This is a genomic window from Vogesella alkaliphila, from assembly GCF_014652475.1.
GTDB classification, from domain to species: Bacteria; Pseudomonadota; Gammaproteobacteria; order Burkholderiales; family Chromobacteriaceae; genus Vogesella; species Vogesella alkaliphila.
In genome coordinates, this window is record NZ_BMYW01000014.1 from 1 (window position 1) to 53,231 (window position 53,231).

At 62.8% G+C, this 53,231-nt stretch carries 68 protein-coding genes and 2 tRNA genes; 12 read left to right on the top strand and 58 right to left on the bottom strand.

The annotated features are described in order from the left end of the window. Positions 1-273: 273 nt before the first annotated feature. A complete protein-coding gene (locus IE100_RS15485; protein WP_189375435.1) occupies positions 274-918 on the top strand; it encodes a pyrimidine 5'-nucleotidase in 645 nt (214 codons plus the stop codon). Here the strand turns inward: IE100_RS15485 and IE100_RS15490 are convergent. The 3 genes from IE100_RS15490 to IE100_RS15500 form a co-directional block, all read right to left on the bottom strand. Then, positions 896-1,981 (bottom strand): VanZ family protein, encoded by a 1,086-nt coding sequence (locus tag IE100_RS15490; RefSeq protein WP_189375438.1) that lies wholly within the window; start codon positions 1,979-1,981, stop codon positions 896-898. The genes IE100_RS15485 and IE100_RS15490 overlap by 23 nt on opposite strands. A 26-nt stretch (positions 1,982-2,007) precedes the next feature. Continuing rightward, complete coding sequence (locus IE100_RS15495; RefSeq protein WP_189375440.1) at positions 2,008-3,078, bottom strand: PLP-dependent cysteine synthase family protein; 1,071 nt, start codon at positions 3,076-3,078, stop codon at positions 2,008-2,010. A gap of 89 nt (positions 3,079-3,167) precedes the next feature. Next, positions 3,168-3,767, bottom strand: a complete 600-nt coding sequence (locus IE100_RS15500) for an OmpW/AlkL family protein (protein WP_189375442.1) — start codon at positions 3,765-3,767, stop codon at positions 3,168-3,170. Between the two features lie 147 nt (positions 3,768-3,914). Here IE100_RS15500 and ubiD point away from each other — a divergent pair, with 147 nt between their 5' ends. Next, on the top strand, positions 3,915-5,390 hold the full coding sequence (gene ubiD / locus IE100_RS15505; protein ID WP_189375444.1) for a 4-hydroxy-3-polyprenylbenzoate decarboxylase: 1,476 nt from the start codon (positions 3,915-3,917) through the stop codon (positions 5,388-5,390). Positions 5,391-5,473: 83 nt separating this feature from the next. Further along, the gene (locus IE100_RS15510; protein WP_189375446.1) at positions 5,474-5,833 is read left to right on the top strand and encodes a YggL family protein; all 360 of its coding nucleotides are present in this window, start codon (positions 5,474-5,476) and stop codon (positions 5,831-5,833) included. A 65-nt stretch (positions 5,834-5,898) separates the two neighbouring features. Here the strand turns inward: IE100_RS15510 and IE100_RS15515 are convergent, their stop codons facing one another. The 24 genes from IE100_RS15515 to IE100_RS15630 form a co-directional block, all read right to left on the bottom strand. Beyond that, complete coding sequence (locus IE100_RS15515) at positions 5,899-6,249, bottom strand: hypothetical protein (protein ID WP_189375448.1); 351 nt, start codon at positions 6,247-6,249, stop codon at positions 5,899-5,901. Positions 6,250-6,420: 171 nt separating this feature from the next. Beyond that, the gene (aspA, locus tag IE100_RS15520) at positions 6,421-7,824 is read right to left on the bottom strand and encodes an aspartate ammonia-lyase (protein WP_189375449.1); all 1,404 of its coding nucleotides are present in this window, start codon (positions 7,822-7,824) and stop codon (positions 6,421-6,423) included. A 193-nt stretch (positions 7,825-8,017) separates the two neighbouring features. Beyond that, complete coding sequence (locus tag IE100_RS15525) at positions 8,018-8,929, bottom strand: LysR substrate-binding domain-containing protein (protein WP_189375451.1); 912 nt, start codon at positions 8,927-8,929, stop codon at positions 8,018-8,020. Between the two features lie 113 nt (positions 8,930-9,042). Beyond that, positions 9,043-9,288, bottom strand: a complete 246-nt coding sequence (locus IE100_RS15530; RefSeq protein WP_189375453.1) for a DUF2164 domain-containing protein — start codon at positions 9,286-9,288, stop codon at positions 9,043-9,045. A gap of 60 nt (positions 9,289-9,348) precedes the next feature. Next, positions 9,349-10,665, bottom strand: a complete 1,317-nt coding sequence (locus IE100_RS15535) for a dicarboxylate/amino acid:cation symporter (protein WP_189375455.1) — start codon at positions 10,663-10,665, stop codon at positions 9,349-9,351. A 297-nt stretch (positions 10,666-10,962) separates the two neighbouring features. Continuing rightward, positions 10,963-12,852 carry a polysaccharide biosynthesis protein gene (locus IE100_RS15540; RefSeq protein ID WP_189375456.1) on the bottom strand — a complete coding sequence of 630 codons (1,890 nt, stop codon included), beginning with the start codon at positions 12,850-12,852 and terminating at the stop codon, positions 10,963-10,965. A gap of 37 nt (positions 12,853-12,889) precedes the next feature. After that, the gene (locus tag IE100_RS15545; RefSeq protein WP_229800416.1) at positions 12,890-13,678 is read right to left on the bottom strand and encodes a sugar transferase; all 789 of its coding nucleotides are present in this window, start codon (positions 13,676-13,678) and stop codon (positions 12,890-12,892) included. Further along, positions 13,678-14,841, bottom strand: coding sequence for a DegT/DnrJ/EryC1/StrS family aminotransferase (locus IE100_RS15550; RefSeq protein ID WP_189375458.1), 1,164 nt, complete (start codon positions 14,839-14,841; stop codon positions 13,678-13,680). Before IE100_RS15550 ends, IE100_RS15545 begins: the two co-directional genes overlap by 1 nt. Positions 14,842-15,041: 200 nt before the next feature. Further along, on the bottom strand, positions 15,042-16,079 hold the full coding sequence (locus IE100_RS15555; RefSeq protein ID WP_189375460.1) for an acyltransferase family protein: 1,038 nt from the start codon (positions 16,077-16,079) through the stop codon (positions 15,042-15,044). 92 nt (positions 16,080-16,171) lie between these two features. Next, entirely contained in the window at positions 16,172-17,407 is a 1,236-nt protein-coding gene (locus IE100_RS15560; protein WP_189375462.1) for a glycosyltransferase family 4 protein, read from the bottom strand. Between the two features lie 19 nt (positions 17,408-17,426). Next, positions 17,427-18,113 (bottom strand): DUF1345 domain-containing protein, encoded by a 687-nt coding sequence (locus IE100_RS15565; RefSeq protein ID WP_229800417.1) that lies wholly within the window; start codon positions 18,111-18,113, stop codon positions 17,427-17,429. A gap of 25 nt (positions 18,114-18,138) precedes the next feature. Further along, positions 18,139-18,576, bottom strand: coding sequence for a hypothetical protein (locus IE100_RS15570; RefSeq protein WP_189375464.1), 438 nt, complete (start codon positions 18,574-18,576; stop codon positions 18,139-18,141). Between the two features lie 27 nt (positions 18,577-18,603). Then, a complete protein-coding gene (locus IE100_RS15575) occupies positions 18,604-19,713 on the bottom strand; it encodes a glycosyltransferase family 4 protein (protein ID WP_189375466.1) in 1,110 nt (369 codons plus the stop codon). Next, positions 19,710-20,789 (bottom strand): glycosyltransferase family 4 protein, encoded by a 1,080-nt coding sequence (locus IE100_RS15580; RefSeq protein ID WP_189375468.1) that lies wholly within the window; start codon positions 20,787-20,789, stop codon positions 19,710-19,712. The genes IE100_RS15575 and IE100_RS15580 overlap by 4 nt, the downstream gene beginning before the upstream one ends. Then, positions 20,786-22,012 (bottom strand): DegT/DnrJ/EryC1/StrS family aminotransferase, encoded by a 1,227-nt coding sequence (locus tag IE100_RS15585; RefSeq protein ID WP_189375469.1) that lies wholly within the window; start codon positions 22,010-22,012, stop codon positions 20,786-20,788. Before IE100_RS15585 ends, IE100_RS15580 begins: the two co-directional genes overlap by 4 nt. Further along, the gene (locus tag IE100_RS15590) at positions 22,006-22,530 is read right to left on the bottom strand and encodes an acyltransferase (protein WP_189375471.1); all 525 of its coding nucleotides are present in this window, start codon (positions 22,528-22,530) and stop codon (positions 22,006-22,008) included. The genes IE100_RS15585 and IE100_RS15590 overlap by 7 nt, the downstream gene beginning before the upstream one ends. Further along, positions 22,523-23,809 carry a lipopolysaccharide biosynthesis protein gene (locus tag IE100_RS15595; protein ID WP_229800418.1) on the bottom strand — a complete coding sequence of 429 codons (1,287 nt, stop codon included), beginning with the start codon at positions 23,807-23,809 and terminating at the stop codon, positions 22,523-22,525. The genes IE100_RS15590 and IE100_RS15595 overlap by 8 nt, the downstream gene beginning before the upstream one ends. Continuing rightward, the gene (locus tag IE100_RS15600) at positions 23,810-24,907 is read right to left on the bottom strand and encodes a DegT/DnrJ/EryC1/StrS family aminotransferase (RefSeq protein WP_189375473.1); all 1,098 of its coding nucleotides are present in this window, start codon (positions 24,905-24,907) and stop codon (positions 23,810-23,812) included. Positions 24,908-25,050: 143 nt separating this feature from the next. Next, positions 25,051-25,620: an acyltransferase gene (locus IE100_RS15605; RefSeq protein ID WP_189375474.1), complete on the bottom strand. Its 570-nt coding sequence runs from the start codon at positions 25,618-25,620 to the stop codon at positions 25,051-25,053. Between the two features lie 2 nt (positions 25,621-25,622). Continuing rightward, positions 25,623-26,681 (bottom strand): Gfo/Idh/MocA family protein, encoded by a 1,059-nt coding sequence (locus IE100_RS15610; protein ID WP_308426772.1) that lies wholly within the window; start codon positions 26,679-26,681, stop codon positions 25,623-25,625. Positions 26,682-26,796: 115 nt separating this feature from the next. Further along, positions 26,797-27,597: a polyamine aminopropyltransferase gene (locus IE100_RS15615; protein ID WP_189375476.1), complete on the bottom strand. Its 801-nt coding sequence runs from the start codon at positions 27,595-27,597 to the stop codon at positions 26,797-26,799. Continuing rightward, a complete protein-coding gene (ttcA, locus tag IE100_RS15620) occupies positions 27,587-28,582 on the bottom strand; it encodes a tRNA 2-thiocytidine(32) synthetase TtcA (protein ID WP_189375478.1) in 996 nt (331 codons plus the stop codon). The genes IE100_RS15615 and ttcA overlap by 11 nt, the downstream gene beginning before the upstream one ends. An 85-nt stretch (positions 28,583-28,667) precedes the next feature. After that, positions 28,668-29,063: a dihydroneopterin aldolase gene (locus tag IE100_RS15625; protein ID WP_189375480.1), complete on the bottom strand. Its 396-nt coding sequence runs from the start codon at positions 29,061-29,063 to the stop codon at positions 28,668-28,670. Continuing rightward, the gene (locus tag IE100_RS15630; RefSeq protein ID WP_189375482.1) at positions 29,063-29,812 is read right to left on the bottom strand and encodes an SDR family oxidoreductase; all 750 of its coding nucleotides are present in this window, start codon (positions 29,810-29,812) and stop codon (positions 29,063-29,065) included. Before IE100_RS15630 ends, IE100_RS15625 begins: the two co-directional genes overlap by 1 nt. A gap of 121 nt (positions 29,813-29,933) precedes the next feature. Here IE100_RS15630 and IE100_RS15635 point away from each other — a divergent pair, with 121 nt between their 5' ends. The 9 genes from IE100_RS15635 (at position 29,934) to lnt (ending at position 37,058) form a co-directional block, all read left to right on the top strand. Beyond that, on the top strand, positions 29,934-31,088 hold the full coding sequence (locus IE100_RS15635) for a class I SAM-dependent methyltransferase (RefSeq protein WP_189375483.1): 1,155 nt from the start codon (positions 29,934-29,936) through the stop codon (positions 31,086-31,088). 84 nt (positions 31,089-31,172) lie between these two features. After that, positions 31,173-31,249: transfer RNA gene (locus tag IE100_RS15640), tRNA-Met, on the top strand. Between the two features lie 35 nt (positions 31,250-31,284). Beyond that, positions 31,285-31,361: transfer RNA gene (locus IE100_RS15645), tRNA-Met, on the top strand. A 195-nt stretch (positions 31,362-31,556) separates the two neighbouring features. Continuing rightward, the gene (gene miaB / locus IE100_RS15650; RefSeq protein ID WP_189375486.1) at positions 31,557-32,891 is read left to right on the top strand and encodes a tRNA (N6-isopentenyl adenosine(37)-C2)-methylthiotransferase MiaB; all 1,335 of its coding nucleotides are present in this window, start codon (positions 31,557-31,559) and stop codon (positions 32,889-32,891) included. A 3-nt stretch (positions 32,892-32,894) separates the two neighbouring features. Further along, a complete protein-coding gene (locus IE100_RS15655) occupies positions 32,895-33,236 on the top strand; it encodes a hypothetical protein (protein ID WP_189375488.1) in 342 nt (113 codons plus the stop codon). Continuing rightward, positions 33,206-34,195 carry a PhoH family protein gene (locus IE100_RS15660; RefSeq protein WP_373295308.1) on the top strand — a complete coding sequence of 330 codons (990 nt, stop codon included), beginning with the start codon at positions 33,206-33,208 and terminating at the stop codon, positions 34,193-34,195. The genes IE100_RS15655 and IE100_RS15660 overlap by 31 nt, the downstream gene beginning before the upstream one ends. Beyond that, positions 34,182-34,691: an rRNA maturation RNase YbeY gene (gene ybeY / locus IE100_RS15665; protein WP_189375489.1), complete on the top strand. Its 510-nt coding sequence runs from the start codon at positions 34,182-34,184 to the stop codon at positions 34,689-34,691. Before IE100_RS15660 ends, ybeY begins: the two co-directional genes overlap by 14 nt. Before the next feature lie 9 nt (positions 34,692-34,700). Next, positions 34,701-35,543, top strand: coding sequence for a CorC family transporter (locus IE100_RS15670; protein ID WP_189375498.1), 843 nt, complete (start codon positions 34,701-34,703; stop codon positions 35,541-35,543). Further along, on the top strand, positions 35,544-37,058 hold the full coding sequence (lnt, locus tag IE100_RS15675) for an apolipoprotein N-acyltransferase (RefSeq protein ID WP_189375499.1): 1,515 nt from the start codon (positions 35,544-35,546) through the stop codon (positions 37,056-37,058). Between the two features lie 79 nt (positions 37,059-37,137). Here the strand turns inward: lnt and IE100_RS15680 are convergent, their stop codons facing one another. From IE100_RS15680 to IE100_RS15830, 31 genes are all read right to left on the bottom strand, one after another. Next, positions 37,138-38,760 (bottom strand): methyl-accepting chemotaxis protein, encoded by a 1,623-nt coding sequence (locus IE100_RS15680; RefSeq protein ID WP_189375501.1) that lies wholly within the window; start codon positions 38,758-38,760, stop codon positions 37,138-37,140. 493 nt (positions 38,761-39,253) lie between these two features. Further along, positions 39,254-39,643: a 50S ribosomal protein L17 gene (gene rplQ, locus IE100_RS15685; RefSeq protein WP_047967686.1), complete on the bottom strand. Its 390-nt coding sequence runs from the start codon at positions 39,641-39,643 to the stop codon at positions 39,254-39,256. Between the two features lie 22 nt (positions 39,644-39,665). Beyond that, on the bottom strand, positions 39,666-40,649 hold the full coding sequence (locus tag IE100_RS15690; protein ID WP_120809396.1) for a DNA-directed RNA polymerase subunit alpha: 984 nt from the start codon (positions 40,647-40,649) through the stop codon (positions 39,666-39,668). A gap of 23 nt (positions 40,650-40,672) precedes the next feature. After that, positions 40,673-41,293 carry a 30S ribosomal protein S4 gene (rpsD, locus tag IE100_RS15695; protein ID WP_047967688.1) on the bottom strand — a complete coding sequence of 207 codons (621 nt, stop codon included), beginning with the start codon at positions 41,291-41,293 and terminating at the stop codon, positions 40,673-40,675. 18 nt (positions 41,294-41,311) lie between these two features. Beyond that, the gene (gene rpsK / locus IE100_RS15700) at positions 41,312-41,707 is read right to left on the bottom strand and encodes a 30S ribosomal protein S11 (protein WP_017507353.1); all 396 of its coding nucleotides are present in this window, start codon (positions 41,705-41,707) and stop codon (positions 41,312-41,314) included. A 15-nt stretch (positions 41,708-41,722) separates the two neighbouring features. Continuing rightward, a complete protein-coding gene (rpsM, locus tag IE100_RS15705) occupies positions 41,723-42,085 on the bottom strand; it encodes a 30S ribosomal protein S13 (protein ID WP_047967689.1) in 363 nt (120 codons plus the stop codon). Positions 42,086-42,155: 70 nt separating this feature from the next. Beyond that, entirely contained in the window at positions 42,156-42,269 is a 114-nt protein-coding gene (gene rpmJ, locus IE100_RS15710) for a 50S ribosomal protein L36 (RefSeq protein WP_011137711.1), read from the bottom strand. Between the two features lie 35 nt (positions 42,270-42,304). Further along, a complete protein-coding gene (gene infA, locus IE100_RS15715; RefSeq protein WP_189375503.1) occupies positions 42,305-42,523 on the bottom strand; it encodes a translation initiation factor IF-1 in 219 nt (72 codons plus the stop codon). Positions 42,524-42,542: 19 nt separating this feature from the next. Next, complete coding sequence (gene secY / locus IE100_RS15720) at positions 42,543-43,859, bottom strand: preprotein translocase subunit SecY (protein WP_047967691.1); 1,317 nt, start codon at positions 43,857-43,859, stop codon at positions 42,543-42,545. 10 nt (positions 43,860-43,869) lie between these two features. After that, positions 43,870-44,304, bottom strand: coding sequence for a 50S ribosomal protein L15 (gene rplO / locus IE100_RS15725; protein WP_189375505.1), 435 nt, complete (start codon positions 44,302-44,304; stop codon positions 43,870-43,872). Position 44,305: 1 nt separating this feature from the next. Next, entirely contained in the window at positions 44,306-44,491 is a 186-nt protein-coding gene (gene rpmD / locus IE100_RS15730) for a 50S ribosomal protein L30 (protein WP_047967693.1), read from the bottom strand. Then, positions 44,484-45,002, bottom strand: coding sequence for a 30S ribosomal protein S5 (gene rpsE, locus IE100_RS15735; RefSeq protein ID WP_047967694.1), 519 nt, complete (start codon positions 45,000-45,002; stop codon positions 44,484-44,486). Before rpsE ends, rpmD begins: the two co-directional genes overlap by 8 nt. 12 nt (positions 45,003-45,014) lie before the next feature. Beyond that, positions 45,015-45,368, bottom strand: coding sequence for a 50S ribosomal protein L18 (gene rplR / locus IE100_RS15740; protein WP_047967695.1), 354 nt, complete (start codon positions 45,366-45,368; stop codon positions 45,015-45,017). Between the two features lie 13 nt (positions 45,369-45,381). Beyond that, positions 45,382-45,915 carry a 50S ribosomal protein L6 gene (gene rplF / locus IE100_RS15745; RefSeq protein ID WP_189375507.1) on the bottom strand — a complete coding sequence of 178 codons (534 nt, stop codon included), beginning with the start codon at positions 45,913-45,915 and terminating at the stop codon, positions 45,382-45,384. Positions 45,916-45,927: 12 nt separating this feature from the next. Then, positions 45,928-46,323, bottom strand: a complete 396-nt coding sequence (gene rpsH, locus IE100_RS15750) for a 30S ribosomal protein S8 (protein WP_047967697.1) — start codon at positions 46,321-46,323, stop codon at positions 45,928-45,930. Positions 46,324-46,336: 13 nt separating this feature from the next. Beyond that, positions 46,337-46,642, bottom strand: a complete 306-nt coding sequence (gene rpsN / locus IE100_RS15755; RefSeq protein ID WP_189354322.1) for a 30S ribosomal protein S14 — start codon at positions 46,640-46,642, stop codon at positions 46,337-46,339. 4 nt (positions 46,643-46,646) lie between these two features. Next, complete coding sequence (gene rplE / locus IE100_RS15760; RefSeq protein WP_047967711.1) at positions 46,647-47,186, bottom strand: 50S ribosomal protein L5; 540 nt, start codon at positions 47,184-47,186, stop codon at positions 46,647-46,649. Positions 47,187-47,195: 9 nt separating this feature from the next. Continuing rightward, positions 47,196-47,510 carry a 50S ribosomal protein L24 gene (gene rplX / locus IE100_RS15765; protein ID WP_189375509.1) on the bottom strand — a complete coding sequence of 105 codons (315 nt, stop codon included), beginning with the start codon at positions 47,508-47,510 and terminating at the stop codon, positions 47,196-47,198. Positions 47,511-47,521: 11 nt separating this feature from the next. Then, positions 47,522-47,890, bottom strand: a complete 369-nt coding sequence (rplN, locus tag IE100_RS15770; RefSeq protein ID WP_047967699.1) for a 50S ribosomal protein L14 — start codon at positions 47,888-47,890, stop codon at positions 47,522-47,524. Between the two features lie 189 nt (positions 47,891-48,079). Further along, positions 48,080-48,337 (bottom strand): 30S ribosomal protein S17, encoded by a 258-nt coding sequence (gene rpsQ / locus IE100_RS15775; RefSeq protein WP_189375511.1) that lies wholly within the window; start codon positions 48,335-48,337, stop codon positions 48,080-48,082. A 1-nt stretch (position 48,338) separates the two neighbouring features. Next, on the bottom strand, positions 48,339-48,527 hold the full coding sequence (gene rpmC / locus IE100_RS15780; RefSeq protein WP_047967701.1) for a 50S ribosomal protein L29: 189 nt from the start codon (positions 48,525-48,527) through the stop codon (positions 48,339-48,341). Next, on the bottom strand, positions 48,524-48,943 hold the full coding sequence (rplP, locus tag IE100_RS15785; RefSeq protein ID WP_047967702.1) for a 50S ribosomal protein L16: 420 nt from the start codon (positions 48,941-48,943) through the stop codon (positions 48,524-48,526). Before rplP ends, rpmC begins: the two co-directional genes overlap by 4 nt. Continuing rightward, the gene (gene rpsC, locus IE100_RS15790; RefSeq protein ID WP_047967703.1) at positions 48,927-49,631 is read right to left on the bottom strand and encodes a 30S ribosomal protein S3; all 705 of its coding nucleotides are present in this window, start codon (positions 49,629-49,631) and stop codon (positions 48,927-48,929) included. The genes rplP and rpsC overlap by 17 nt, the downstream gene beginning before the upstream one ends. A gap of 10 nt (positions 49,632-49,641) precedes the next feature. Then, positions 49,642-49,971 (bottom strand): 50S ribosomal protein L22, encoded by a 330-nt coding sequence (gene rplV, locus IE100_RS15795; RefSeq protein WP_047967704.1) that lies wholly within the window; start codon positions 49,969-49,971, stop codon positions 49,642-49,644. A 9-nt stretch (positions 49,972-49,980) separates the two neighbouring features. Then, positions 49,981-50,259: a 30S ribosomal protein S19 gene (gene rpsS, locus IE100_RS15800; protein WP_047967705.1), complete on the bottom strand. Its 279-nt coding sequence runs from the start codon at positions 50,257-50,259 to the stop codon at positions 49,981-49,983. 7 nt (positions 50,260-50,266) lie between these two features. After that, a complete protein-coding gene (gene rplB / locus IE100_RS15805) occupies positions 50,267-51,100 on the bottom strand; it encodes a 50S ribosomal protein L2 (protein ID WP_082133789.1) in 834 nt (277 codons plus the stop codon). Positions 51,101-51,111: 11 nt separating this feature from the next. Beyond that, positions 51,112-51,420, bottom strand: coding sequence for a 50S ribosomal protein L23 (gene rplW, locus IE100_RS15810; RefSeq protein ID WP_047967712.1), 309 nt, complete (start codon positions 51,418-51,420; stop codon positions 51,112-51,114). Next, positions 51,417-52,037, bottom strand: coding sequence for a 50S ribosomal protein L4 (gene rplD, locus IE100_RS15815; RefSeq protein WP_047967713.1), 621 nt, complete (start codon positions 52,035-52,037; stop codon positions 51,417-51,419). The genes rplW and rplD overlap by 4 nt, the downstream gene beginning before the upstream one ends. After that, complete coding sequence (gene rplC, locus IE100_RS15820; protein ID WP_047967707.1) at positions 52,037-52,681, bottom strand: 50S ribosomal protein L3; 645 nt, start codon at positions 52,679-52,681, stop codon at positions 52,037-52,039. The genes rplD and rplC overlap by 1 nt, the downstream gene beginning before the upstream one ends. Positions 52,682-52,824: 143 nt before the next feature. Then, on the bottom strand, positions 52,825-53,136 hold the full coding sequence (rpsJ, locus tag IE100_RS15825; protein ID WP_047967708.1) for a 30S ribosomal protein S10: 312 nt from the start codon (positions 53,134-53,136) through the stop codon (positions 52,825-52,827). 18 nt (positions 53,137-53,154) lie between these two features. Further along, positions 53,155-53,231, bottom strand: a 77-nt coding sequence (locus tag IE100_RS15830) for an EF-Tu C-terminal domain-related protein (protein WP_198556962.1), incomplete at its 5' end; no start/stop codon positions are given.

Genomic DNA, 53,231 nt, shown 5'->3' on the forward strand with positions numbered 1-53,231 from the left:
TATTTGGCTTGGCCAGACACTTACACCTATCGGTTATTCGTTCTGTTAAAGAGCAGTGCTGAACCGCGTTTCGTTTGCGGCGTCAGCTAAGGAGGCGAACTATAGCGAAGCCACCAAACCACGTCAACACCTGATAGCGTGTTTTTTGCGAAAAAACCACAAGCCATTGATTTTAATAGGCTGCAATTCTGAAAAAATCCGGAACCACACGCCGGACCGGCTCTGCTACGCTGGACACCCTACCCCATCCAACATGCAAATACCCATCAACCCATGCAACGACACTGGCTTTTCGATCTCGACGACACCCTGCACCACGCCGGCGCGCAGGTCTTTCCGCTGATTACGCTACGGATGACCAGCTACATCATGCAGCATCTACAGGTTGACGAAAACGAGGCGCACCGCCTGCGCAAGCTGTACTGGCGGCGCTATGGCGCGACCCTTGGCGGCCTGGTCAGGCATCACCGCATCGACGCCGACCATTTCTTGCGCAGCACCCATGACATGGCCGAGCTACTCCCCCTGATCGACAGCAGCAACCAGCTACCGCAGTTGCTGAGCCGCCTGCCGGGACGCAAGTGGGTGTTCTCCAACGGTCCGCAACACTATGTAGAGGCGATGATCGAACACCTGCGCATCGGCCATCTGTTCGAGGAGGTTTTCGGCATCGAACGCTTCGGTCATCCCAAGCCGCGGGTCGCCGCTTTCCGGCGGGTGCTGCGTCAGAGCGGCATTGCCGCCGAGCGCTGCATCATGGTGGAAGATTCTGCGGCCAACCTGCGCACGGCACGACAGCTGGGCATGCGGACGGTGTGGGTCAGCCAGCAGAAACGCAAGCCGTGCTGGGTCGACTACCGCATCGGCAGCCTGAGCCAGTTGCCGCGCCTGGCGTTTAGCGACGGTGCTGCTGTCTGAGCGACAGCAACAGGCAGGCAAATGCCCCCAACGGCCACAAGTCGGCCACCAGATCGACCAGCGCGCTCATGTTCAACAGATGGCCGTAGCTCCAGCGGAACAGCGACAGCACGTCGGACTGCAGACCGGACAGCGGCCAGAACGACACCACCAGTTGTGACAGCAGCAGGCACAACATGGCGGCCACGGTTTGCGGCCAACGTTGGCCGCGCGTCACCGCCCACACCAGCAACAGGCCGCCGAGCAGGCCCAGCGCGACGTTGAGATTGACCCACTGGAAGAACAGCGCCGGCTTCAGCAACGCACCGGCAGTGACCAGTTTCAGCACGATCACCGTCAGCAGGAAGTAGACGATGGCGCGCAGCTGGTACTGGCGCCGGCTCAGGAAGCAGGTCAGGAACAACAGGCTGCCGGCGAGATTGAGCATCGCGCTACCGCCTTCGATCAGCATCAGGAATAGCTGCGGATCCTGCAGCGGCGAGATATACGGCTGCGGCAGCCCCTCCGGCAACACCACCATGCCGAACAGCGGAATCGCCGGATTCAGCTGCGTCAGGAACCACAGCCCGATCAGCAGCAAGGCGTAGTCGGCACTGCTGTCGCCGACGAACCAGCGCCGGCGCAACGCCTTGCCCTGCGCCCAGAAGCGGGAAAACAGCGGAAAAGTCGCCAGCGTCGCACCGCAGGTGGCGCCGCCGACGTTGTACAGCACGTCAAGATTGGACGCGACGCGCAGCGGCAGGAACTGCTGCAGCGTCTCCACCAGCACGCTGCTGACACTGGCCACCACCATCGCCAGAGCCCAGCCCTGCCACTTGCGACGCGGCACCAGCGCCAGGCTGAAGCCGTAGGGAATGTAGATCAGCAGGTTGACGGCATTGTCGAAAAAGCGGGTGTAGTACGGCAGCGGGTAAAACAGGAAGTCGAACAGCGGCAGACCGGTATCCTGCCAGCCGCTAAACGGGTAGGCGCTGAGGAACACGATCAGTGCGGCATTGATCAGTGCCGCGTGCAGCGCGACATGGCTGCGATCGGAAGCAGGAGAAACGGAAGCGGAGCTCATCGGAATCGTCTGGCCAGGCAAGCGGTTCAGGCCTGCGCCTCCGACCACACGCCCTCGTGGAAGAAGCGGCGATAGCGCGTCAGCCACGGCGCGATGTCGTAGCCATGCTGCGCCAGCCAGGCCGGATCGAAGTAACTGTTGAGATAGCGGTTGCCGTCGTCGCACAGCAGCGTGACGATGCTGCCGCCCTGACCGTTACGCTGCATTTCCGCTGCCAGCTGGCAGACACCGTAGAAATTGGTGCCGGTGGAGCCGCCGCACTTGCGCCCAAGCACCTCTTCCAGAAAATGCACGGCGGCGTAGCTGGCGACGTTCGGCACGCGGATCATGTGATCGACCACGCCGGGAATGAAGGACGGCTCGACGCGCGGGCGACCGATACCCTCCACCCCGGAGCCGCCGCTGCACTGCTGGTCGCGCTGGCCACTATAGTAGCTGTCGTAGAACACCGAGTTTTCCGGATCCACCACGCACACCCGCGTCGCCAGGCGCTGGTAGCGCACGTAGCGGCCAAAGGTGGCACTGGTGCCGCCGGTGCCGGCGCCGCACACGATCCACTCCGGTACCGGATGCGGCTCCAGCGCCATCTGCCGGAAGATGGTATCGGCGATATTGTTGTTGCCGCGCCAGTCGGTGGCGCGCTCGGCGTAGGTAAACTGGTCCATGTAGTGGCCGTCCAGCTGCTCGGCCAGTTGTCGCGACACGTCATAGATGGTGGCCGGATCGTCAACCAGGTGGCAGCGCCCGCCGTAGAACTCGATGGCGCGGATTTTCTCGACCGAGGTGCTGCGCGGCATCACCGCGATGAACGGCAGGCCCAGCAGGCGGGCGAAGTAGGCCTCCGACACCGCGGTACTGCCGCTGGACGCCTCGATGATGCTGGTGCCGGCCTTGATCCAACCGTTGCACAAGCCATAGAGAAACAGGGAGCGCGCCAGGCGGTGCTTGAGGCTACCGGTCGGATGGGTCGACTCGTCCTTGAAGTAGAGCTGGATGTCGGGCAGGCCCGGCAAGGGCAAGGGAATCAGGTGCGTATCGCTGGAGCGATTGAAGTCTGCCTCGATCTTTTGTACCGCCTGCGCCACCCAGCTGCTCATCGTCATCTCCTTGGAATAGGCGCATTGTACCCGAGTCATGCAAAAAGGGCGCCGCAGCGCCCTTTTTCATGCCAGCCGCAGCCGGTCGATCAGAACTTCATGCCGATACCGACACTGGTCACCAGCGGGTTGATGTCCAGGGTACCGACATTGCCGCCAGCAACGGAGGAGTCAACCTTGGTCTTGATCCAGATTTTTTTCATGTCCAGGTTCAGGAACAGGTCCTTGGTCAGCGGCATGTCCATGCCGACCTGCAGCGCAGGACCGAAGCTGTTTTTCTTGATGGACAGGCCGAGACCGGAATCATCCTTGAAACCGTAGAAGCGGGTGTAGTTGATACCGGCACCGGCGTACGGGCGGAACTGGCCTTCCGGATTGAAGTGGTACTGCAGGGTCAGTGTCGGTGGCAGCACTTTCACGGAACCGACCTTGGCGCCACCAGCGGTGATGTCGTGCTTGGACGTACCCAGGATCAGCTCGGCACCGATGTTGTTGGTGAGCATGTAGGTGAAGTCCAGCTCGGGAATGGTGTCATCCTTGACATCGACATTCAGCTGTTGCAGCACGTCGTTTACCGAAGTCTGCGGATTTACGTTAGCAATACGCAAACGTGCGATGATGTCGCCCTGTGCCGCGAAGGCACCGGCGGACAAGGAAGCCAGAATGGCGGCGATAGCGAATTTTTTCATGGTTATCTCCAAGCAAGTTCTGCGAAAATTCTTCTTGTTCGCCAAAGCACTCTTAATTGACCAGCAACTTGTCGAGCACGGCGAAGACGTGCGGCAAGAATAACCTTGCCCCGAGACAGGGTTTTTGCGTTAGATCATGAAACGATCATGAAATACCACGACCTGCGGGACTTCATGTCCCAGCTTGAATCGCAAGGCGAGCTCAAGCGCATCAGGGTGCCGGTATCGCCGCACCTGGAGATGACCGAAATCGGCGACCGCGTGCTGAAGGCCGGCGGCCCTGCCCTGCTGTTCGAGCAGCCGCAGCAAGGCAACAAGCGTTACGACATCCCGGTGCTGGCCAACCTGTTTGGCACCCCCAAGCGGGTGGCGATGGGCATGGGTGCGGCCGACGTGATGGAATTGCGCGAAATCGGCAAGACCCTGGCCTATCTGAAGGAGCCGGAGCCGCCGAAGGGCTTGCGCGACGCCTGGGACAAGCTGCCGCTGCTGAAGCAAGTGCTGTCGATGGCGCCGAAGGAAGTGAAGAAGGCGCCGTGCCAGGACATCGTGTGGGAAGGCAACGAGGTGGACCTCTCCCGCCTACCGATCCAGCACTGCTGGCCGGGCGACGTGGCGCCGCTGATCACCTGGGGGCTGACGGTGACCCGCGGCCCGCACAAGAAGCGGCAGAACCTGGGCATCTACCGCCAGCAGGTCATCGGCCGCAACCGCGTGATCATGCGCTGGCTGGCGCACCGCGGCGGCGCGCTGGACTACCGCGAATTCCGTGCGGCCAACCCTGACACCCCCTACCCGGTGGCGGTGGTACTGGGCTGCGACCCGGCCACCATCCTGGGCGCGGTGACCCCGGTGCCGGACACGCTGTCCGAATACCAGTTTGCCGGCCTGCTGCGCGGCAGCCGCACCGAGCTGGTGAAGTGCATCGGCTCCGACCTGCAGGTGCCGGCCAGCGCCGAAATCGTGCTGGAAGGCCACATCCACCCGAACGACATGGCGATGGAAGGCCCGTACGGCGACCACACCGGCTACTACAACGAGCAGGACAGCTTCCCGGTGTTCACCATCGACCGCATCACCATGCGCGAGAATCCGGTGTACCACAGCACCTACACCGGCAAGCCGCCGGATGAGCCGGCAGTGCTGGGCGTGGCGCTGAACGAGGTGTTCGTGCCCATCCTGCAAAAACAGTTTCCGGAGATTGTGGATTTCTACCTGCCGCCGGAAGGCTGCAGCTACCGCATGGCGGTGATCAGCATCAAGAAGCAGTACCCCGGCCACGCCAAGCGCGTGATGATGGGCTGCTGGAGCTTCCTGCGCCAGTTCATGTACACCAAGTTCATCGTGGTGGTGGACGACGACGTGAACACCCGCGACTGGAAAGAAGTGATCTGGGCGATCACCACGCGCATGGACCCGGTGCGCGATACCACGCTGATCGACAACACGCCGATCGACTACCTGGACTTTGCCAGCCCGATTTCCGGGCTGGGCGGCAAGATGGGGCTGGATGCCACCAACAAGCTGCCGGGCGAAACCAGCCGCGAATGGGGCACGCCGATCGTGATGGATGCCGGCACCCGCCAGCGCGTGGACGAACTGTGGCAGCAACTGGGCCTCTGACACGCCGCCGCAAATAATTGTGTTCCCCCGGACAGGGCGCGTTATCATCGCGCCCTGTCCGTACTTACCCTGGAGATCCCACCATGATTAATGCCAATTCCCGCCAGCGCCTGAAACGCCTGAAACCCCGCCAGCGCAAGAAGCTGCGCGTTGGTGAGTTCCAGGAACTGGGCTTTACCGTGATCGCCAACCTGAAAGAAGACGCCGCTGCCGGCGCCCACGACGGCCTGCTGGATGCCTGGCTGGACGCGGTCGAGCAGCAGGGTGTCAGCTTCGGCGGCCACTTCAGCGACGGCCAGCTGGACGGCATCGTGTTCCCGATCAACGGCGTAGCGGTCACCGCCGAGATGCGCAGCGCGCTGAACGCCTGGCTGCAGGCACGCACCGAAGTCAGCGACGTGGAATGCAGCGAGCTACTGGACGTGTGGCACAGCGCCTGGTAAGGCTGCGGCCAACCCTGGCCCCATGAAAAACGCCTCCGCATTGCGGAGGCGTTTTGCCATGCGCGTCAGGGCGCGGTCAGCCGGCGGCGCGCGTACAGCAGCAGGCCGTCGGCCAGATGCTGGCACAAGCGCGGCGCGCGCGACGAAGGTTGGCCGCACAGCGGCGACGGATCGCCAGCCGCCGCCAGCGTCTGGCACAGCGCCAGCTGTTCGTGCTGCCACGCCAGCCAGTCGGCCTCGCCGCGGCGTTGCAGGCGCTGGTACTGCTGCGGCCACGGCGCACCGGACTGCAGGGTGCGCCAGCCGAAAAACAGCAGCGAATGCCACAGGGCAAAGCTGCTGCGGCACTGGCGGCGGCACAAGGCCGGCAACACGGCGTTGACCGCCAGCAGCAAGGGCAACAGGGGCGGGATCATGGGACCTCCTTTTTGTGCAACGCACAAAACCGGTATAAACCGCTTCTGCCGTCTTGCCAAGGCCCTTCGTCACATTGCCCCCTCCGTTGCCCGCCCCATCGAATCGGCACAAAAAAAAAGCGCCCCCTGCGGCAAACCGCACGGCGACGCCCTATAAAGGGACCTGCAAACTTACAGGCTGACCCAGCGCGGGCTGGTCAGCGCTTCCGGCTGCAGCAGCTTGTCCAGCTGCTCGCGCGTCAACAGGCCGCGACGCAGCACGATGTCGTAGACGCTGCCGCCGTTGGCATGCGCCTCGGTCGCCACTTCGGTGGCGGCGGCGTAGCCGATGTAGGGGTTCAGCGCCGTCACTAGGCCGACGGAACGGTGCACGGTGTCCAGCAGGTAGTCGCGGTTGGCGGTGATGCCGACCACGCAGTTTTCGCGCAGCGTGTCGCAGGCCGCGGTCAGGTGGCTGACGCTGCGGAACAGGCTGTAGGCGATCACCGGCTCGAAGGCATTCAGCTGCAGCTGGCCGGCCTCGGCCGCCATGGTGACGGTCATGTCGTTGCCGATCACTTCATACGCGACCTGGGTCACCACTTCCGGGATCACCGGGTTGACCTTGCCCGGCATGATGGAGGAACCGGCCTGGCGCGGCGGCAGGTTGATCTCGCCGAGACCGGCGCGCGGGCCGGACGACAGCAGGCGCAGGTCGTTGCAGCTCTTGGACAGCTTCACCGCCACGCGCTTGAGCACGCCGGACAGCTGCACGAAGGCGCCGCAGTCCTGGGTGGCTTCGATCAGGTTCGGCGCGGTCTGCAGCGCGATGCCGGTCAGCGCCGACAGCTTCTCGCACACCAGCGGCGTGTAGTCCGGGTGGGCGGTGATGCCGGTGCCGATGGCGGTGGCGCCGAGGTTGATCTCCAGCATCAGCGCGCTGGCCTCGTACAGGCGCTGCTCGTCCTCGCCCAGCATCACCGCGTAGGTGCGGAATTCCTGCCCCAGCGTCATCGGCACCGCGTCCTGCAGCTGCGTGCGGCCCATCTTCAGCACGTCGCCGAATTCGTCGGCCTTGTCGTCGAAGCTGTCGCGCAGGCGGGCCATCGCCGCCAGCAGACGCTGCACGCCCCAGAACGTCGCCAGACGCAGCGCGGTCGGGTACACGTCGTTGGTGCTCTGCCCCATGTTCACGTGCTCGTTCGGGTGCAGGTACTGGTACTCGCCCTTGCCGTGGCCGAGGATCTCCAGCGCGCGGTTGGCGATCACCTCGTTGGCGTTCATATTGGTGGAGGTGCCGGCACCGCCCTGGATCACGTCGACCACGAACTGCTCGTGCAGCTTGCCGGCGCGGATTTCCTCGCAGGCCAGCACGATGGCGTCCTTGTGCTTGCCGTCGAGCAGGCCCAGCTGATGGTTGGCCTGCGCCGCCGCCTGCTTGATCACCGCCAGCGCACGGATCAGGTCGCCGTAACCGGCGATGGTCTGGCCGGTAATCGGGAAGTTCTCGATGGCGCGCAGGGTATGCACGCCCCAGTAAACGTGGGTCGGGACCTCGCGGTCGCCGAGCAGATCGTGTTCAAGACGGGTAGCCATGGTGTGGTTCTTGTGTGGGGAAGGATGGCCGCCACTGTAGCGCCGCCGTGACAGCCCCGACCAATTCCGAATGGCGATAGGATGATGCAGGATTTGCATGATCGTCGATCACGCTGTCAATACGCGATCAAAATACAAGAACATGCGGCCAACCTTGCGCCAAGGTTGGCCGCAATCCCGCTGTCGCGATGCGCTACACCGCCGGATAGCGCGCCGCCAGCTGCTGCCACAGCGCATCCAGCGCCGGCAGTTCGCGCCGTGCGTCGCGGTAGACGCGGATCTCCATCGGCAGTGTCCACTGCTCGCCGCCGGCGGCCCGCAGCTGGCCGGCCGCCAGCTCACGCTGCACCGCGCTGTGCGGCAGGAAGGCGACGCCGTGCCCTTCCAGCACCATCGCCTTCAGCCCCTCGGCCATGTCGGTCTCGAAGCACTGCCGCAGCGCGCAGACCGCCGGCGCCCGCTCCAGGATCAGGTCGGTCATGCGCCGGAAGTAGGCGTTCGGGCCGTAGCCGAGAAAGGGCAGCGGCGTCGCGCTGCTGCCGGGCAGCTGCCACTGCGGCTGGCCGTCGGGCAAGGCGCGCGCGAACGGCCCCAGCGTCTCGCTGCCCAGGCGCAGGCCGGGATAGCGGCCGGCGCTCAGCTCCACCGGATGGCGCGGATGGTGGTAGCACAGCAGCAGGTCGGCATTGCCCTCCACCAGCGCCACCACCGCGTCGTGCACGTTGTGCGCCAACAGCCGCCACGACACCTCGCCCAGCGCCGCGCGCTCGTCCGCCAGCCAGCGCGGCACGAAGCCGAACGACAGCGTGTGCGGCACCGCCAGCGTCAGCGTGGTGCCGTCCGCCGCGTGCAGGCCGCGCAGCAGGGTGCGGGTGCTGGACAGCTCGCCGACCAGCTGCCGCGCCTTGTCCAGCAGCAGCTCGCCGGCCGGCGTCAGCCGCGTCGGCCAGGTGGTGCGGTCGATCAGGTCGGCGCCCAGCCACTGCTCCAGCGCCTTGATGCGGCGCGAGAACGCCGGCTGCGTCAGGTGGCGCAATTCGGCGGAGCGGGTAAAGCTGCCGGTCTCGGCCAATACCAGAAAGTCTTCCAGCCAGCGGGTTTCCATAGCACACCTCCTGCAATGGCCAGCAGCGTAAACGCTCTGCCGGCCGCACGCAAAAAAGGTTGGCCGCATGATCTCTCATGCGGCCAACCTTTTTAATCTCGTCACGGGCGCTTTCAGTCGCGCTCCAGCTCCCACAGCGCCGACTGCAGCGACTCCATGCGCGCATCCAGCGCGCTGCGGGCGTCGGCCAGGGCGCGGTTGTAGATCGCCGGGCCGATGCGCCCGGCGACGAACAGCAGCAGCGACTGCGCGTCGAACGCGCCCAGTTCCACCCCGAACTCGCTGTCCAGCTGGCGCTGCAGCGCGGGGGCCAGCTCGGCGAGCTGGGCGGGGCTGAGGAAACGTTCGTCGCGACTCATGGCAAGACTCCGGAATGACGCGCTGCCGCCGGGCGGCGGCAGCGCAAAACGCGCAGTCTATCAGCCCTGCTTGGCCAGCGCCGGCTGCAGCTCGACGTCCTTGCCGTCCTGCGGGTCGATATCGTCGTCCTCGTCCAGTTGCGGCAGGGCGGCGGTCAGTTCCTTCTCGGTCTTGGCCACCACGCAGGAGGCGATGGCGTTACCCAGCACGTTGGTCGCGGAACGGCCCATGTCCAGGAAGTGGTCGACGCCCAGGAGCAGCAGCAGGCCGGCTTCCGGGATGTTGAACTGCGCCAGGGTGGCGGCGATCACCACCAGCGACGCGCGCGGCACGCCGGCCATGCCCTTGGAGGTCACCATCAGGATCAGCAGCATGGTGATTTCCTGCGACAGCGTCAGGTCGATGCCGTAGGCCTGGGCGATGAAGATGGCGGCGAAGGTGCAGTACATCATCGAGCCGTCGAGGTTGAACGAGTAGCCCATCGGCAGCACGAAGCTGGCGATGCGGTCGGAGCAGCCGAAGCGCTTCAGGCGGTCCAGCGTCTTCGGATAGGCGGCCTCGGAGCTGGCGGTGGAGAAGGCCAGCAGCGCCGGTTCGCGGATGGCGCGCAGCAGCTCAATGACGCGGCCCTTCAGGAACAGCGCGCCCATGCCCAGCAAGGCCAGCCACAAGAGGCCCAGCGACAGGTAGAACTGCGCCATGAAGCTGCCGTAGGTGGACAGGATGCCCAGGCCCTCTTTCGCCACCATGCCGGCGATCGCCGCGAACACCGCGAACGGCGCGAAGTTCATCACGTAGCCGGTGACCTTCAGCATGATGTGGGCGACGGCGTCGATGGCGTCGATCAGACCACGGGCCTTGTCGCCGATGGCGGCGGCGCCGGTACCGAAGAACAGCGAGAACACCACGATGGCGAGGATCTCGTTCTTGGCCATCGCGTCGAACACGCTCTTCGGAATCAGGTGGCTGATGAAGTCCTTCAGCGTCAGCGCGCCCTTCTCGATGCCGGAGCTGGCGGTCACGTCCGGCAGCGGCAGGCCGAGGCCGACGCCCGGCTTCAGCAGGTTCACCATCACCAGGCCCAGCAGCAGCGACACCAGCGACGCGGTGACGAACCAGCCCATCGCCTTGGCGCCGATGCGGCCAACGGTGGCGGAGTCGCCCATGCGCGCAATGCCGACTACCAGGGTGGAGAACACCAGCGGCGCGATGATCATCTTGATCAGGCGCAGGAAGATGTCGGTCAGAACGGACAGATTGTCGGCGAAGGATTTGATGGCTTCCGGGCTGCCTGCCAGCTCGCGCCAGCCGTAACCGGTGATGATACCCAGTACCATTGCGGCCAGGATCATCGTTGTCAGTCGATTGAGTTTCACGGGGACTCCATGCATATGAGGGTCAATAACACTTTCGTGGAACCGGGCGGGCCCGGTGTACCGGCATCTGGCGTGCCGTTGTCTGGGCTGCGATATAGCACGCGCCATGCCAGCGCCGGCCAGCGCCAACGTCCTGATTTGCAAGGCGATAAATCGGCGACCCCTGCCGCGGCAACGGCAAGCCGAACAGCCACCCGATCGGCATCCGGATTTCCGAACGCGCAACCGCCGCCGCACAGCCATAAAAAAACCGCCCGTCATGGCTTGCATGACGGGCGGTTTGATGACGGCGCCGCTTCAGTCGCCGCTGGCGGCCTGCGCCACCCAGTCGGCGGTGTGCGCCGCCGCCTTGAATTCGTGCACCACCTGCTGCAGCTCGGCGAAGGCGCGCGGCGCGTCCAGCGCGGCGCAGGCGTCGCGCAAGACCGCCAGATGGCCGGCCAGCTCCGCCGGCGGCAGGTGGTACTCCTGCGCGCGCATGATGCGCGGATGGTCGGTGGCCAGCACGCCGTCGCCGATCAGCAGCTCCTCGTACAGCTTCTCGCCCGGGCGCAAACCGGTGCAGCGGATCTCGATGTCGCCGTGCGGATGGTAGTCGTCGCGCACCTCCAGCCCGGACAGGTGGATCATGCGCCGCGCCAGGTCCATGATCTTCACCGGCTCGCCCATGTCCAGCACGAACACGTCGCCGCCCTCGCCCATCGCGCCGGCCTGGATCACCAGCTGCGCCGCCTCGGGGATGGTCATGAAGTAGCGGGTGATGTCGGGATGGGTCAGCGTCACCGGCCCGCCGCTGGCGATCTGCTGCTTGAACAGCGGCACCACCGAGCCGGAGCTGCCCAGCACGTTGCCGAAGCGCACCATCACGAAGCGGGTGCGGCTGCCGGCGGCGTGGCGCGCCTGCAGCGTCAGCTCGGCCAGGCGCTTGCTGGCACCCATCACGTTGGTGGGCCGCACCGCCTTGTCGGTGGAAATCAGCACGAAGGTGGCGACGCCGGCCTCCTGTGCCGCCTGCGCGCAGCTGTCGGTGCCGAAGGCGTTGTTGACGATGCCGGCCACCGGATTGTGTTCCACCATCGGCACATGTTTATAAGCCGCCGCGTGGTACACCGTCTCCACCGCGAATGCCTGCAGCACCGAGGCCAGCCGCGCGGTATCGGTGACGCTGCCCAGCACCGGCCGCCGCTCGATCGCCGGCGCCAGCCGCGCCAGCTCCTGGTCGATCGCGTACAGCGCGTATTCGGACAGCTCGAACAACACGATGCGCGCCGGACGGTTTTTCACGATCTGGCGGCACAGCTCGGCGCCGATGGAGCCGCCGGCGCCGGTGACCATCACCACCTTGCCGCGGATGTTGGCCGCCAGCAGCTCCGGCTGCGGCGGCACCTGGTCGCGGCCGAGCACGTCGTCGATCTCCACCTCGCGCAGTTCTTCCACCCGCACCTCGCCGGACACCAGGTCGGCCATGCCCGGCAGGCGCTTGATCGGCACATGCAGCGTTTCCAGCTGCTCCAGGATCTGGCGGTGGCGGCCGCGGCTGGCCGACGGCATCGCCAGCAGGATTGCCTCCGCGCCGCTGTCCTTCAGCAGCTGCGGCAGGGTCAGCGGGTCGTGCACCGTCAGGCCGCGGAAGGTGCGGCGCCACAGCTGCGGGTTGTCGTCGACAAAGGCCAGCGGCCGGTATTCACGCCCCTCGTGCAGGGCCGCCATCAGCTGCAGCCCGGCCCGGCCGGCGCCGTAGATGATCACCGGCCGCCGCGGCGCGTCCAGCGCGTCGATGCGACGCACGATGCCGCGCAGGAAAAAGCGGCTGCCGCCGATGTAGGCCATCGCGAACACCCAGAAGATCACGATGGCGGTGCGCGGGAACGGCGCGATGCCGGCCATCAGGATCACCGCCATCAGCAGCAGCACCGACAGCGACACGCCGACGAACACGGTGTACACGATGCGGTCGTCGAGGAACTTCAGCACCGCGCGGTACAGGCCGAGCTTGATGAAGATCGGCAGCACCCACAGCGGCGGCACCGCGAAGATCCACAGGTACGGGTCCAGCTTCGGGTCCCAGTTGCCGCCCAGGCGCAGCAGCACCGCGCTCCACAGCGCCAGCGGCAGCAGCAGCGCGTCCAGCAGCATCAAGAGCGCCATCTTGTGATGGCGCGAGAAGGAAAGCAGTTTTTCCAGCATGTTGTTCCCAAGGTTGGCCGCAAACCGGGCCGCAAGCCTAGCGCGACACGATCTTCAGCAAGGTGGCGAGGATGATCTGAACATCGCCCCACAGCGTGTAGCTGCGCGCGTACTGCACGTAGTAGTCCAGCTTCTGCGGCAGGATCGATTCGACGTACATCTTCTCCGCATCGGCCGCTTTGCCGAGCAGCTCGTTCTCGTCGATCATGCGGATCGACGCCCAGTCGGTAATGCCGGGGCGCACCGACAGCACGATCTCCCGTACCCGCGCCGGATACAGCGCCACGTACTTCGGCACCTCCGGCCGCGGGCCGACCAGGCTCATGTCGCCGAACAGCACGTCCAAGAGCTGCGGCAGCTCGTCCAGCTTGGTCTTGCGCAGCAGGCGGCCGGCGCGGGTGACGCGGGCGTCGGCGCCCACCGTCAGCTGGCCGGCGGCCTCGGCATTGATCTGCATGGTGCGGAACTTGTGGATGCGGAACAGCTGGCCGCCACGCCCCACCCGCACCTGGCGGAAGAACACCGGCCCCGGCGAATCCAGCTTCACCCACAGCGCGATGGCCAGCAGCAGCGGCCAGATCAGCCACAGTCCGGCCAGCACCGCCACCAGGTCGAACAGGCGCTTGACGGTCGGCGAGCCGTGGGTAGCGGCCAGGGTTGGCCGCAGGTTATCAGGCAGCCCAAAGCTGCTGCGCGACTCGTCTGCGGCGTTGGCCAGTGCTCGCTCCCTCGCTGTACCGTTCGTACTATCTCGGTCGCTGCGCGCCGTCCGCCTTGCATCCGCGCCGCTCGCGACGCTTTGCTTGTTTTCTGGCTTGTCGCTCATCACTTGCCCAGCACTTCACGCACCGCGGCGATGACGCGGGTCTGGTCGTCGTCCGTCATGCGGGTGTACAGCGGCAGCGTCACCTCGGCTTCGAACGCCGCGTCGGCCACCGGGAAGTCCTCGCGCTTGAGGCCGTAGCCGTCACGCCATACCGGCTGGCGGTGCAGCGGGATGAAGTGCACCGAGCAGCCGATGCCCAGCTCTGCCATGCGCACGATGAAATCATCGCGGCTGATGCCGGCTTCCGGCTTGAGGCGCACCGGATACAAATGCCAGGCGTGGTTGCTGCCTGCGTCCTGCGGGCGAGCCGGCAGGATCAGCGGCAGGTCGGCCAGCTCGCGATCGAAGCGTGCGGCCAGGGTTTCGCGCTTGGCCAGGAAGGCATTGATCTTCCTCAGCTGATGGATGCCCATCGCCGCGGCGGTATCTGGCATGTTGTACTTGTAGCCGGGGGCGACCACCTCGTAGTACCAGGCCGGGGTCTTGGAGGTGTAGCGGTCGAAGGCGTCGCGGCTGATGCCGTGCAGGCGCATCACCTTGCAGCGCGCGATGATGTCCTTGTTCTTCGACACCACCATGCCGCCTTCGCCGGTAGTCATGGTCTTGTTGGCGTAGAAGCTGAACACCGTCACATCGGAATCCAGCGTACCGATCAGCTTGCCCTTGTACCAGGTGGGCATGGCGTGGGCAGCGTCTTCCACCACTTTCAGCCCGTGCTCGCGGGCGATGGCGATGATGGCGTCCATGTCGCAGGCGAGGCCGGCGAAGTGCACCGGCATGATGGCGCGGGTCTTCGGCGTGATCGCGGCGCGGATCGCGTCCGGGCGAATGTTGAAGGTCACCGGGTCCACATCCACGATTACCGGGTGCGCGCCGAGGTAGCGCACCACCTCGGCGGTGGCGGTAAAGGTATAGCTGGGCACGATCACCTCGTCTCCCTCTTTTATTCCCACCGCTTCCAGCGCCAGGTGCAGGCCGGCAGTGGCGGAGTTGACGGCAATCGCCTCCACGCCATCGCCGATGAATGCCGCAAAATCGGCCTCGAACTGCTTGGTCTTGGGGCCGGTGGTTACCCAGCCGGAACGCAGCGCGTCGACCACTTCGTTGATTTCGTCATCACCGATGTCCGGCAGCGCAAACGGTAGAAATTTCTGTTCAGCCATTATGTTGTCTTTCGTTTATTCATTCCGGCCGGTTACACCCGCCGGTTAATCATCCTTACGGCCAACCTTGGCCTCGGTATTTAAGCCGTAGCCCGGATAAGCGCAGCGCATCCGGGGATGCGCACGCATTATCGCGTCGGTCATTCACCACCGTGCCAACATCTTCCCCGGATGCGCCTTCGGCTTATCCGGGCTACCTGTTACTTGAGCTTGTCCGCCAGGCGCTTGCCTATCTTCTGCGTCGGCAATTCCACCAGGCGGTTGATGGCCACGGCCATGTACCAGGTGGCCAGCAGGGCAATGGCTACCATCAGCCACCACGGGGTGCCGTATTGTGCCAGCGCGAACAGGATGGCGTAACCGGCTACCGAGTGGCAGACGTACCACGCATAACTGACACCGGCCACGCGGGTGAGCAGCGGCGCGGCCACCAGCTGCGGCCGGAAGGCGCCGGCCAGGAACAACACGATGCCGATGCCGTAGCTGGCATACAGCTGCAGCGAGCCCCAGTTGGTAACCCACACGAACAGCGCCAGCAGCGCGATGAAGTGCGCCGCCGTCTCCAGCTTGCCGGCCTGGCCGGTGCGGTAGAAGTACAACCAGCAGCCGGCGAACATCAGCGGGAAGTAGCAGACGATGGTCTGGAAATTGTTGGGAGCAGCAAAGCGTGTCAACCACGCCACCAGCGGCAGCAGCAGCCAGATTGCCCACTTGATGCGCCGGCCGGTAAGCGCGAATGCCGCGCCCAGCATGGCGTAGAACCACAGTTCCACCTTCAGCGTCCACATCACCGGATCAATGTTGCGTCCACCCAGCCAGTCCTGGAAGGCAATGCTGGCGTGGCCCAGCACATCGGCGCGGGTGACATCGAATTCACCATCCGGCAGCCAGGATGCCAGCCACAAGGCGGCAACCGTCAGCGCCAGCCCGGCCCAGTAGGTGGGGTAGATGCGGAAGAAGCGCGATACCGCGAAGCGCGCTGCGCCCATGCGGGTGAGCGACAGCGGAATCAGCAGCCCGGAAATCAGCAGGAACAGCCCCACGCCCACCGCCCCCAGGTTGAACGGCAGCACGAAGGAGGCACCGTGGTAACCGTCGATCGGTGGCAGGTTCATCACCTCGGCAATGCGATCACGCCGCTGCCAGAAAATCTGCGTGTAGTGGAACAGCACCACGGCCAGCATGGCCAGGCCGCGCAAGCCGTCGGCAAAGTCGAAGCGGATGTGTTGTTGGCTCATGCTGTTCTCGTTGTCTAAAGGTTGGCCGCAAGCTTTCTCCGGGCGCATTTCCCCGGATGCGGTTCCCCGGATGCGCCGGTGGCTTATCCGGGCTACGCCATGCTTTGCAGGAAGCGTTTGGCCAGCACCGCATAGTCGTGCTTGGCCAGCACGTAAGCTTTGCCGGCAGCGCCCATGCGGCCGCGCTCGTTCGGCGTAAGTGCCGCCATGCGCCGCAGCGCGTCGGCAATCGCCGCCGGGTCTTCCGCCCCCACACTGATGCCGGCGCCGGCCTCAGCCACCATGTCATTGCCGGCTGCCACCGAATGCACTACCGGCTTGCCGGCCATCATGTAGTCGAACAGCTTGTTGGGGTTGATGCCGAAACGGTAGATGGGCAGCTTGCGCCAGCCGATGTACAGCGCGTCGCACTCGGCCAGGAAAGCCGGCACCGCGCGCTTGGCAATCGACGGCAGGAAGGTGACGTTGCTCAGCCCCAGCGCCTGCGCCTGGCTCACCAGTTCCGCCTTGTCCGGGCCATCGCCCACCAGCACGATGTGCAGCTGCTGCGCCGCATCCTGCTGCAGCTGGCTCGCCGCCTGCAGCAGGAAGTCCAGCGCGTTGGCCAGGCCGTGGCCACCGGCGTAGCCGACGATGAAACGCTTGTCGGCCTTCAGCTCTGCCAGACGCATGCGGAGCTCGGTCGGCAACGGCTCGCTGGCGCCCTGCCACTCGGCCACGTCCACGCCATTGGGAATCACCACGTATTTTTCCGGCGCCATGCCATGCGCCAGCATGTAGTCCTTGGCGCACGGCAGCATCGATACCACGGTATCGGCCTTGCGGTAGCCGAAGTCTTCCGCCCACTGCAACAGGCGGATGAACGGATGCTTCGGGCTCATGCCCCCCACTTCCACCGGTGTCAGCGGCCACAGGTCGTGCACCTCGTACACCAGCTTCGCCCCGGTCTTGCCGGCAATGAAGGCCGCCGGGATGGTATCCAGCGGGTAGGTGGAGGAGGCAATCACCACGTCCGGTCGCCATTGCTTGAGGTAGCGCCCGGACAGGCCCATCACCCGGCCGAGGAAGCGGAAGATGTTGATCACCCGCTTCAGGCCGTTGCCTTCGTACTTCGGCGTCTTGCACCAGGTGTAGCGGATGCCGGCGATGTCCTCGTCGGCGTAGTTGGCCGCCAGCGTCGGGTTGTGCTGGCGCAGGTGCGAGTAGTCGGCCGCCAGCATGTGCACTTCGTGGCCGGCCTTCACCCATTCGCGGGCCAGGTAGTAGGGGCGGAATTCCATGCCGTGCCGCGGACTGCCGGCGTAGTGGTTGATGTAGAGAATGCGCACGTTATCGGATCGGGTTCGGTTAAGGGGTCAGCGAGATCAGGCCGGCGGCGATGTTGATCATCAGCGCCAGCACCGTGGTGTTGAAGGCAAACGACAGCAGGCAGTGCAAGGTGCCGATGCGACGCATCGCGCGCGAGCTGAGCGCGACGTCCGCGGTCTGTGCCGAGGTGCCGATCACCACGGAAAAGTAGAAAAAATCGCCGTAATCCGGGATTTCCTGGCCGGGAAAATCCAGTCCCGGCGGCTCGCGGCGATGGCGAGCCAGAAAATAGCTGTGCGCGTAGTGCAACGCGAACACGGTCTGCGTGAACAGCCACGAGGTGACGATGGTCAGCCCGCCCAGCCCGATATGGCCCAGACGCTGCACCCCGACCGCCTGCCGTGCCAGCGACAACTCGACCACAATGGCCAGCAGGCACACCAGCGCCGACAGCCCCACCAGCAGCAGCAGCACGCGCCGGCCCTCGTCCTGCACCAGCGCGTGGCGGTGGATCTTGTCGCCGTCGCTTTGCCGCATCATGTGCAGGGCCAGCAGCAGGTAGAGGCCGGCGCCGCCGTTCCAGCCGACCAGGAAGGCGGTCAGCGGTGGCATCGGGTTGAACCACGGCACCAGCCACGCCAGCAGCACGCCGAACAGGATGGCGACCAGCAGGCGCGGATGGGCGCGCAACAGGCGCAGCGGCAGGCCGCTCCGGGGGCGCATCATCGCAGGCTCCGTTCAGGCAGGCGGTTCACGGTTCCAGCCCGGCGCCGCGCTGCATGCGCTTCCAGTCGTTGCGGGCGAACCACACGCCCAGTATCGACCAGATCATGCCGTCGCTCATCAGCCGTTCCGAGGTCGGGATCGCACCGCTGTAGGCCCAGTTCATGCCCACCATCAGGCAGGCCAGCGCCATGCCCTTGCTGGCGAGGCCGTAGGCGAACAGGAAGCGCAGCTGGCCGCCGGCGGCGACGCGGCGCCAGCGCGCGTAGTCGTCGTCGCGCAGCTTCGCGAACCACGCGTTGCTGCGCAGTTGCCAGATCGCGTACACCATCGCCACCACCAGGTGGGTGGCGACATTGCCCGCCGTCAGCGGCATGTCGTACAGCCCCCAGTGCAGCAGGGTAAACAGCAGCCCCAGCGGCAGCGACACCAGCAGCAGGGTTTGCGGGGCGGTTTGCCAGTTCATTTTGTCTCCTTCATGTCGTCACCTGCTTCATGTCGTCTCCTGCAGCTGGCAGTACAGCGCCAGCAGCTTGTCGGCCTCGGCCGCCCAGCTGTATTTCGCCAGCACCGCGCGCTTGCCGGCCTCGCCCATCGCCTGCGCGCGCGCGTCGTCGGCCAGCAGCGTGGCGATGGCGTCGGCGATCGCGCGCGGGTCCTGCGGATCGACCAGCAGGCCGCAGCCGGCATCCTCGACGATGCCGCGCCACAGCGGGAAATCGCTGGCGATCACCGGCATGCCGGCGGCCATGTACTCGAACAGCTTGATCGGCAGCGACTCGACGTAGCTCGGCGTCGGCAGCAGCGTCACCAGCCCGACCTTGCTCTGCGCCAGCACCTCGGCCACGCCCGTGCGATCGAGCACGCCCAAGTCGTTGACGCGGCTCCAGCCGGCCTCGCGCTGCAAGGCGGCCTTCAGGTCCGGCTCGCTCCAGATGCCGGCGAGGTTCAGCCGGGTGTCGGAATCCGGCAGCGCCGCGATGATGGGCTCGATGCCGCGGGTGCGGCTGATGCCGCCCAGGTAGCACACCTCGTTGCGGCGGCTGGCCCACGGCGTGTCGCGCACCAGCTCGGCCAGGATCGGGTAGTTGCACACGTCCACCGCGTGGCGGGCGCCGGCCCGCGCGAAGCGCTCGCGGATCACCGGCGTGGCGGCGACGATGGCGTCGAAACGGCGTGCGGCGTAGTCCTCCAGCGTCTCCACCCCGCGCGACACCCACGGTCGCGCGACGCCCGGTATCCAGTGCTTGGCCAGCACCTGGCGCGGCACGTCCTCGTGCACGTCGTACACGATGCGGATGCCGGCCTGCTGCAGGCGCAGCGCGGCGGGGATCAGCTCCGGGTCGTGAAAGTGCGCGACGTCCGGCATCAGCTGCAGGGTCTTCTCGTACACGCGCTTCACCGTGCCGGTCATGCGCGACAGGCGGCCGCCGGATTTGGCGCCGACGTCGTGCAGGCGCACGTCGCGGTTGATCTCGTCACCCAGCCCGTCGGCGACGATCAGGTGCACTTCATGGCCGGCGGCGGCCAGGCTCGCGCACTCCTTCACGAAGATGCGGATGTCGTGGCGCGGGTGGGCGCTGGTGAGATGGGCGATTTTCATCGACGGTTTCCTTCTGGCAACGCCAGCAAATCACGGTAGATGTCGGCAAAACGTTGCATATTGTGTTGGTGCAGGCCTTTTTCGGCCACCAGGCGGCGGTTCAGCGTCACCGCTTCCGCCAGCTGCGCGTCGTCGGCGGCGCGCAGCAGCTGCGCTTGCAGCGCCGTGCCGAGGCGTTGGACGTCCTCGACGATGGCGCCGTTGACACCGTCCAGCACCCACTCCAGGTTGGCCGGCAGGTTGGACAGCACCGGCAGGCAGCCGTGGCCCATCGCTTCGAGCAGGCTGATGCTGGTGGCGTCGCTCTTCGGCACGCTGACGAACACGCGCGCGTCGCGGTACAGGCCGGCCAGCACCTCCGGCGCCACGAAGCCGGTGAAGGTGACGCGGGCAAGACCGAGGCTGGCGGCCAACGTTTTGAGGTATTCCGTCTCCTCGCCGCTGGCGGCCACCGTCAGCGTCCAGCCGGCGAAGCGGGGATCGGCCTCCACCTCGGCCCAGGCGCGCACGATGCTGTCGATACGGTATAGCGGTTTGTGCAGGCGGCAGGACAGCACGGAGAGCGGCTTGGCGGCGATGTCCGGCGCCGGCGGCAGCGCGTCCATGCCGAAGTTCAGCACGTCCATGCGGGCAATCGGCGCCAGCTCGCGACACACCGCGGCCATGTGCAGCGAATCGCTGGTGACGGCGCTGGCGGCGGCAAGGTTGGCCGCCACCAGGTGTTTCATGAAGCGGTTCTGGCGCGGCAGCAGCAGCACGTCCGAGCCCCAGCAGGTCAGCAGCCACGGCAAGGACGTGCCGGCGAGCGCGCGGCGCGCGTGCCACGCCACGCTGTTGGCCTGGTGCACGTGCACGATGTCCGGCTGCAGCGCAGCTATCAGGCCGGCGATCCTGCCGGCGGTGGCCAGCGCCTTGAGGCTGAAGTCCACCTGCAGCACGCGGCCAAGGTTGGCCGCATGGTAGCGCGCCGGCAGCTCGCCGCTGGTGACGAGGTGGATTTCGTCCACGTGCGGCGCGATGCCGGCGAGGTAGCGGAAGGTGTGGACCGAGGCGGAGCCGATCAGCAGCAGTTTCATGGCGTGTCCTTGTGCTGGCGCAGCAGCTCGGCCAGCGCCCGGCTCAGCCGCGCCAGCTTGCGCTCTAGCCGCGCATCGGCCTTGAGCGCGATGTTCATCGGCAGGTTGAGCACGCTGGCGGCCAGGCGCTCGCCGTGCGGCGCGCTGCCGGCGACGTAGCCGTGGCGGAAGGAGCCGGCGGGGTGGATCACGTCGTCGAACCACACCCCGATGCTCAGGCCGCTGGCGGCGGACAGCCGGCGCGCCAGCGCCGCCTTGTCGGCCACCGCGAACGGCAGCGCGAACGGGTAGCGCACCCAGTGCGTGCCGGCCGGCGCCGGCCATTGCTGCAGCTGCGGCAGCGCGGCCAGCGCGCGCTGGTAGTGGGCGGCCAGTTGCTGCTTGTGCGCGATGGCGGCGGCCAGCGTCGGCAGCTGGCGGCGCAGCAGCACCGCGGACAGCAGCGGCATCGCGCGCGGCGGGTGCGGCTCGCCATCGCGGACTTCGCCGTCGCCGGAGCGGTAGACCATGCCCAGCCGCCGTACCGCGGCCATCGCGAAGCGCCCCAGCAGCGGCCAGCGCGCGCCCAGCAGGTGCGCCTTCAGCGTCGCCGCCAGCCGCCACTCGTCGCCGCACGGGATCTCCGGCAATACGACGGGCGGCAGCTCGCTACCGGCCGGCAGCAGCGCCATGCCGCCGATGCCGCCGGTGAGATTTTTCGAGTACTCGAAGCTGAAAAAGGCGCCGTCGTGATAGGTGCCCAGCCACTGCCCGTCGCAGCGCGAGGCGAAGCCGTGCGCGGCGTCGTCGACAAAGCGCACGTGGCGCTGCTTTTCGCGCAGCCAGGTCGGCACCTCGCAGGCGAGGCCGAAGTTGTGCGGCACCACCACCACCCGGGTGCGCGGCGTGATGGCGGCGTCCAGCGCCAGCCAGTCGAAATTGAGGCTGCCCTGGCCAACATCGACAAAGCGCAGCGTGGCGCCGCTCGGCGGCACCTGGTTGGGCACCACCACGCAGGTGAACGCCGGCACGATGACCTCGTCGCCGGCCTGCACCCCGTGCAGGCGCAACAGCGCGGCAAACGCGGCGCGGCCGCTGTCGAACAGCACGATGCGGCCAACCTCGACCTCGAACAGCTGCGCCAGCTCGATGCGCAGCGCGGCGCGGTGATGGCGGCGGCCGGCGAGCATGGCCGGGAAGGCGGACAGGTACTGCCAGATGCTCAGCGAATTGGCGGTCAGCATAGCGCCTTCACCTTTCTCGCCGGCTGGCCGGCGTACAGCCAGCCCGGTGCCAGCGCGCCCTTGACCACGCTGCCGGCGGCGACCACCACGTTGTCGCCGATCTCGGCGCCGGGCAGCACGATGACGCCGGCGCCGATGAACACGTTGTTGCCGATGCGGATGTCGGCGTCGGTGTGGCAGTCGACGAACGCCGTCGCCGTCACGTCGGCGGGGATGGCGTTGCTGTGGCAGAACAGCAGGCAGCGCGGGCCGATGGCGACGCGCTCGCCGATCTGCAGCCGGTTGCCGCCGATCAGGCAGTAGAAATGCGGCGCGATATGGCTATGCGCGCCAAGCGCCAGGCGGCCGGCGCCGTGCGTCAGCACCTCGCCGCCCCAGTACAGCCGCGCGTGCTCGCCTAGCTGCAAGGCCGCCGGCACCGCGCTGACCGAGGGATTGACCCGCGCCGAGGCGGCGAGGCGGGCACCGCGCCACACCAGCCACTGGCGCCACAGCAACAACAGCACGCGCTTAAACATCGGACCTTTCCCGCAGCCGCAGCAGGCGGAATACCCACGCCAGATACGCCGCAAAATAGAGCGTCATCACCACCGCCATCACGCGGAACGCCAGCATGGCGTCGCGCCCGGCGACATACACCGCGGCAAACACCGCCAGATTGACGATGACGCCGCACAACACGAACAGGAAGGACGCGCGCTGGCGGCCGATCACCATCGGCACCATGAAGGCCGGACCGACGATGAAGGCGGCGGCGAAGTACGGCGCAAGGTTGGCCGCAATCTCGCCGGCGCCCAGCCACGGCGCGCCGAACAGCAGCGCGAACAGCGGCCCGCCCCACAACGCCAGCACGCCGAACGGCACCACCGACAGCGCCGCCAGCACCAGCACCGCGCGCTTGAGCAGGCCGGACAGCGCGCGGCCGGACGCCGCCGCCTCGGCCAGATCGCGGAACACCACCTGCGCCACCGCCTGCCCCACCAGCGCCGCCGGCAGTTTCAGCACCCGCAGCACCAGCGCGTACTGGCCGACGATGGCGGAGCCGGACAACGCCGACAGCAGCGCCAGCATCAGCGAATCCTGGAACGCCACCACGAAGGCGTGCGGCGTGTTCACCAGCGGGAATTCGCGGTAACGCCGCGCGTCGGCCAGCAGCACACCGCGATCATGGCCGCGCAACCACGGCAGACGCGCCGCGACATCGGCACGCGCCAGCGTCAGCAGGGCGACGGCCTGGCCGGCCAGCTGCGACAGGATCAGCCCGCCGGCGGCGAGGCCGGACCAGCCGGCCGCCACTTGCAGCAGCGACACGCCCAGCGACTGCACCACCCGCCCCTGCGCGTTGGCCGCGTAGCGGCGCTGGCGGTTGTTCCACGCCGTCCACGCCGCCACCGCGCCTGCCAGCCACACGCCCAGCGGCAGCAACGGCAGCCACGGCGCCAGCTGCGGCGCGCCGAGCAGGCCGGCGATGGCGTCGTGCCACGGCCAGAACAGCGGCAGGGTCAGCAACAGCAGGCCGGTATTGATCGCCAGCGCCAGCAGCATCAGCCGCGCCGCCTCCGGCTCGGACTTGGGCAGCACCACCGCCATGTCGTAACGCGCGGTGGCGATCACCGCGAGATTGGACAGCCAGGCGACGAACACCGCCAGCACGCCGAAATCGGCCGGCGTGTACAGCCGCGTCAACAGCGGCGCGAACAGCAGCGGCAAGGCCTGCGCCAGCGCCGCGCCGCTGGCCAGCGTCGCCACGTTGCGCATGAAGCCGCCTGCGGCCAACCTTTGACGCAGCGCGTTCAATTAGCCCAGCGCCTTCTTCACCGCGGCGACGATGGCGTCCTGGGTGGCTTCGTCCAGGAACGGGTGCATCGGCAGGCTCATCACGCGACGGCCGGCGGCCTCGGCCAGCGGGAAGCTGCCCTCGCCCTGGCCCAGGTGGGCGAAAGCCGGCTGCAGGTGCAGCGGGATCGGGTAGTGCACCGCGGTAGGCACCCCCAGTTCCTGCAGCGCCTTCTGCACCGCGTCGCGGTTGTCCATCTCGATGGTGTACTGCGCGTAGACGTGGCTATTGCCCGGTGCGATCACCGGCACCCGTGCCACGTCGGCCAGCAATGCGCTGTAGCGCGCGCCGATGCGGGCGCGGGCCACCACTTCGTCCTGGAAGCTCGGCAGCTTGGCCAGCAGTACCGCGGCCTGGATGGTGTCCAGCCGGCCGTTGAGGCCGATCACCGGGTGGTGGTAGCGGCGATCCTGGCCGTGCACGCGGATTTCGCGCATTTTCTTCGCCAGCTCGTCGTCGTTGGTGAACACCGCGCCGCCGTCGCCGTAGCAGCCCAGCGGCTTGGACGGGAAGAAGCTGGTGGTGCCAATGGTGCACAGGTTGCCGGAGCGCTTGCCGTGCCGGCTGGCGCCGAAGCTCTGCGCGCCGTCCTCGATCACCGGCAGGCCGTGCTTGGCGGCGATGGCGTTGATGGCGTCGAAGTCCGCGACTTGCCCGTACAGGCTGACCGGCATGATGGCGCGGGTACGCGGCGTGATCGCTGCTTCCAGCAGCGCCGGGTCGAGGTTGTAGGTGAGCGGGTCGATGTCGACGAACACCGGCTTGGCGCCCAAGAGCGCGATCATCTCGCCGGTGGCGATGAAGGTGAACGGGGTGGTAATCACCTCGTCGCCGGCCTTGACGCCCAGCGCCATCAGCGCGATCAGCAGCGCCTTGGTGCCGTCGCAGACGCCGATGGCGTGGCGGGCGCCGGTGTAGGCGGCGAGCTGGTCTTCCAGCTGCTTCACCTCCGGCCCCATGATGTACTGGCCGTGATCCAGCACCGCGTGGATGCGGGCGTCGATGTCGGCCTTGAGATGCTGGTACTGCGCTTTCAGATCGATGAACTGGATGGACATGTGCTTAAACCTTTTCAGCCACGCCCCCCACAACAAACACGAAAGAAACTGACAGATCTGCCCGGCAGCTCCTGCAGGCCAGCCATTTGGCCTTGCGATTTTGTTCGTGTTTTTCCGTGGGACTCGTGGCCAACATCAAATAATCAAAGCGGCGCGCAGTGGTTGCCGCCGATGTCGTAACGTTGGCCGCAGACGCTGCAGGCGTGCTGGTCGATGCTGTCCGGCAAACGCTCGCCGCACTGGCACATCCAGCCGATGCGTTTGGCCGGGGTGCCGACCATCAGCGCGTACGGCAGCACGTCGCGGGTCACCACCGCGCCGGCACCGATGAAGGCGTACTCGCCGACGGTGTGGCCGCAGACCACGGTGGCGTTGGCACCGATGGTGGCGCCGCGTTTCACCACCGTGCGGCGGTATTCGTTCTTGCGGCTGACGTGGCTGCGCGGGTTGTTCACGTTGGTGAACACCATGGACGGACCGCAGAACACGTCGTCCTCCAGCGTCACCGCGTCGTAGATCGACACGTTGTTCTGCACCTTGACGTTGTCGCCGATGATCACGTCGTTGCCGACGAACACGTTCTGGCCGAAGGAGCAGCGCGCACCGATGCGCGCCTGGCTGCAGATGTGGACCCAATGCCAGACGCGGGTGTCGTCGCCGATCTGCGCGCCGTCGTCGACGATGGCGGTGGGGTGGACGGTGTAGGCGGCCATGATCAGTACTCCAGCGGCAGGCTGACGCGGCGGCCGTCGCGCGCCGACAGGTAGATGCCGACCAGCAGCTCCAGCGACTTCAGCCCTTCGCGGCCGTCGGTTTCCGGCTCGGCCAGGCCCTGCATCACGTTGATCACGTTGTCGTAGTACAGCGGGTGGCCGAAGCCGTACACGCTGGTGGTGGCGTAGCTGGCGGCCTTGATGTCGTCGTCCATCGCGTGCGGCTCGGCGAACTCCCAGTGCTGGATCTCGTTCACCGCCATGCCGCCGATGCGCACGGTGCCCTTCTCGCCGAGGATGGTGATCGAGCCTTCCAGGTTTTTCGGGTAGGTGAGCATGGTCACGTTCATGCTGCCCAGCGCGCCGGAGCGCCACTTCAGGCTGACCACGCCGCTGTCTTCCACCTCGATGTCGCGTTCCATGGTCGCGGTGTAGGCCTGCATGCTCTCCACCGGGCCGACGATCCAGTCCAGCAGGTCGACGTAGTGGCTGGCCTGGTTCATGAAGGCGCCGCCGTCGTACTCCCAGGTGCCGCGCCAGTCGGCCTGGTCGTAGTAGGACTGCGGCCGGGTCCAGAACACGTTGACGTTGACCATGTAGATGCGGCCGAAACGCTTTTCCTTCACCGCGCGCTTGAGCAGCTGCAGGGTGGCGTTGCGGCGGTTCTGCTTGACCACGAACAGGCGCTTGCCGGCCTGGTCGGCAGCCTTCACCATCGCCACGCCGTCCTGCCAGCGCGTGGCCATCGGCTTCTCGGTCATCACGTGGAAGCCGGCGGCGAAGCAGTCCATCGCCTGCTGCGGGTGCAGGCCGGACGGGGTGGTGAGGATGATCACGTCGGCGTCACTGGCCTTGAGCAGTGCGGCCAAGGTGGCGTGGCCACGGGCGCCGGTGCGCGCCACCGCGGCGGCCAGCGCCGCCGGATCGGTGTCGCAGACGTCGGTCAGCTCGGCACGGTCGGCGTGCTGTTCCAGCGCGCCGAAGTGGTTGTTGGCGATGCGGCCGCAGCCGATCAGCGCGAAACGGATCTTGCGGTCGGTGATGGTTTCGTAAGCAATCATTTCAGTCCTTTCCCGCTGCGGCGTGCTGCCGCAGGCTTTGCCCGTCGCGCAGAGGCGGCGGGCCCAAAATAGACAAGGGCCGCACGAGGCGGCCGGATCCGTGGCGCGCAGGCGCTCAGATCAGCAAACGGTTGTTGCTGTGCAGGTTGGCCTCTTTCAGCCGCTTCACGAATTCGCCGAACTCCAGCCCGAAGCGGCCTTCCAGTTCGTCGGCCTTTTTCGCCAGCGCGTCCCAGCCGGTCAGTGCGGGCGGCTGCTTGAACGCCAACACCGCCATATTGCCGTGGGTGGCGGCCGGCAGCTCGATCACGCAGCCTTCGAAGACCGCCAGCAGGCGTTCGAGGAAGCTGTGATAGCGCTTGTCGCCGCTCCACCAGTTGGTGACGAACACGCCGTTGGCGGTCAGCGCGCGCTTGCAGTCCTCGAAGAATTCTTCGGTGGTGAGGTCGGCGACGATCTGCTGGCCGTCGAAGCCGTCGACCATGATCACGTCGGTGGAGCCGCGGAACAGCTTGATGTAGTCGGCGCCGTCGGCCTCGACGATCTCGAAGAAGTCGCCCTCCGGCGGCAGCTGGAAGAACACCCGCGCCACGGCGACCACTTGCGGGTTGATCTCCACCGCCACGCTGATCGCGTCCGGCAGGTACTCGTCGATGAAGCGCGCCAGCGAGCCGCCGCCGAGGCCGATCTGCACGATGTGGCGCGGATCGTCGTTCCACAGCAGGAAGGCCATCATCGCGCGGGTGTAGGTCAGCACCAGGTCGGCCGGATCGTCGAGATCCATCGAGCTCTGGATGGTGGCCGAACCGAGGTGCAAGGAACGGATGTTGCCGCTTTCGGAGATGTCCACGTCCGGCAACGCGTCCTGGCTGTTGCGCACGCGGCGGCGGAACGGGTGTTGTGCCTTACCCGCCACGGCTGTCTCCCTTGGGACGCGAATCCAGGATGCTGATGGTGCGCCGGGCAGGAGCGGCTGGCGTTGCGGCCAACGTTGGCGCGTCCTCGTCGTCCGAACTCGCCAGCGCGACCGGATCGCGGAATTCTTCCTTGTCGAAGGCGGTGTCGCCACCCTCGAACGGGCTGTCGCCGGTTTGCAGGCCGGCGAAGTCGAACAGCTTGGTATCGGCCAGGTGCGATGGCACCACATTCTGCAGCGCGCGGAACATGCTCTCGACGCGGCCGGGGAAGCGCTTGTCCCAGTCGTTGACCATCTCCTTCACCACCTGGCGCTGCAGGTTGGGCTGCGAGCCGCACAGGTTGCACGGAATGATCGGGAATTCGCGCAGCTGCGCGTAGCGTTCCAGGTCCTTCTCGCGGCAGTAGGCCAGCGGGCGGATCACCATGTGGCGGCCGTCGTCGGACACCAGCTTGGGCGGCATCGCCTTCAGCTTGCCGCCGTAGAACATGTTCAGGAACAGGGTGTGCAGCATGTCGTCGCGGTGGTGGCCGAGCGCGATCTTGGTGGCGCCCAGCTCGTCGGCCACGCGGTACAGGATGCCGCGACGCAGGCGTGAGCACAGGCTGCAGGTGGTCTTGCCTTCCGGGATCAGGCGCTTGACGATGCTGTAGGTGTCTTCCTCGATGATGCGGTACTCGACACCGATGGACTCCAGATACTGCGGCAGGATGTGCTCGGGGAAGCCCGGCTGTTTCTGATCGAGGTTCACCGCCACGATGGAGAAGTCGATCGGCGCCGACTTCTGCAGGCCCAGCAGGATGTCCAGCAGCGCGTAGCTGTCCTTGCCGCCGGACAGGCAGACCATCACGCGGTCGCCCTCTTCGATCATGTTGAAGTCGTTGATGGCGTCGCCAACGTGGTGGCGCAGGCGTTTGGTGAGTTTGTTGCCTTCGAACTGGGCCTTTTTGGCCTTGTCGTCGGCAAGTTGCAGCGTGTCGGACATGGAGGACGGCTAAGAAATTGAAAAACAGGCGATTTTAACGTCAAACGCCTGTCCGTTGCCACACAATCCGCCCTTGTTCGCCGGCTTAATCGGCCAGCCATGCCCCCTGCCGGCGCAGCGCCTGATACTCGTCGCGGCTGAGGCGCAGGCGGCAGCCGACGCCGGCGCTGTCCGGGTACACGTCCGGCTTGCAGGTTTCCACCAGCACGCCGCTGACCGCCGGATGGCCGAAGGCGATGTCGACCACCTTGCCGAGCAGGTATTCCTGGGTCTCGAACACGCGGTCCTTCACCAGCGCCAGCGTCTGCAGCCGCAGGTAGTCGTAGTCCAGCACCAGCGCGATGTCGTCGCGCGGCGGCACCATGCGCGCCACCTGCAGCACGATGTTGAGCTGCATGCGCTGGCGCACGCCGCGCTCGAAGTCGTGGATGCCGATGAAGCAGTCGAACACGAAGTCGCGCAGAAAGATCTCGGCCAGCATCACGCCTCCACCGCGAACATCACGTCGCGCGCCAGCGGCAGCAGGTGCTGGCCGTCGTCCACGGTCAGCACCTGGCCGGTGATCTGCACCGCCTCGGCCAGGAAGTGCACCGCCTCCGCCACCGATTGCGGGCGGGTGCCCTCCCCCAGCGCCGTCATGCGGTGCGCGCGGGCGAAGTTGTCCGCCGTCTGCTCGCCGCTGAGCAGGGTCAGCCCCGGCGCCACGCCGTTGACGCGCAGGTAGGGCGCCGCCGCCATCGCCTGCAGGCGGATGCTTTCCTTCAGCGCCAGCTTGGACAGGGTGTAGGAAAAATAATCGGGATTGAGGTTGAACAGCTTCTGGTCGAGGATGTTGACCACGCTGCCGCGCGCATCCTGCTGCCGCAGCCACTGGCCGAACGCCGCCGCCAGCATCAGCGGCGCGCGGAAGTTCACCGCCAGCTGGCGGTCGAACGCCGCCGGCGACAGCTCGAAGAAACCGTCCTCCTCGAACAGCGCGGCGCTGTTGACCACGCAGTCCAGCCGACCGCAATCGGCCACCACCCGCGCGATCAGGCCGGCAAAGTCGGCGTCCGCCGCCAACAGGTCCAGGCCGTAGCTGCGCGCCTGCGGCAGGCGCGCGACAAGGTTGGCCGCATCGCCGGCCGAGTGGTGATAGTGCACGCACACCTGCCAGCCCTGGGCGGCAAATTGCTCCGCCATCGCCTGCCCCAGCCGTTTGGCGCCACCGGTGATCAACACGACTTTCATCCGTCCTCCTGCCATCCGTTTCCCGCTGCTCGCGCCCTCTGCCGGCACCACACGCGCGGCACGGCGCAAAAGCAGCATGATATATACTCGCCGGCAATTTCACTGACAAATCTTAGCCGCCATGAGCCTGCCAGAACCCTCTGCCGACGCCCTCGCCACCAGCCACGCGCTCAGCCACCGCATCGCCGCCGACATCGCCGCGGCCGACGGCTGGATCTCCTTCGCCCACTTCATGCAACAGGCGCTGTACGCGCCCGGCCTCGGCTACTACGCCGCCGGCAGCCGCAAGTTCGGCGCCGACGGCGACTTCGTCACCGCGCCGGAGCTGACGCCGCTGTTCGCGCAGACGCTGGCGCGCCAGCTGGCCGAGCTGCTGCCGCAGACTGCCGGCAACATCATGGAATTCGGCGCCGGCACCGGCCGCCTCGCCGCCGACCTGCTGCTGGCGCTGGACGCGCTCGGCTGCGCGCCGGCGCAGTACTTCATCGTCGACCTGTCGCCCGACCTGATCGAGCGCCAGCGCGACACCCTCGCCCGCCTCGCCCCGGCGCTGCTGCCGCGCGTGCAGTGGCTGCCGGCGCTGCCGGACAGCTTCGACGGCATCATGCTCGGCAACGAGGTGCTGGACGCGATGCCGTGCGAGCTGGTGGTGCGCCGGCAGGACGGCCGCCTGCAGCAGCGCGGCGTCACCATCCGCGACGGCGCCTTCTGCTTCGACGACCGCGACTTCGGCGATGCCGCGCTGGCCGCGCTGGCCGCCGAACTGGTGCCGGACATCCCCGGCTACGTCACCGAAATCAGCCTCGCCAACCGCGCCTTCATCCACACCCTGGCCGGCGTGCTGACGCGCGGCGCCATCCTGATGATCGACTACGGCCACAACGCCGGCGAGTACTACCATCCGGAACGCAGCATGGGCACCCTGCTCGGCCACTACCGCCACCACACCCTCCATGACCCGTTCTACCTGCCCGGGCTGATGGACCTGACCACGCACGTGGATTTCAGCGCCGTGGCGCAAAGCGGCCTCGACGCCGGCCTCGACCTGATCGGCTACCTCAGCCAGGCGCAGTTCCTGATCAACGCCGGCATCACCGAGCAGCTGTCGTTCCTGGATGCGGCCAACGTCAAGGACTACCTGCCGGTAGCCAAGGCGGCGCAGCGCCTGCTGTCGCCGCAGGAAATGGGGGAGACCTTCAAGGTGATCGGTTTTGGCAAACAGGTCGCCATCGACTGGATAGGCTTTAGCAGCGGCGACCGCTGCTACACCCTGTAAGCCGCCCGGACCATCGAAAAATAGTTGACACCCGGAAATCTGCTGCGTATAGTCAGCGGCCTTGATGCCTAGGCATCAAGATGTGGCGAATTAGCTCAGTCGGTTAGAGCGACGGAATCATAATCCGCAGGTCCGGGGTTCGAGTCCCTGATTCGCCACCACAGTTTACCGGGACGGTGCCACGGCAAAGTCTCACGGCGAATTAGCTCAGTCGGTTAGAGCGACGGAATCATAATCCGCAGGTCCGGGGTTCGAGTCCCTGATTCGCCACCAGTTCAAAAGCCAGCAGAAATGCTGGCTTTTTCCATTTCCGCGCCGGCACCCGTCCGGCCCGCGACATCCCCAAGCCCTGCCAGCCGTGCTAAAATCGGCGCAAGCTATTCATTTGCCAGCAAAAACCGTTCGCAAGCCCGTGGCCGCTTGCTTAGGCGGCCCCTGCTGGCATTTCTCATTTACAGTGTGCCCAGCATGAAAAAGGTTTACATCAAGACGTTCGGTTGCCAGATGAACGAGTACGACTCCGACAAGATGGTCGACGTGCTCGGCAGCAGCGAAGGCATGGTCAAGACGGAAAACCCGGAAGACGCCGACGTGATCCTGTTCAACACCTGCAGCGTGCGCGAGAAGGCGCAGGAAAAGGTGTTCTCCGATCTCGGCCGCATCCGGCCGCTGAAAGAGGCCAACCCGAACCTGATCATCGGCGTCGGCGGCTGTGTCGCGTCGCAGGAAGGCGACACCATCGTCAAGCGCGCGCCCTACGTCGACGTGGTATTCGGGCCGCAGACCCTGCACCGCCTGCCGGAGCTGATCAAGAGCCGGCAGCAAAGCGGCAGCGCCCAGGTCGACATTTCCTTCCCCGAAATCGAGAAGTTCGACCACATCCCGGCGGCCAAGGTCGACGGCGCCGCGGCGATGGTGTCGGTGATGGAAGGCTGTTCCAAGTACTGCTCGTTCTGCGTGGTGCCCTACACCCGCGGCGAGGAGGTGTCGCGCCCGTTCGACGACGTGCTGACCGAGATCGCGGGCCTCGCGGCGCAGGGGGTGAAGGAGATCACCCTGCTGGGCCAAAACGTCAACGCCTACCGCGGCCTGATGGCCGACGGCGAGATCGCCGACTTCGCGCTGCTGCTGGAGTACGTGCACGAGATCCCCGGCATCGAGCGCATGCGCTTCACCACCAGTCATCCGCGCGAATTCAGCCAGCGCATCATCGACTGCTACGCGCGCCTGCCCAAGCTGGTCTCGCACCTGCACCTGCCGGTACAGAGCGGCTCCGACCGCACGCTGATGGCGATGAAACGCGGCTACACCGCACTGGAGTACAAGTCCATCATCCGTAAGCTGCGCGCCATCCGCCCCGACCTGTGCCTGTCGTCGGACTTCATCGTCGGCTTCCCCGGCGAGAGCGGGGCCGATTTCGAGCAGACGCTGAAACTGGTGCAGGACCTGGCCTTCGACTTCAGCTACGTGTTCATCTACAGCCCGCGCCCGGGCACCCCTGCGGCCAACCTTGCCGACGACACCCCGCACAGCGAGAAGGTGCGCCGCCTGGAGGCGCTGAACGAGGTGATCGAGGCCGAAGGCTTCCGCATCAACCAGGGCATGCTCGGCAGCGTGCAGCGCGTGCTGGTGCAGAACATCTCGAAGAAGGACCCGTCGATGCTGGCCGGGCGTACCGCCAACAACCGCGTGGTCAACTTCGTCGGCCACCCGCGACTGATCAACCAGCTGGTCGACGTGGTGATTACCGAAGCCAACCCGCACTCGCTGGGCGGTGAACTGCTGCTCACGGAAAGTGACTAAATCATGCGCCTGCCACTCCTGCTGTTACCCCTCTTGGCGGCCTGCGCCAGCCTGCAAGCGGCCGATCCGGCCACCATGGACTGCGCGGCGCTGACGCAGGCGCTTGCGCAAACGCGGCAGCAGCTGCAGGATGAGCGACAGGCGCCACACAGCCCGATCCAGCTCAATATCGGACTCGGCGGCGCCATCGGCAGCCACGGCAGCGCCGGTATCGGTTTCGGCGTGCCGCTGGGCACCGCGCAACCGGACCCGCAGCGCATCGCCGGGCTTGAACGCAGGCTGCTGCAATTGCAGCAGCTATACCAGCAACGGCAATGTCCGCCCCTGACGACCACCAGTCCATGACCGAAGCCCACAGCAGCCACAGCTTTACCCCCGTCGACAACGAGCGCCTGTCCCGCCTGTGCGGGGTGCTGGACGAGAACCTGAAACAGATCGAAACCGGGCTGGATGTCAGCATCCAGCGCCGTGGCGAGCAGTTCAGCCTGCGCGGCGAGCAGGCCGGCCGCGCGCTGGCCCTGCTGCAGCGCTTTTATGCGCTGGCGGAAAAACGCGAGCTGTCGATCCAGGACATCCAGCTGGGACTGGTCGAGGCCCGGCAGCACAATCCGCAGGACGAGACGGACGACACCCCGACCCTGCACACCCGCCGTCGCGACCTGAAGGGCCGCACCCCGCGCCAGAGCCGCTACATCAAGGCCATCTTCAGCCACGACATCACCTTCGGCATCGGCCCGGCCGGCACCGGCAAGACCTATCTCGCCGTCGCCTGCGCGGTGGACGCGATGGAGCGCGACGCGGTGAAACGCATCGTGCTGGTGCGCCCGGCGGTGGAAGCAGGTGAAAAGCTCGGCTTTTTGCCCGGCGACCTGGCGCAGAAGGTCGATCCCTACCTGCGCCCGCTGTACGACGCGCTGTACGACCTGATGGGCTTTGACAAGGTCGCCAAGCTGTTCGAGAAGAACCTGATCGAGATCGCGCCGCTGGCCTATATGCGCGGCCGCACGCTGAACAACGCCTTCATCATCCTCGACGAGGCGCAGAACACCACGCCGGAGCAGATGAAGATGTTCCTCACCCGCATCGGCTTCGGCTCGCGCGCGGTGATCACCGGCGACGTGACCCAGATCGACCTCGCCCGCCACCAGAAGAGCGGCCTGGTCGAGGTCGAGCGCATCCTGAGCCAGGTGCGCGGCATCCATTTCCACCATTTCCAGAGCGACGACGTGGTGCGCCACCCGCTGGTGCAGAAGATCGTCGACGCCTACGACCGTTACCAGATCCAAGAAGATGAAGACCGCTAAACGCAATCAAGTGCTGCAAAGGTTGGCCGCACGGCTGGACCTGACCCTCGAAGACCGCCTGGAAGCCGAACAGCCGCTGCCGGCAGGCAAGCAGTGGCGCCGCTGGTGCCAGGCCGCGCTGCAGCGCGACGTGCACAAGGCCCAGATCTCGCTGCTGGTGGTCGACGAGGCCGAAGGCCGCGCGCTGAACCGCGACTACCGCGGCAAGGACTACGCGACCAACGTGCTGAGCTTCGCGCTGAACGAGGGCGACACCGTCGCCGGCATGCCGCTGTTCGGCGACCTGGTGTTCTGCGCGCCGGTGGTGGCGCGCGAGGCCGCCGAGCAGGGCAAGAGCCTGGACGCACACTACGCCCACCTCGTGGTGCACGGCATGCTGCACCTGCAGGGCCTGGACCACGAAGCCGACGACGAGGCCGAGGCGATGGAAGCGCTTGAAACCGTCATCCTCGGCAAGTTAGGCTATGCCGATCCTTACGCCGCAGAGAAACCCTGACCCGACACCATGGACGATTATTCCAGTAAACCCGCGCCCAACTGGTTCGAGCGCCTGCTCAACCGCTTTACCCACGAACCGGAAGACCGCGAAGAGCTGGTTTCCCAGCTGCATGCCGCCTTCGAGCGCAATGTGCTGGACGCCGAAGCGCTGTCGATGATCGAAGGCGTGCTCTCCTTCTCCGAGCGCACCGTGCGCGAGGTGATGGTGCAGCGCAGCCAGATGGACGTGATCCGCCTGTCCGAGCCGATGGAAAAGCTGCTGTCGCACGTGATCGAGGCCGGCCATTCGCGCTTCCCGGTGATCGGCGAGGACAAGGACGACGTGCAGGGCATCCTGCTGAGCAAGGACCTGCTGCGCTACTTCCTGACCCCCAACGATTTCGACCTGCAGAAGACGCTGCGCCCGGTGGTGTTCGTGCCGGAGAGCAAGCGCCTCGACGGCCTGCTGCGCGAGTTCCGCGCCACCAAGACGCACATGGCGATCGTGGTCGACGAATACGGCGGCGTGTCCGGGCTGATCACCATCGAGGACGTGCTGGAAGTGATCGTCGGCGACATCGACGACGAGCACGACCTGATCGAATCCGAAGACGACATCGTGCCGGTGCGCGGCGAACGCTACCGCGTGCTGGCCACCACCAGCATCGAAGACTTCAACGACTTCTTCGAGTGCGCGCTGCCGGACGACGAGGTCGACACCATCGGCGGCCTGGTCACCGCCAATCTCGGCTACGTGCCGGTACGCGGCGAAGGCCTGCAGCTGCAGGACTGGCACTTCACCGTGATCCGCGCCGACAGCCGCCGGCTACAGGCACTGCTGGTCGAGCGCCGTCCGCAGGCAGCACGCTAGATGCGGCGCACCCTCGGCTATCCGCTGCTGGCGCTGTCGGCCGGCGCCGCCAGCGTGTTCGCCTTCGCTCCCTACCGCCTGTTCCTGCTGATGCCGCTGCTGCTGGCGCTGCTGCTGGAACTGGTGCAACGTTGGCCGCAACGCGCCTTCCTGCTCGGCTACGCCTGGGCACTGGCCGCCTATACCAGCAATTTCTACTGGATCTACATCAGCCTGCACGACATCGGCGGCATGCCGGCGCCGATGGCCGGCGCCATGACGCTGCTGCTGCCGGCCTGGCTCGCGCTGTTTCCGGCGCTGGCGGTGTGGCTGGCCTGCCGTATCGGCACCAGCAGCGCCGCCCGCTGGCTGCTGCTGTTCCCGGCGCTGTGGACACTGGGCGAGTGGCTGCGCAGCTGGATGCTGACCGGCTTCCCGTGGGGCGCCATCGGTTACAGCCAGATCACCGAGAGCCCGCTCGCCGGCCTCGCCGCCGTCACCGGCATCCACGGCGTCACCTTTGCCGTGGCGCTGTCCGCCGCCATCCTGGTGCTACTGCCACGCTGGCGCCGCCTGCCGCAGCTGGCGCTGCTGGGCCTGGCCACCGCGCTGTGGGGCGGCGGTGCCTGGCTGCAGCAACAGCAGTGGACCACGGCCAGCGGCAAACCGCTGGCGGTGTCGCTACTGCAGGGCAATATCCCGCAATCGCTGAAATGGGACCCGGCCACCTTCGAGCTGACGCTGAGCACCTACTACCGCATGGTGGCCAGCGCGCCGCCGTCCGACCTGCTGCTGCTGCCGGAAACCGCGCTGCCGGTATTCCTCGACGACCTCCCCTCCGGCTACCTGACCATGATCAACGGCGACGCCAGCCGCCGCCAGGCGACACTGATCACCGGCATTCCGCGCCGCACCGACGACGGCAGCGGCTATCTCAACGCGGTGGTGGCGCTGAACGACCCGGCGCAACCCTACTACGCCAAGAACCACCTGGTGCCCTTCGGCGAGTTCATCCCGCTGCCGGCGCTGACCGGCTGGATCTACCGCTTCATGGACATGCCGCTATCCGGCTTCAGCCGCGGCGGCGACAACCAGACGCCGCTGGCGGTGGCCGACCAGCGCATCGCCTTCAACGTCTGCTACGAGGACGGCTTCGGCGAGGAGCTGATCGGCCCCGCCGCCAGCGCCACCATGCTCGCCAACGTCAGCAACCTGGCCTGGTTCGGCAGCAGCAACGCGATGAGCCAGCAGCTGCAGCTGTCGCAGGCGCGGGTGCTGGAAACCGGGCGCCCGATGCTGCGCGCCACCAATACCGGCATGACGGCAGTGATCGATGCCAGCGGCGAGGTGCAGACCGTGGCGGCGCCGGACACGCGACAGACGCTGACGGCGCAGGTGCAGGGCCGCAGCGGGCTGACGCCCTACATGCGCTACGGCAATGCGCCGGTGCTGTGGGGCTGTCTGGCGCTGCTACTGGCCGGCATAGCGCTGCACGGCTGGCAGCGTTACCGCCGCCAGTCGCCGGTCGCCGCATAAACAAAGCCCGACGCGATGCGTCGGGCTTTTTGCTGCGGACAAGGTTGGCCGCAAGCCTGCGGCCAACCTTTCCGTCGCCTCACACGTGGAAGCGCGACACCATCTGTCGCAGATTGCCGGTCAGACCGTGCAGCTCGCCGATGGCACCGGAGGTCTGCCCGGCGGCCTCGGCATTCTGCGCCGCCGCCTGCGCGATCTGCTCGACGTGGCGGGTGATCTCCTCGCTGGCGTGGCCCTGCTCGGACAGCGCCTGCGAAATGTCGTTCACCACCGCCACCACGCCGCCGGCGCTGACGCGGATCTGGCGGATCGACTCGCCGCCCTGCTCCGCCAGCGCCAGCCCGGATTTCACCCGCTCCACCGCCTCTTCCATATTGCTGCGCGACGCCTCGGACCCGCTCTGGATCTCGCGGATCATCACCGCGATCTCCTGCGTTGCCTGGCCGGTGCGCTCCGACAGCTTGCGCACCTCGTCGGCGACCACGGCAAAGCCGCGCCCCATCTCGCCGGCACGCGCCGCCTCGATCGCCGCGTTCAGCGCCAGCAGGTTGGTCTGGTCGGCGATGTCCTTGATCACCTGCATGATGGTGGAGATGGTCTGCGTCTTGCCGACCAGGTCGCCGATGGTCAGCGCCGCCTGATCCACCGACTCGTTGATGCGGTGCATCTCGTCCACCGCGCGCGAGATCACCTCGCCGCCGCTGTGCGACAGCTGGCCGGAACTGGCCGATACCGCGTGCGCATGGCTGGCCAGTTCGGAAATCTGCTTGATGCTGGCGGTCAGCTCCTCGATCGAGGCCGCCATGTCGCTGGCGGCACGGCTCTGCTGCTCGGAGCCGCTGGCCACCGCGGTCGCGCTGCCCGAAATATTGCCGGCCATGCCGGTCAGGCTGTTGCTGCTGTCGGCGATGCCGCCGACCAGTTCGCGCAGATGCTGCTGCATGTCGGCCACCGCCGCCAGCAGGCTGTCTTTGTCGCCTGCCGCCACCGGCACCGCGACATTGAGCTGACCCAGGGCGATCTGGCGCACCACGTCGCGCGTCAGCGCCGGCTCGCCGCCCAGCTGCTGCATCACGCTGCGGCGGGTCAGGTAGCCGATCACCACTACCAGCAACACCGCTGCAAAAATCTCTGCAAACAGCATCAGCGCGGTATTGCGCAGCGCCAGCGTCACGTCGTCCAGATAGATGCCAGTCCCGACCACCCAGCCCCACTTGCCACTGCTGGCAAGGTAGGACAGCTTGGGCTGTGGCTGGTCAAAGCCCGGCTTGTCCCACACGTAGGACACGAAATTGCGGCCGTTGCCGTCGCGCACCGCCTGCTCGAACAGCTCGCCGAGGTTGACGCCGGTCGGGTCCTTGATGGTCTTCAGGTTGGTGCCGGCCAGCTGCGGCTTGGCGCCATGCGCCACCCACACCCAGGCGGGATCAAAGGCAAAGAAATACTCGCGCTCGTCGTAGCGCATGCTGTTGAGCACGGTGATCGCCTGCTGCTTGGCATCGGCCTCGGACAGCTTGCCGCTGGCGGCCATCTCCTCGTAGCCCTTTATCAGCGTGACCGCGCTCTCCACCAGATTACGCACCTTGGCCTGGCGGTCGGCGTACAGCGAGGCCCGCTCGAAGTACAGCGTGATGCCGCCTATGATACAGAGCAGCACCGCCACCAGTACCACCTGCAATTGCAAACGTCGCCTCAATGACATCGTCCCGTTACTGCTCATCGCTACTCTCCTAGTCGTTTTATGTCGCCGTGTGTACCGGCGTGCTTATTTAGTATCACTTTATGTAAACTACCACTAGAGCAATTGCCCTTTTTAAAGCATTTAACCAGAAAAAAACCCGGCCGAGGCTAGGTAAAACAGCGACAGAGGGTAATCCCTCATCGTGGACAGGGTCATATCACCGCCAGCAACAGCAACTCGATGATCAGTGTTGCCGAGCGCGACGTGGTAGTAATGACTTTCAAGGGGAAAAGAATGGCGCGCTTTTCAAGACGCGCGAGCTGGGCTCACCGAACAGCGATGCCTTACAGCGACAGGGAGAGATCGAGCGTGGGCGCGTGCCCAGCGCGGTCAGTCGCTCGAACGAGGGCGCCGAAGAAGCCCCACAACGGCAGGCGGCGACAATGCCAAAGAAATCCGGCGGGGAAAGACAATAAAAAAGCCGGCTTGCGCCGGCTTTTTTACTTGAAGCTGCTTATTCAGCGGCTTCTACTGCAACTGCTTCTTCTGCACGATCCACCAGTTCAACCAGTGCCATCGGAGCGTTGTCGCCCTGACGGAAGCCGTACTTCAGAATACGCACATAGCCACCGTTGCGGTTAGCAAAACGTGGGCCGAGTTCGTCAAACAGTTTTACAACCATTTCACGATCACGAGTGCGGTCAAAAGCCAGACGACGGTTGGCCAGCGATGGCTTCTTACCCAGGGTAATCAGCGGCTCGGCAACACGGCGCAGTTCTTTGGCCTTTGGCAGAGTAGTCACGATTACTTCGTGACGCAGCAACGAGTTAGCCATGTTGCGAAGCATCGCAAGACGGTGGCTGCTCGTACGGTTCAGTTTACGATTACTGTTACGATGACGCATTTTAGTGTCCTTTTATCCCGACTTACGGCTTCTCAAGACCAGCCGGTGGCCAGTTCTCAAGTTTCATGCCAAGGGTCAGGCCTTTAGAAGCGAGAACTTCCTTGATCTCATTCAGAGACTTGCGACCAAGGTTCGGAGTCTTCAGCAGCTCGGTTTCCGTACGCTGAATGAGATCACCGATGTAGTAAATGTTCTCTGCCTTCAGACAGTTGGCGGAACGTACCGTAAGTTCGAGATCGTCAACCGGACGCAGCAAGATCGGATCGATCGGCGGCGCCTTTTCAACGATTTCCTCGACTGCGGTGCCTTGCAAGTCTGCAAAGATCGACAGCTGATCAACCAGAATACGGGCAGCGATACGCACTGCTTCTTCCGGCTCGATCACGCCATTGGTCTCGATGTCCAGCACCAGACGGTCAAGGTCTGTACGCTGCTCCACACGGGCGCTTTCAACATTGAAGCTGCAGCGGTTCACCGGGGAGAACGAAGCATCGAGCTGGATGGTGCCGATGGTACGGTTGTCATCATGGCTGATGCGGGCGGAAACCGGCTGATAGCCGCGGCCCTTCTCAACTTTGACTTCCATATCAATCTTGCCGCCAACCGACAGGTTGCAGATGACGTGATCAGGGTTGATCACCTCAACATCGTGCGGCAATTCCAGATCACCAGCCAGGACAGGGCCTTCGCCTTCCTTTTTCAGGGAAAGAATGACACTGTCACGACCATGCAGTTTGAGTACTACACCCTTCAGGTTCAGAAGAATGTCGACGACATCCTCCCGAACACCGTCAAGAGCGGAATACTCATGCAAAACGCCAGCAATAGTAACTTCGGTCGGTGCGTAACCAGGCATCGACGAGAGCAGGATCCGGCGCAGGGCGTTGCCCAGAGTATGGGCATAACCACGCTCGAACGGCTCCATCGACACACGGGCGTGTGTAGCCGAAACCGGCTGCACATCGATCAAACGCGGTTTCAGAAATTCCGAAGCGCTGTTTTGCATAGTCATTCCTTAAGAGCTAGCGATTACTTGGAGTAATATTCCACAACGAGCTGCTCGTTGATATCGCTAGACAGCTCGGAACGCTCAGGAGCAGTCTTGAAGACACCTTCCATCTTCTTGCTGTCAACAGCAACCCACGAAGGGAAGCCGATTTGCTCGGCCAGTGCCAAGCCTTCCTGAATACGCACTTGCTTCTTGGACTTTTCGCGAATAGCAACAACGTCGCCTGCTTTCACCTGGAAAGAAGGAATATTCACAATCTGACCATTCACAGTGATTGCCTTGTGGCTAACCAGCTGACGTGCTTCAGCACGGGTAGAACCAAAGCCCATGCGATAAACAACGTTGTCCAGACGGGCTTCAAGGATCTTCAGCAGGTTTTCACCGGTGGAGCCTTGACGACGAGCTGCTTCAGCAAAGTACTTACGGAATTGACGTTCCATAATGCCGTAAATACGACGAACTTTCTGCTTTTCACGCAGCTGTACACCATAGTCAGACAGACGGCCTTTTTTCGCGCCGTGCTGACCTGGAGGGGTATCAAGCTTGCACTTGGAATCAAGTGCGCGACGGGCACTCTTCAGGAAGAGATCAGTCCCTTCGCGACGAGCAAGCTTACATTTTGGGCCAATATAACGTGCCATGTTCTCAGACTCTCCGGATTAGATACGACGTTTCTTGGGAGGGCGACATCCGTTGTGTGGTACCGGAGTCACGTCGGAGATGCTGGTAACTTTGAAGCCAAGGGCGTTCAGGGCACGCACGGAGGATTCACGACCAGGGCCAGGGCCCTTGATACGAACCTCAAGGTTCTTTACACCATATTCTTGGGCAACTTTACCAGCGTGCTCTGCAGCTACCTGAGCTGCAAACGGTGTACTTTTACGCGAGCCTTTAAAACCAGCACCGCCGGAGGTAGCCCAAGACAAAGCATTCCCTTGACGGTCAGTGATGGTGATGATGGTGTTATTAAAGGAAGCGTGAACGTGGACGATGCCATCGCTTACGCTTTTGCGTACCTTTTTGCGTACACGCACTGCTGTGTTTGCTTTAGCCATTATCTATGTTCCTTATTACTTCTTGCCGGCGATCGGCTTGCGCGGACCCTTACGGGTACGAGCATTCGTGCGGGTGCGCTGACCACGGCAAGGCAGACCGCGACGATGGCGGAAACCGCGATAAGAACCCATGTCCATCAAACGCTTGATGCTCATGGTGATTTCGCGACGCAGGTCACCTTCAACGGTGAACTTGCTGACTTCTACACGCAGAGATTCCATCTCGGCTTCGGTCAAATCCTTGATCTTGGAAGAAGGATTAACACTCGCGGAAGCACAGATGAGCTTCGCACGAGTAGAACCGATGCCATAGATAGCCTGCAGGCCGATAACGGCATGCGCATGATTGGGGATGTTTACCCCTGCAATACGGGCCATTCTCTTTCCTTAAGCTTTACGAGCTTGAAAAGGTTGCGATTGTAACATACGAAAACCCGGCTAACAAATGTTAGCCTTGTTTTTGTTTGTGACGCGGATCAGTGCAGATCACTCGTACCACACGATTGCGGCGAATGATTTTGCAGTTACGGCAAATTTTCTTTACCGAAGGTTGTACACGCATTTCAGTTCCTTTCTATCTGAAAAGAGCAAGTGCGACTACTTCGCACGGAACACAATACGGGCACGGGACAAGTCATAAGGTGTCATTTCGACTGTCACCTTATCTCCCGGCAGGATGCGGATGTAGTGCATCCGCATCTTTCCGGAAATATACCCGAGCACAATGTGTCCATTTTCGAGCTTGACCCTGAAAGTTGCGCTAGGCAAATTTTCCAGGATCTCGCCCTGCATCTGGATGGTATCTTCTTTAGCCATAAAACTGCTACCGTGACCGTCAGCGACCGGAAGCGCCCTTGAAGTTGGCCTTCTTGAGCAATCCGTCATACTGGTGAGACAACACGTAGGACTGAACCTGCGCCATGAAGTCCATTGTCACGACAACAATGATCAACAGCGATGTCCCGCCAAAGTAGAATGGTACATTCCACTTCAGGATCAGGAACTCGGGCAACAAGCAAACCAGCGTGATGTAGATCGCACCAATAAGTGTTAGACGGAGAATGATTTTCTCAATATAACGCGACGTCTGCTCACCCGGACGGATGCCCGGAATGAACGCACCGCTTTTCTTCAGGTTATCTGCCGTTTCCTTGGGATTGAACACAAGGGCGGTATAGAAGTAGCAGAAGAAAACGATAGCAGCAGCATAGAGCAGAACATACAGCGGCTGACCAGGATGCAATTTGTCTGCAACAGACTTCAGCACACCCAAGCCTTCGGTATTACCAAACCAGCCCAGTACGGTTGCCGGGAAAAGAATGATGCTGGATGCAAAAATTGGCGGGATCACCCCGGCCATATTCAGCTTCAGCGGCATATGCGTCGACTGGCCCTGCATCACGCGGTTGCCGACCTGTCGCTTGGCGTAGTTGACCAGCACCTTACGTTGGCCGCGTTCAACGAACACCACCAGGTAAGTGACCGCAATCACACCCGCAAACAAGGCAATCGCCAGCAGGATGGACAAGGAGCCCTGGCTAGCCAGGGTCAGTGTCTGACCGATCGATCCGGGAATGCCAGCGGCAATACCCGAACAGATGATCAACGAAATACCATTTCCCAAACCACGTTCGGTAATCTGTTCGCCCAGCCACATGAGGAACATGGTGCCGGTGACCAGGGTCACCACTGTCGTTACATAAAACTCGGTCTGACCACTCAGTACCAGCTCCGGTTGCTTGAACAGCATGACAGCAATACCGAAACTCTGGAACGTAGCCAAAAAGAGCGTTGCATAACGCGTGTACTGAGTGATTTTGCGACGGCCAGCATCACCCTCCTTCTTCAACTGCTTCAGCGTTGGAACAATTTCTGAAGCCAGTTGAAGAATGATGGAGGCGGAGATGTACGGCATGATGCCCAAGGCAAATACCGAAAATCTCGACAGGGCCCCGCCCGAGAACATGTTGAACATGTCGAGCAGGCCCGTCTGTGACGACTGGAACAACTTCGCTAGTTCTACCGGATTGATACCAGGCACCGGAACGTGGGCACCGATGCGATAAACAATCAGCGCGCCGATCAGAAAGAAGATCCGCTGCTTGAGGTCACCAAACTTACTGGCATTACCAACTAGAGAAGCATTCGCCACGAGCTTTACCTTATTCTACGAAGCTACCGCCAGCGGCTTCGATTGCAGCCTTGGCACCAGCGGTGGCAGTGATGCCACGCAGTTTAAGAGCACGCTCAACCTTGCCGGACAGGATGACTTTTGCACCCAGAGCCTGCGTCGGCACGATGCCGGCTTGCTTCAGGGCCAACAGGTCGATCTCGTCAACCGGCATCAGAGCCAGTTCGGACAAGCGAACTTCGGCTACATCGTCAGCAGTCAGGGACTTGAAGCCACGCTTCGGCAGGCGACGTTGCAGAGGCATCTGACCGCCTTCGAAACCTACCTTGTGGAAGCCACCAGCACGACTCTTCTGACCCTTGTGACCACGGCCAGCAGTTTTGCCCAGACCGCTACCGATACCGCGACCCACGCGACGCTTCGCGTGTTTGGCACCGGCTGCAGGCTTAATAGTATTCAGCAGCATATTAACCCTCGCTCTTAACCAGGTAGCTGATCTTGTTGATCATGCCACGGTTAGCAGGAGTATCAATCACTTCAACGACTTGGTTGATCTTTTTCAGACCCAGGCCATTCGCGCAAGCTTTATGAGACTCGATGCGACCAATCAGACTCTTAACCAGAGTCACACGGATTTTTTTAACATCACTCATGATCCGCTCCCAGAATCTGAGCAACGGTCAGGCCACGCTTCGCAGCGATCTGCGAAGGAGTTGCCATTTTGCTCAAACCGTCAATCGTGGCACGAACCACGTTGTACGGGTTGGTCGAGCCATGGATCTTGGCAGTAACGTTGTGTACGCCCAGTGCTTCGAATACAGCGCGCATCGGACCACCAGCTTTAACACCGGCACCCTCTTTAGCTGGCTGCATGAACACAGTGGTCGCACCGTGCTTGCCGACAACAGCATGATGGATGGTGCCGTTTTTCAGCGGAACCTTGATCATGTTGCGACGAGCCTGTTCCATACCTTTTTGCACAGCAACCGGCACTTCTTTCGAACGCCCTTTGCCCATGCCAATACCACCGTCAGCATCGCCAACTACGGTCAGAGCCGAGAAGGCCATGATACGACCGCCCTTCACCACTTTGGTGACGCGGTTTACGCCGATCATCTTCTCGATCAGACCATCGCCACGATCTTCGATCTCGTGCTTAGCCATTCTTAACTCCGATTAGAATACAAGACCGTTTTCACGGGCTGCGTCAGCCAGGGCTTTGATACGGCCATGGTATTTGAAACCCGAACGATCGAAAGCAACTTGGTTGATACCAGCAGCCTTAGCTTTTTCAGCAATGTTCTTGCCAACAACCGCAGCAGCAGCAGTGTTACCGCCATTGCTCAGGTCGGCACGCACGGCAGACTCCAGAGAGGAGGCGCTAGCCAGAACAACATTACCGGTTGCGTCAATCACTTGAGCATAGATATGGCTGTTAGTGCGATGAACGCACAGACGAGCCACCTTGAGCTCCGCAATACGGGCACGGGTTTTACGTGCGCGGCGGAGTCGAGTCTGTTTCTTGTCCATTTCAGGGCCTCAATTACTTCTTCTTGGTTTCTTTCAGAACCACAACCTCGTCGGCATAACGTACGCCCTTGCCCTTGTAAGGCTCTGGGGAACGATAAGCACGGATCTCGGCTGCGACCTGGCCAACCAACTGCTTGTTGGCACCCTTGATCAAAATCTCGGTCTGAGTCGGGGTTTCACACTTGATGCCGACTGGCATGGTGTGAACAACCGGGTGCGAGAAACCAAGGGACAGGTTGAGTGCTTCACCCTGGGCTTGAGCGCGGTAACCCACACCCACCAGGTTCAGCTTCTTCTCGAAACCCTTGCTAACACCAATGACCATGTTGTTCAGCAGAGCACGCAGGGTTCCGGACATGGAACGTGCGAACTTGCTGTCGTTCTTGGCGGCAAATTCGAGCTGGTTATCAACCAGCTTGACTTCAACATCAGCACACAGTGCTGTGCTCAAAGAGCCGAGAGCGCCTTTTACAGTCACTTCTTCAGCACCGAATTTCACTTCTACGCCAGCAGGGATGACTACCGGGTTTTTTGCTACGCGAGACATTCAACCCTCCGATTAGGCTACGACGCAGAGCAGTTCGCCGCCGATACCGGCTGCACGTGCTTTACGATCAGTCATCACACCACTTGAAGTCGAAACGATAGCGACGCCAAGACCGTTCATTACTTTAGGGATCTCGTTGGAGCCCTTGTAAACGCGCAGACCTGGACGCGAAACGCGCTCGATCTTCTCGATTACCGGACGACCAACGTAGTACTTCAATTCGATTTCCAGAACCGGCTTTTTATCAGCATCGGTAACAGAAAAAGTCTCGATATAACCCTCTTCCTTCAACACCTGAGCAATGGCCACCTTCAGCTTGGAAGAAGGCATTGCGACAACGGCTTTAGCGGCACGTTGGGCGTTGCGGATACGAGTCAACATATCGGAGATAGGATCTTGCATGCTCATTCTGTATCTCCTATTACCAGCTGGCTTTAGTCACGCCCGGGATCTCGCCTTTCATGGCGAGTTCGCGCAGCTTGTTACGTGCCAGACCGAATTTACGGAATACACCGCGAGGGCGACCAGTCAGTGCGCAGCGACGACGCTGGCGAACCGGGCTAGCATTACGCGGCAGGGTCTGCAGTTGCAGACGAGCAGCAAAACGCTCTTCTTCGGACAGGTTCTGGTTATTGATGGTAGCGAGGAGCGCTTCACGCTTGCCGGCGTACTTAGCCACGAGCTTAGCGCGCTTCTCTTCACGATTAATCAAAGCTAGAGTTGCCATGTGCTTAGCCCTTGAACGGGAATTTGAACGCAGCCAGCAAAGCGCGGGCTTCCTCATCGGTCTTTGCGGTAGTGGTGATGGTGATGTTCATACCACGCAAAGCATCGATCTTGTCGTATTCGATTTCCGGGAAAATGATCTGCTCTTTAACGCCCATGTTGTAGTTACCACGGCCGTCGAAAGACTTGGCAGAAACGCCACGGAAGTCGCGTACGCGAGGCAGCGAGATCGTTACCAGACGATCCAGGAACTCGTACATGCGTTCACGACGCAGGGTCACTTTGCAACCAACCGGGTAGTGGTCACGGATCTTGAAGCCCGCGATCGACTTACGTGCGGTAGTCACAACTGGCTTCTGACCGGCAATTTTTTCCAGGTCGGAAACAGCGTGATCCATAACTTTCTTGTCAGCTACAGCCTCGCCCACGCCCATGTTGAGAGTGATCTTCTCAATGCGCGGAACTTCCATCAGGGACTTGTAACCGAACTGTTTTACCAGCTCTGGTACAACAGTGTTTTTGTAAAAATCGTACAGACGTGCCATCTTCACCCCTTACGCGCCGATAACTTCGCCGGTGGATTTGAAGATACGTACCTTGCGGCCGTCCTCAAGCACCTTGAAGCCTACGCGATCAGCCTTTTGGCTGGCCGCATTGAAAATAGCGACGTTAGATACATCAATCGGCATAGTCTTTTCAACGATGCCACCAGCGACACCACGTACCGGATTAGGCTTCTGGTGTTTTTTCGCCAGGTTGATGCCTTCCACTACGACTTTGCCTTCCAGGACACGCAGAACGGAACCGCGCTTGCCCTTGTCTTTACCGGTGATTACTACGACTTCATCACCTTTACGAATTTTGCGCATCTGTGGTCTCCTTACAGCACTTCTGGCGCGAGCGAAACGATCTTCATGAAACGCTCGGTACGAAGCTCACGAGTCACCGGCCCGAAAATACGAGTACCGATAGGCTCCAGCTTGTTGTTCAGAAGAACTGCAGCGTTGCCATCAAACTTGATGAGCGAACCGTCAGGACGGCGAACGCCCTTGGCAGTACGCACGACAACAGCGTTGTAAACATCACCTTTTTTCACGCGACCGCGAGGTGCTGCATCCTTGATGCTCACCTTGATGATGTCGCCCACGCCAGCGTAGCGACGCTTGGAGCCGCCCAACACCTTGATGCACATAACGGAACGCGCACCAGTGTTGTCTGCAACATCCAAAATGGACTGCATTTGAATCATTTGATTACCTTTCTATCCAACTTAATTCCGTCACTTTCCTTCACCTTGAGAAAGATGAAAGAAACGCCACCTAAAGTAAGGTGGCGTATCCAACGGCCAGTCTTGGACCCCGTAAGGGATGACTTCGGCTGAACACCGAATCACACATTATACAGAGGGGCAAGCCCCTCCGCAAGCGTCACACACAGATTAAACTGCGCGCTCTACCAGTGAGGTCACAACCCAAGTTTTCGTCCGGGAGAGTGGACGAGTTTCGCTGATCACAACGACGTCGCCAGTCTTGTACTGGTTGGTCTCGTCATGAGCGTGAAACTTTTTGGAGCGACGAACAATTTTACCGTAGATAGGGTGCTTGACTTTGCGCTCTACCAGAACAGTAACGGTCTTGTTCATCTTATCGCTGACTACTTTGCCGACCAGCGTGCGGACTACTTTAGTTTCGCTCATCTCAGGCAGCCTTTTCTTTCAGAACAGTGCGGGTACGGGCGATATCGCGACGCACCTTTTTCAGCTCACTATTCTTGGCGAGCTGTTGAGTTGCGTGCTGCATGCGCAGTGCAAATTGCGCCTTCAGCAAACCAAGCAACTCAGCCTTCAGCTCATCAACACTTTTCGCTCTCAGTTCGGATGCTTTCATTGCTGACCCACCTGTTTAATTACAAACACTGTCGGAATAGGCAACTTGGCGGCTGCAAGACGGAAGGCTTCGCGCGCCAGTTCTTCGGCAACACCGTCCATCTCGTACAACATTTTGCCTGGCTGGATTTCGGCCACGAAGTATTCCGGACTACCTTTACCCCCACCCATACGAACTTCGGCTGGCTTGGAAGTGATTGGCTTGTCCGGGAACACACGGATCCAGATGCGACCGCCACGTTTGATGTGACGAGTCATAGCACGACGAGCCGCTTCGATTTGACGGGCAGTCAGGCGACCACGACCGATTGCTTTCAAACCAAAATCGCCGAAGCTAACTTTGTTGCCGCGGGTCGCGATACCAGTATTGCGACCTTTCTGCTGTTTACGGTATTTCAGTCTAGTTGGCTGCAGCATTTCGAGCTCCTGCCTTTCTGGATTTCTTCTCTGGTGCTACAGGGGCAGCCTGGACTTGACCCGGCTTGATATCGCCCTTGTATACCCATACCTTGATGCCGATAACACCGTAGGTGGTGTGAGCCTCAGAAGTAGCGTAGTCAACATCTGCACGCAGAGTGTGCAGAGGCACGCGGCCTTCGCGGTACCATTCGCTACGAGCGATATCGATACCGTTCAGACGACCGGAGCTCATGATCTTGATGCCCTGAGCACCCATGCGCATTGCATTTTGCATGGAACGCTTCATGGCACGACGGAACATCACGCGCTTTTCCAGCTGCGAGGCGATACCGTCGGCGATGATCTGGGCATCGATCTCTGGCTTGCGAACTTCTTCGATATTGACGTGCACAGGTACACCAAGACGACGCTGCAGTTCTTTCTTCAGAACTTCAATGTCTTCGCCTTTTTTACCGATAACAACACCCGGACGGGCGCTGTGGATGGTAATACGTGCGGACTTGGCTGGACGCTCGATAACAACACGACCTACCGAAGCGTGCGCCAGGCGCTTCTTCAGAAACTCGCGCACTTCGATGTCTTGCTTCAGCTGGCCGGCAAAATCATGCGAATTTGCAAACCATTTGGAAGACCAGTTTTTAGTCACTGCGAGACGGAAACCCGTCGGATGAATCTTCTGACCCATAGCTTACCCCTTAGTTGCCAACACTGAGCGTGATATGGCAGGTCTGCTTCTCGATGCGGTTACCGCGGCCTTTGGCACGGGCGGAGAAACGCTTGAGGCTAGGACCCTTATCAACGTAGATGGAAGTCACCTTGAGGGTGTCGATATCTGCGCCTTCGTTATGCTCAGCATTGGCGATAGCGGACTCAAGCACCTTCTTGATGAGCGCGGCACCCTTTTTCGGGCTGAAGGTCAGGATATTCAGTGCCTGGCCGACGGCTTGGCCGCGGATCAGGTCTGCAACCAGACGGCATTTTTGTGCCGACAGGCGTGCATTATTAAGTTGTGCAGAAACTCTCATCGCATCACCTTATTTCTTCTTGGCCTTCTTGTCAGCCGCGTGGCCTTTGAAGGTACGAGTCAGCGAGAATTCACCGAGCTTGTGGCCAACCATGTTTTCGGAAACATACACCGGAACGTGCGTACGACCGTTATGAACCGCAATGGTCAGACCGATGAAGTCAGGCAAAATCGTCGAACGGCGCGACCAAGTCTTGATTGGACGCTTGTCGCTCGTTGCACGTACCGCATCCACTTTTTTCAGCAGGTGCAGGTCAACGAACGGGCCTTTTTTAAGCGAACGTGCCATAGCTCAATTACCCTTTATTCGAGAAGCGACGACGTACAATCATGTTGTCAGTGCGCTTGTTACGACGTGTACGGAAGCCCTTAGTCGGGGTACCCCACGGACTAACAGGAACACGACCTTCACCTGTACGGCCTTCACCACCACCGTGTGGGTGGTCAACCGGGTTCATGGCAGTACCGCGAACGGTTGGGCGGATACCGCGCCAACGGTTTGCACCGGCCTTACCAATCTTGCGCAGGCTATGTTCTTCGTTGCCCACTTCGCCAACGGTAGCGCGGCAGTCAACGTGTACACGACGGATCTCGCCAGAGCGCAGACGCAGCTGAGCGTAGATGCCTTCACGAGCCAGCAGCATGGCGGAGCAGCCGGCGGAACGTGCGATTTGCGCGCCTTTGCCTGGTTGCAGCTCGATGCAGTGGATAGTGGTACCAACCGGAATGTTACGGATTGGCAGGGCATTACCAGCCTTGATCGGGGCTTCGGAGCCGGACATCAGTTCGGCACCAACCTTCACGCCGCGCGGGGCAATGATGTAGCGACGCTCACCATCCGCGTAGCACAGCAGCGCGATGTTGGCTGTACGGTTAGGATCGTATTCGATACGCTCAACCTTGGCCGGAACCGCGTCTTTGTTACGACGGAAATCGATGATGCGATACTGTTTCTTGTGACCACCACCCATGTGACGGGTAGTGATGTGGCCGTTGTTGTTACGGCCACCGGTCGAGTTTTTCTTCTCAACCAGTGCGGCGTGCGGGCGGCCTTTGTACAGGTCAGGGTTTACCACCTTGACAACAGCACGGCGACCAGCAGACGTCGGTTTTACTTTTACCAGAGCCATAGTCTATCTCCTTATTCCGCAGCAACAGGGGTAGCGGTCAGGTCGATTTCTTGACCTTGGGCAAGGCTCACGTAAGCCTTCTTCCAGTCTTTGCGCTTGCCGACAAAACGGCCGAAACGCTTGGACTTGCCCTTAACATTCAGCGTGGAAACGCCATCAACCTTGACGTTGAACAGCAGTTCAACAGCAGCCTTGATTTCAGGCTTGGTTGCGTTAGCAACAACGCGGAATACCACCTGCTGGTTTTTCTCGGCAACCATGGTGCTCTTTTCAGAAACAACCGGTGCCAAAATTACTTGCAGCAAACGTTCCTGATTCATGCCCATTGCTCCTCGAGTTGCTTGATGGCATCACGGGTGATAACAACCTTCTTGAAACGAACAAGGCTGAACGGATCAGCTTGCTGAGCTTCAATCACCAGGACGTTTGGCAAGTTGCGGGAAGACAGATACAGGTTCTCGTCGAGCTCGCCAGTGATGAACAGAGCACGATCCAGACCCAGGGACTTCACCTTGGCGGCGAATTCCTTTGTCTTTGGCGTTTCAACTGTCAGGCTGTCCACGACGATCAGACGCTCGTCACGCACCAGCTGCGACAGGATCGTAGCCATACCGGCACGGTATTGCTTACGGTTAACCTTGTGCGTGAAGTTTTCGTCGGGCGAATTCGGGAACGCACGACCACCACCACGCCACAGTGGCGAGGAAGTCATACCGGCGCGAGCGCGACCGGTGCCTTTTTGGCGGAATGGCTTCTTGGTGGAGTGTTTTACTTCAGCACGAGTCAACTGCGCACGGTTACCACTGCGCGCATTTGCCAAGAATGCAGTTACTACCTGATGCACCAGCGCTTCGTTGTAGTCACGGGCGAAGAGTGCTTCAGAGGCTTGCAGGGCTTCAACTTGCTGGCCCTGGGCGTTGATCACTTTCAATTCCATCATGCACCTGCCTTCACGCTAGGACGCACCACTACATCACCGTTCTTGGCACCAGGTACAGCACCTTTCACCAGAAGCAGTTGACGCTCCACATCAACACGGACAACTTCCAGGCACTGGATAGTGCTCTTGACGTTACCGTACTGACCAGCCATACGCTTACCCGGGAAAACGCGACCCGGATCTTGCGCCTGACCGATGGAACCGGCGGAGTTGTGAGAAACAGAGTTACCGTGCGAAGCGCGGTTGGAACTGAAGTTGTGACGCTTGATGGCGCCGGAGAAGCCTTTACCTTTCGAGGTACCAGTTACGTCGACCAATTGGCCAACCTGGAAAATCTCGACGGAGATGGCATCACCAACGTTCAGCGATGCCAGAGCCTCTGCGGACAGAGGGAACTCGCGCATAACGCGAGCGGCATCAACGCCAGCTTTGGCAAAGTGACCGGCCTGAGCCTTGGTTACACGATTTGCCTTGCGAACACCTGCTGCAACCTGAACGGCAGTGTAGCCATCAGTTTCAGCAGTCTTTACTTGCGATACGCGGTTTGCGGACATATCCAGCACAGTTACCGGGATGGTTGCACCATCTTCAGCAAAAATGCGGGTCATGCCGACTTTGCGACCGACCAGACCTAAAGTCATGTTTATTTCCTTTACAGGCGCCGATTACGATTGACCGGCTTACTCAAAAGAAAAGCGGACTCACCACAATGGTGAGTCCGCTAATGTAACAATAAAATTCAATAACCGCAAGCACTTAGCTCACAGCGCATGAAATAGTGCTGTTACTGTAGCTTGATTTCTACATCCACACCGGCTGGCAGGTCCAGCTTCATCAGCGCGTCAACAGTCTTGTCGGTCGGATCAACGATGTCCATCAGACGCAGGTGCGTACGGATTTCCAGCTGATCACGGGACGACTTGTTCACGTGCGGGGAACGCAGGATGTTGAAACGCTCGATTTTGGTCGGCAGCGGAACCGGGCCCTTAACTACGGCACCAGTGCGCTTGGCAGTTTCAACGATTTCCTGTGCGGAGCGGTCGATCAGGTTGTAATCGAAAGCTTTCAGGCGGATACGGATTTTTTGGCTTTGCATATCGTTCTCGGCTTCCGATTAGGCGATGATTTTGGCAACAACGCCAGCACCAACGGTGCGACCACCTTCACGGATGGCGAAACGCAGACCTTCTT

What these genes read in the sequence shown, in the direction of transcription:
- IE100_RS15680 (WP_189375501.1), bottom strand. Translation starts at nt 38,760, where the DNA reads ATGTCATTGAGGCGACGTTTGCAATTGCAGGTGGTACTGGTGGCGGTG.
- rpsK (WP_017507353.1), bottom strand. Translation starts at nt 41,707, where the DNA reads ATGGCTAAAGCAAACACAGCAGTGCGTGTACGCAAAAAGGTACGCAAA.
- miaB (WP_189375486.1), top strand. Translation starts at nt 31,557, where the DNA reads ATGAAAAAGGTTTACATCAAGACGTTCGGTTGCCAGATGAACGAGTAC.
- IE100_RS15580 (WP_189375468.1), bottom strand. Translation starts at nt 20,789, where the DNA reads ATGAAACTGCTGCTGATCGGCTCCGCCTCGGTCCACACCTTCCGCTAC.
- ubiD (WP_189375444.1), top strand. Translation starts at nt 3,915, where the DNA reads ATGAAATACCACGACCTGCGGGACTTCATGTCCCAGCTTGAATCGCAA.
- rpmJ (WP_011137711.1), bottom strand. Translation starts at nt 42,269, where the DNA reads ATGCGTGTACAACCTTCGGTAAAGAAAATTTGCCGTAACTGCAAAATC.
- rplQ (WP_047967686.1), bottom strand. Translation starts at nt 39,643, where the DNA reads ATGCGTCATCGTAACAGTAATCGTAAACTGAACCGTACGAGCAGCCAC.
- IE100_RS15630 (WP_189375482.1), bottom strand. Translation starts at nt 29,812, where the DNA reads ATGAAAGTCGTGTTGATCACCGGTGGCGCCAAACGGCTGGGGCAGGCG.
- IE100_RS15585 (WP_189375469.1), bottom strand. Translation starts at nt 22,012, where the DNA reads ATGCTGACCGCCAATTCGCTGAGCATCTGGCAGTACCTGTCCGCCTTC.
- ttcA (WP_189375478.1), bottom strand. Translation starts at nt 28,582, where the DNA reads ATGTCCGACACGCTGCAACTTGCCGACGACAAGGCCAAAAAGGCCCAG.
- rpsH (WP_047967697.1), bottom strand. Translation starts at nt 46,323, where the DNA reads ATGAGCATGCAAGATCCTATCTCCGATATGTTGACTCGTATCCGCAAC.
- rpsE (WP_047967694.1), bottom strand. Translation starts at nt 45,002, where the DNA reads ATGGCTAAGCACGAGATCGAAGATCGTGGCGATGGTCTGATCGAGAAG.
- IE100_RS15570 (WP_189375464.1), bottom strand. Translation starts at nt 18,576, where the DNA reads ATGAACTGGCAAACCGCCCCGCAAACCCTGCTGCTGGTGTCGCTGCCG.
- rplW (WP_047967712.1), bottom strand. Translation starts at nt 51,420, where the DNA reads ATGAATCAGGAACGTTTGCTGCAAGTAATTTTGGCACCGGTTGTTTCT.
- infA (WP_189375503.1), bottom strand. Translation starts at nt 42,523, where the DNA reads ATGGCTAAAGAAGATACCATCCAGATGCAGGGCGAGATCCTGGAAAAT.
- IE100_RS15625 (WP_189375480.1), bottom strand. Translation starts at nt 29,063, where the DNA reads ATGCTGGCCGAGATCTTTCTGCGCGACTTCGTGTTCGACTGCTTCATC.
- rplD (WP_047967713.1), bottom strand. Translation starts at nt 52,037, where the DNA reads ATGGAATTGAAAGTGATCAACGCCCAGGGCCAGCAAGTTGAAGCCCTG.
- IE100_RS15610 (WP_308426772.1), bottom strand. Translation starts at nt 26,681, where the DNA reads ATGATTGCTTACGAAACCATCACCGACCGCAAGATCCGTTTCGCGCTG.
- lnt (WP_189375499.1), top strand. Translation starts at nt 35,544, where the DNA reads ATGCGGCGCACCCTCGGCTATCCGCTGCTGGCGCTGTCGGCCGGCGCC.
- IE100_RS15605 (WP_189375474.1), bottom strand. Translation starts at nt 25,620, where the DNA reads ATGGCCGCCTACACCGTCCACCCCACCGCCATCGTCGACGACGGCGCG.
- rpsN (WP_189354322.1), bottom strand. Translation starts at nt 46,642, where the DNA reads ATGGCAACTCTAGCTTTGATTAATCGTGAAGAGAAGCGCGCTAAGCTC.
- rpmD (WP_047967693.1), bottom strand. Translation starts at nt 44,491, where the DNA reads ATGAGTGATGTTAAAAAAATCCGTGTGACTCTGGTTAAGAGTCTGATT.
- IE100_RS15515 (WP_189375448.1), bottom strand. Translation starts at nt 6,249, where the DNA reads ATGATCCCGCCCCTGTTGCCCTTGCTGCTGGCGGTCAACGCCGTGTTG.
- IE100_RS15485 (WP_189375435.1), top strand. Translation starts at nt 274, where the DNA reads ATGCAACGACACTGGCTTTTCGATCTCGACGACACCCTGCACCACGCC.
- IE100_RS15660 (WP_373295308.1), top strand. Translation starts at nt 33,206, where the DNA reads ATGTCCGCCCCTGACGACCACCAGTCCATGACCGAAGCCCACAGCAGC.
- rplB (WP_082133789.1), bottom strand. Translation starts at nt 51,100, where the DNA reads ATGGCTCTGGTAAAAGTAAAACCGACGTCTGCTGGTCGCCGTGCTGTT.
- rpsQ (WP_189375511.1), bottom strand. Translation starts at nt 48,337, where the DNA reads ATGAGCGAAACTAAAGTAGTCCGCACGCTGGTCGGCAAAGTAGTCAGC.
- rpsC (WP_047967703.1), bottom strand. Translation starts at nt 49,631, where the DNA reads ATGGGTCAGAAGATTCATCCGACGGGTTTCCGTCTCGCAGTGACTAAA.
- IE100_RS15655 (WP_189375488.1), top strand. Translation starts at nt 32,895, where the DNA reads ATGCGCCTGCCACTCCTGCTGTTACCCCTCTTGGCGGCCTGCGCCAGC.
- IE100_RS15540 (WP_189375456.1), bottom strand. Translation starts at nt 12,852, where the DNA reads ATGCTGGAAAAACTGCTTTCCTTCTCGCGCCATCACAAGATGGCGCTC.
- IE100_RS15550 (WP_189375458.1), bottom strand. Translation starts at nt 14,841, where the DNA reads ATGGCTGAACAGAAATTTCTACCGTTTGCGCTGCCGGACATCGGTGAT.
- rpsS (WP_047967705.1), bottom strand. Translation starts at nt 50,259, where the DNA reads ATGGCACGTTCGCTTAAAAAAGGCCCGTTCGTTGACCTGCACCTGCTG.
- rpmC (WP_047967701.1), bottom strand. Translation starts at nt 48,527, where the DNA reads ATGAAAGCATCCGAACTGAGAGCGAAAAGTGTTGATGAGCTGAAGGCT.
- IE100_RS15565 (WP_229800417.1), bottom strand. Translation starts at nt 18,113, where the DNA reads ATGATGCGCCCCCGGAGCGGCCTGCCGCTGCGCCTGTTGCGCGCCCAT.
- IE100_RS15590 (WP_189375471.1), bottom strand. Translation starts at nt 22,530, where the DNA reads ATGTTTAAGCGCGTGCTGTTGTTGCTGTGGCGCCAGTGGCTGGTGTGG.
- rplP (WP_047967702.1), bottom strand. Translation starts at nt 48,943, where the DNA reads ATGCTGCAGCCAACTAGACTGAAATACCGTAAACAGCAGAAAGGTCGC.
- rpsJ (WP_047967708.1), bottom strand. Translation starts at nt 53,136, where the DNA reads ATGCAAAGCCAAAAAATCCGTATCCGCCTGAAAGCTTTCGATTACAAC.
- rplO (WP_189375505.1), bottom strand. Translation starts at nt 44,304, where the DNA reads ATGCTGCTGAATACTATTAAGCCTGCAGCCGGTGCCAAACACGCGAAG.
- IE100_RS15510 (WP_189375446.1), top strand. Translation starts at nt 5,474, where the DNA reads ATGATTAATGCCAATTCCCGCCAGCGCCTGAAACGCCTGAAACCCCGC.
- IE100_RS15525 (WP_189375451.1), bottom strand. Translation starts at nt 8,929, where the DNA reads ATGGAAACCCGCTGGCTGGAAGACTTTCTGGTATTGGCCGAGACCGGC.
- IE100_RS15555 (WP_189375460.1), bottom strand. Translation starts at nt 16,079, where the DNA reads ATGAGCCAACAACACATCCGCTTCGACTTTGCCGACGGCTTGCGCGGC.
- IE100_RS15500 (WP_189375442.1), bottom strand. Translation starts at nt 3,767, where the DNA reads ATGAAAAAATTCGCTATCGCCGCCATTCTGGCTTCCTTGTCCGCCGGT.
- rplF (WP_189375507.1), bottom strand. Translation starts at nt 45,915, where the DNA reads ATGTCTCGCGTAGCAAAAAACCCGGTAGTCATCCCTGCTGGCGTAGAA.
- IE100_RS15670 (WP_189375498.1), top strand. Translation starts at nt 34,701, where the DNA reads ATGGACGATTATTCCAGTAAACCCGCGCCCAACTGGTTCGAGCGCCTG.
- IE100_RS15545 (WP_229800416.1), bottom strand. Translation starts at nt 13,678, where the DNA reads ATGAGCGACAAGCCAGAAAACAAGCAAAGCGTCGCGAGCGGCGCGGAT.
- rplR (WP_047967695.1), bottom strand. Translation starts at nt 45,368, where the DNA reads ATGGACAAGAAACAGACTCGACTCCGCCGCGCACGTAAAACCCGTGCC.
- rplC (WP_047967707.1), bottom strand. Translation starts at nt 52,681, where the DNA reads ATGACTTTAGGTCTGGTCGGTCGCAAAGTCGGCATGACCCGCATTTTT.
- IE100_RS15575 (WP_189375466.1), bottom strand. Translation starts at nt 19,713, where the DNA reads ATGAAAATCGCCCATCTCACCAGCGCCCACCCGCGCCACGACATCCGC.
- IE100_RS15690 (WP_120809396.1), bottom strand. Translation starts at nt 40,649, where the DNA reads ATGCAAAACAGCGCTTCGGAATTTCTGAAACCGCGTTTGATCGATGTG.
- rplV (WP_047967704.1), bottom strand. Translation starts at nt 49,971, where the DNA reads ATGAGAGTTTCTGCACAACTTAATAATGCACGCCTGTCGGCACAAAAA.
- rpsD (WP_047967688.1), bottom strand. Translation starts at nt 41,293, where the DNA reads ATGGCACGTTATATTGGCCCAAAATGTAAGCTTGCTCGTCGCGAAGGG.
- ybeY (WP_189375489.1), top strand. Translation starts at nt 34,182, where the DNA reads ATGAAGACCGCTAAACGCAATCAAGTGCTGCAAAGGTTGGCCGCACGG.
- IE100_RS15495 (WP_189375440.1), bottom strand. Translation starts at nt 3,078, where the DNA reads ATGAGCAGCTGGGTGGCGCAGGCGGTACAAAAGATCGAGGCAGACTTC.
- IE100_RS15530 (WP_189375453.1), bottom strand. Translation starts at nt 9,288, where the DNA reads ATGAGTCGCGACGAACGTTTCCTCAGCCCCGCCCAGCTCGCCGAGCTG.
- rplX (WP_189375509.1), bottom strand. Translation starts at nt 47,510, where the DNA reads ATGCGCAAAATTCGTAAAGGTGATGAAGTCGTAGTAATCACCGGTAAA.
- IE100_RS15635 (WP_189375483.1), top strand. Translation starts at nt 29,934, where the DNA reads ATGAGCCTGCCAGAACCCTCTGCCGACGCCCTCGCCACCAGCCACGCG.
- IE100_RS15600 (WP_189375473.1), bottom strand. Translation starts at nt 24,907, where the DNA reads ATGTCCATCCAGTTCATCGATCTGAAAGCGCAGTACCAGCATCTCAAG.
- aspA (WP_189375449.1), bottom strand. Translation starts at nt 7,824, where the DNA reads ATGGCTACCCGTCTTGAACACGATCTGCTCGGCGACCGCGAGGTCCCG.
- IE100_RS15490 (WP_189375438.1), bottom strand. Translation starts at nt 1,981, where the DNA reads ATGAGCTCCGCTTCCGTTTCTCCTGCTTCCGATCGCAGCCATGTCGCG.
- rplE (WP_047967711.1), bottom strand. Translation starts at nt 47,186, where the DNA reads ATGGCACGTCTGTACGATTTTTACAAAAACACTGTTGTACCAGAGCTG.
- rplN (WP_047967699.1), bottom strand. Translation starts at nt 47,890, where the DNA reads ATGATTCAAATGCAGTCCATTTTGGATGTTGCAGACAACACTGGTGCG.
- rpsM (WP_047967689.1), bottom strand. Translation starts at nt 42,085, where the DNA reads ATGGCCCGTATTGCAGGGGTAAACATCCCCAATCATGCGCATGCCGTT.